Annotated in this window: 50 protein-coding genes, 1 rRNA gene, 2 pseudogenes and 1 riboswitch; of the genes and pseudogenes, 21 read left to right on the top strand and 32 right to left on the bottom strand. The window is 69.6% G+C overall.

From position 1 onward, the window contains the following. Window positions 1-155: 155 nt before the first annotated feature. Together ACZ7NC_RS38405 and ACZ7NC_RS38400 are read right to left on the bottom strand one after the other, a co-directional pair. Complete coding sequence (locus ACZ7NC_RS38405) at window positions 156-968, bottom strand: cupin-like domain-containing protein (RefSeq protein ID WP_471495606.1); 813 nt, start codon at window positions 966-968, stop codon at window positions 156-158. Continuing rightward, on the bottom strand, window positions 965-1,939 hold the full coding sequence (locus tag ACZ7NC_RS38400; RefSeq protein ID WP_471495603.1) for an acyl-ACP desaturase: 975 nt from the start codon (window positions 1,937-1,939) through the stop codon (window positions 965-967). Before ACZ7NC_RS38400 ends, ACZ7NC_RS38405 begins: the two co-directional genes overlap by 4 nt. Window positions 1,940-2,472: 533 nt before the next feature. On the opposite strand from ACZ7NC_RS38400, the gene ACZ7NC_RS38395 reads away from it, so the two are divergent. The 3 genes from ACZ7NC_RS38395 to ACZ7NC_RS38385 all read left to right on the top strand — a co-directional run bounded on the left by ACZ7NC_RS38395 (window position 2,473) and on the right by ACZ7NC_RS38385 (window position 5,677). After that, window positions 2,473-3,027 (top strand): hypothetical protein, encoded by a 555-nt coding sequence (locus ACZ7NC_RS38395; protein WP_471495600.1) that lies wholly within the window; start codon window positions 2,473-2,475, stop codon window positions 3,025-3,027. After that, window positions 3,024-4,400: an NAD(P)/FAD-dependent oxidoreductase gene (locus ACZ7NC_RS38390; protein WP_471495597.1), complete on the top strand. Its 1,377-nt coding sequence runs from the start codon at window positions 3,024-3,026 to the stop codon at window positions 4,398-4,400. Before ACZ7NC_RS38395 ends, ACZ7NC_RS38390 begins: the two co-directional genes overlap by 4 nt. A 71-nt stretch (window positions 4,401-4,471) precedes the next feature. Next, a complete protein-coding gene (locus tag ACZ7NC_RS38385; protein WP_471495595.1) occupies window positions 4,472-5,677 on the top strand; it encodes a beta-ketoacyl-[acyl-carrier-protein] synthase family protein in 1,206 nt (401 codons plus the stop codon). 14 nt (window positions 5,678-5,691) lie between these two features. Here the strand turns inward: ACZ7NC_RS38385 and ACZ7NC_RS38380 are convergent, their stop codons facing one another. Further along, window positions 5,692-6,159 carry an Lrp/AsnC family transcriptional regulator gene (locus tag ACZ7NC_RS38380; RefSeq protein WP_471495593.1) on the bottom strand — a complete coding sequence of 156 codons (468 nt, stop codon included), beginning with the start codon at window positions 6,157-6,159 and terminating at the stop codon, window positions 5,692-5,694. Window positions 6,160-6,260: 101 nt separating this feature from the next. On the opposite strand from ACZ7NC_RS38380, the gene ACZ7NC_RS38375 reads away from it, so the two are divergent. Next, window positions 6,261-7,652 (top strand): pyridoxal phosphate-dependent decarboxylase family protein, encoded by a 1,392-nt coding sequence (locus ACZ7NC_RS38375; protein ID WP_471495591.1) that lies wholly within the window; start codon window positions 6,261-6,263, stop codon window positions 7,650-7,652. On the opposite strand, the gene ACZ7NC_RS38370 is transcribed toward ACZ7NC_RS38375, so the two are convergent. Beyond that, window positions 7,624-8,376: a hypothetical protein gene (locus tag ACZ7NC_RS38370; protein ID WP_471495589.1), complete on the bottom strand. Its 753-nt coding sequence runs from the start codon at window positions 8,374-8,376 to the stop codon at window positions 7,624-7,626. The two genes, ACZ7NC_RS38375 and ACZ7NC_RS38370, sit on opposite strands and share 29 nt — an antisense overlap. 281 nt (window positions 8,377-8,657) lie before the next feature. Between ACZ7NC_RS38370 and ACZ7NC_RS38365 the strand changes: the two genes are divergently transcribed. Further along, the gene (locus ACZ7NC_RS38365) at window positions 8,658-9,155 is read left to right on the top strand and encodes a Rieske (2Fe-2S) protein (RefSeq protein ID WP_471495587.1); all 498 of its coding nucleotides are present in this window, start codon (window positions 8,658-8,660) and stop codon (window positions 9,153-9,155) included. Here the strand turns inward: ACZ7NC_RS38365 and ACZ7NC_RS38360 are convergent. Next, on the bottom strand, window positions 9,142-9,792 hold the full coding sequence (locus ACZ7NC_RS38360) for a cysteine hydrolase family protein (protein ID WP_471495585.1): 651 nt from the start codon (window positions 9,790-9,792) through the stop codon (window positions 9,142-9,144). The genes ACZ7NC_RS38365 and ACZ7NC_RS38360 overlap by 14 nt on opposite strands. A gap of 160 nt (window positions 9,793-9,952) precedes the next feature. Here ACZ7NC_RS38360 and ACZ7NC_RS38355 point away from each other — a divergent pair, with 160 nt between their 5' ends. Next, the gene (locus tag ACZ7NC_RS38355; RefSeq protein ID WP_471495583.1) at window positions 9,953-10,420 is read left to right on the top strand and encodes a pyridoxamine 5'-phosphate oxidase family protein; all 468 of its coding nucleotides are present in this window, start codon (window positions 9,953-9,955) and stop codon (window positions 10,418-10,420) included. 22 nt (window positions 10,421-10,442) lie between these two features. On the opposite strand, the gene ACZ7NC_RS38350 is transcribed toward ACZ7NC_RS38355, so the two are convergent. Beyond that, window positions 10,443-11,345: a LysR family transcriptional regulator gene (locus ACZ7NC_RS38350; RefSeq protein WP_471495581.1), complete on the bottom strand. Its 903-nt coding sequence runs from the start codon at window positions 11,343-11,345 to the stop codon at window positions 10,443-10,445. A gap of 74 nt (window positions 11,346-11,419) precedes the next feature. Here ACZ7NC_RS38350 and ACZ7NC_RS38345 point away from each other — a divergent pair, with 74 nt between their 5' ends. After that, window positions 11,420-12,367, top strand: a complete 948-nt coding sequence (locus ACZ7NC_RS38345) for a DMT family transporter (RefSeq protein ID WP_471495579.1) — start codon at window positions 11,420-11,422, stop codon at window positions 12,365-12,367. A 105-nt stretch (window positions 12,368-12,472) separates the two neighbouring features. Here the strand turns inward: ACZ7NC_RS38345 and ACZ7NC_RS38340 are convergent, their stop codons facing one another. Next, window positions 12,473-13,804 carry an aminotransferase class I/II-fold pyridoxal phosphate-dependent enzyme gene (locus ACZ7NC_RS38340; RefSeq protein WP_471495577.1) on the bottom strand — a complete coding sequence of 444 codons (1,332 nt, stop codon included), beginning with the start codon at window positions 13,802-13,804 and terminating at the stop codon, window positions 12,473-12,475. Between the two features lie 35 nt (window positions 13,805-13,839). Here ACZ7NC_RS38340 and ACZ7NC_RS38335 point away from each other — a divergent pair, with 35 nt between their 5' ends. Both ACZ7NC_RS38335 and ACZ7NC_RS38330 read left to right on the top strand, forming a co-directional pair. Next, complete coding sequence (locus tag ACZ7NC_RS38335; RefSeq protein ID WP_471495612.1) at window positions 13,840-14,523, top strand: pyridoxamine 5'-phosphate oxidase family protein; 684 nt, start codon at window positions 13,840-13,842, stop codon at window positions 14,521-14,523. Further along, window positions 14,523-15,155 carry an FMN-binding negative transcriptional regulator gene (locus tag ACZ7NC_RS38330; protein WP_471495575.1) on the top strand — a complete coding sequence of 211 codons (633 nt, stop codon included), beginning with the start codon at window positions 14,523-14,525 and terminating at the stop codon, window positions 15,153-15,155. The genes ACZ7NC_RS38335 and ACZ7NC_RS38330 overlap by 1 nt, the downstream gene beginning before the upstream one ends. A 71-nt stretch (window positions 15,156-15,226) precedes the next feature. Here ACZ7NC_RS38330 and ACZ7NC_RS38325 read toward each other — a convergent pair. From ACZ7NC_RS38325 to ACZ7NC_RS38310, 4 genes and pseudogenes are all read right to left on the bottom strand, one after another. Then, window positions 15,227-15,490: pseudogene (locus ACZ7NC_RS38325) on the bottom strand (EamA family transporter); the annotation flags it as partial. Window positions 15,491-15,656: 166 nt separating this feature from the next. Further along, a complete protein-coding gene (locus ACZ7NC_RS38320; RefSeq protein WP_471495573.1) occupies window positions 15,657-16,661 on the bottom strand; it encodes an EamA family transporter in 1,005 nt (334 codons plus the stop codon). Window positions 16,662-16,730: 69 nt separating this feature from the next. Then, window positions 16,731-17,897 carry an FAD-dependent oxidoreductase gene (locus tag ACZ7NC_RS38315; RefSeq protein ID WP_471495571.1) on the bottom strand — a complete coding sequence of 389 codons (1,167 nt, stop codon included), beginning with the start codon at window positions 17,895-17,897 and terminating at the stop codon, window positions 16,731-16,733. Between the two features lie 137 nt (window positions 17,898-18,034). Further along, a complete protein-coding gene (locus ACZ7NC_RS38310) occupies window positions 18,035-18,595 on the bottom strand; it encodes a peptidase (protein ID WP_471495569.1) in 561 nt (186 codons plus the stop codon). 220 nt (window positions 18,596-18,815) lie between these two features. Between ACZ7NC_RS38310 and ACZ7NC_RS38305 the strand changes: the two genes are divergently transcribed. After that, window positions 18,816-18,983 (top strand): hypothetical protein, encoded by a 168-nt coding sequence (locus ACZ7NC_RS38305; RefSeq protein ID WP_471495567.1) that lies wholly within the window; start codon window positions 18,816-18,818, stop codon window positions 18,981-18,983. Between the two features lie 170 nt (window positions 18,984-19,153). After that, window positions 19,154-19,588: a type II toxin-antitoxin system Rv0910 family toxin gene (locus ACZ7NC_RS38300; RefSeq protein ID WP_471495565.1), complete on the top strand. Its 435-nt coding sequence runs from the start codon at window positions 19,154-19,156 to the stop codon at window positions 19,586-19,588. Window positions 19,589-19,672: 84 nt separating this feature from the next. Here ACZ7NC_RS38300 and ACZ7NC_RS38295 read toward each other — a convergent pair whose 3' ends face one another. Beyond that, window positions 19,673-20,293, bottom strand: a complete 621-nt coding sequence (locus ACZ7NC_RS38295; protein ID WP_471495563.1) for a PadR family transcriptional regulator — start codon at window positions 20,291-20,293, stop codon at window positions 19,673-19,675. Between the two features lie 139 nt (window positions 20,294-20,432). Here ACZ7NC_RS38295 and ACZ7NC_RS38290 point away from each other — a divergent pair, with 139 nt between their 5' ends. The 4 genes from ACZ7NC_RS38290 to ACZ7NC_RS38275 all read left to right on the top strand — a co-directional run bounded on the left by ACZ7NC_RS38290 (window position 20,433) and on the right by ACZ7NC_RS38275 (window position 22,774). Further along, entirely contained in the window at window positions 20,433-20,852 is a 420-nt protein-coding gene (locus tag ACZ7NC_RS38290; protein ID WP_471495561.1) for a DUF6193 family natural product biosynthesis protein, read from the top strand. 64 nt (window positions 20,853-20,916) lie between these two features. Continuing rightward, window positions 20,917-21,111, top strand: coding sequence for a hypothetical protein (locus ACZ7NC_RS38285; protein WP_471495559.1), 195 nt, complete (start codon window positions 20,917-20,919; stop codon window positions 21,109-21,111). 16 nt (window positions 21,112-21,127) lie between these two features. Next, window positions 21,128-21,796: a class I SAM-dependent methyltransferase gene (locus ACZ7NC_RS38280; RefSeq protein WP_471495557.1), complete on the top strand. Its 669-nt coding sequence runs from the start codon at window positions 21,128-21,130 to the stop codon at window positions 21,794-21,796. Window positions 21,797-21,964: 168 nt separating this feature from the next. Next, complete coding sequence (locus ACZ7NC_RS38275) at window positions 21,965-22,774, top strand: PhzF family phenazine biosynthesis protein (protein WP_471495555.1); 810 nt, start codon at window positions 21,965-21,967, stop codon at window positions 22,772-22,774. Window positions 22,775-22,841: 67 nt separating this feature from the next. Here ACZ7NC_RS38275 and ACZ7NC_RS38270 read toward each other — a convergent pair whose 3' ends face one another. Then, window positions 22,842-23,642, bottom strand: a complete 801-nt coding sequence (locus ACZ7NC_RS38270; RefSeq protein ID WP_471495553.1) for a CPBP family intramembrane glutamic endopeptidase — start codon at window positions 23,640-23,642, stop codon at window positions 22,842-22,844. Window positions 23,643-23,835: 193 nt separating this feature from the next. Between ACZ7NC_RS38270 and ACZ7NC_RS38265 the strand changes: the two genes are divergently transcribed. Next, window positions 23,836-25,623 carry a substrate-binding and VWA domain-containing protein gene (locus ACZ7NC_RS38265; protein WP_471495551.1) on the top strand — a complete coding sequence of 596 codons (1,788 nt, stop codon included), beginning with the start codon at window positions 23,836-23,838 and terminating at the stop codon, window positions 25,621-25,623. Between the two features lie 23 nt (window positions 25,624-25,646). Here the strand turns inward: ACZ7NC_RS38265 and ACZ7NC_RS38260 are convergent, their stop codons facing one another. Continuing rightward, window positions 25,647-27,164: a glutamate-cysteine ligase family protein gene (locus ACZ7NC_RS38260; protein WP_471495549.1), complete on the bottom strand. Its 1,518-nt coding sequence runs from the start codon at window positions 27,162-27,164 to the stop codon at window positions 25,647-25,649. Window positions 27,165-27,724: 560 nt separating this feature from the next. Between ACZ7NC_RS38260 and ACZ7NC_RS38255 the strand changes: the two genes are divergently transcribed. Together ACZ7NC_RS38255 and ACZ7NC_RS38250 are read left to right on the top strand one after the other, a co-directional pair. Further along, on the top strand, window positions 27,725-28,333 hold the full coding sequence (locus tag ACZ7NC_RS38255; protein WP_471495547.1) for a hypothetical protein: 609 nt from the start codon (window positions 27,725-27,727) through the stop codon (window positions 28,331-28,333). A 539-nt stretch (window positions 28,334-28,872) separates the two neighbouring features. Next, a complete protein-coding gene (locus tag ACZ7NC_RS38250) occupies window positions 28,873-29,079 on the top strand; it encodes a DUF5999 family protein (protein WP_403460706.1) in 207 nt (68 codons plus the stop codon). 200 nt (window positions 29,080-29,279) lie between these two features. On the opposite strand, the gene ACZ7NC_RS38245 is transcribed toward ACZ7NC_RS38250, so the two are convergent. The 6 genes from ACZ7NC_RS38245 to ACZ7NC_RS38220 form a co-directional block, all read right to left on the bottom strand. Next, the gene (locus ACZ7NC_RS38245) at window positions 29,280-30,314 is read right to left on the bottom strand and encodes an endo-1,4-beta-xylanase (protein WP_471495545.1); all 1,035 of its coding nucleotides are present in this window, start codon (window positions 30,312-30,314) and stop codon (window positions 29,280-29,282) included. Between the two features lie 53 nt (window positions 30,315-30,367). Beyond that, complete coding sequence (locus ACZ7NC_RS38240; RefSeq protein WP_471495609.1) at window positions 30,368-31,132, bottom strand: carbohydrate ABC transporter permease; 765 nt, start codon at window positions 31,130-31,132, stop codon at window positions 30,368-30,370. A 74-nt stretch (window positions 31,133-31,206) separates the two neighbouring features. Further along, a complete protein-coding gene (locus ACZ7NC_RS38235; RefSeq protein WP_471495543.1) occupies window positions 31,207-32,205 on the bottom strand; it encodes a carbohydrate ABC transporter permease in 999 nt (332 codons plus the stop codon). Between the two features lie 6 nt (window positions 32,206-32,211). Next, window positions 32,212-33,507 carry an extracellular solute-binding protein gene (locus tag ACZ7NC_RS38230; protein ID WP_471495541.1) on the bottom strand — a complete coding sequence of 432 codons (1,296 nt, stop codon included), beginning with the start codon at window positions 33,505-33,507 and terminating at the stop codon, window positions 32,212-32,214. Between the two features lie 385 nt (window positions 33,508-33,892). After that, window positions 33,893-35,227 carry a diaminopimelate decarboxylase gene (gene lysA / locus ACZ7NC_RS38225; RefSeq protein ID WP_471495539.1) on the bottom strand — a complete coding sequence of 445 codons (1,335 nt, stop codon included), beginning with the start codon at window positions 35,225-35,227 and terminating at the stop codon, window positions 33,893-33,895. 12 nt (window positions 35,228-35,239) lie between these two features. Continuing rightward, window positions 35,240-35,686, bottom strand: a complete 447-nt coding sequence (locus tag ACZ7NC_RS38220) for an SAV_915 family protein (protein WP_471495537.1) — start codon at window positions 35,684-35,686, stop codon at window positions 35,240-35,242. Between the two features lie 643 nt (window positions 35,687-36,329). Between ACZ7NC_RS38220 and ACZ7NC_RS38215 the strand changes: the two genes are divergently transcribed. Continuing rightward, a complete protein-coding gene (locus tag ACZ7NC_RS38215) occupies window positions 36,330-38,285 on the top strand; it encodes an APC family permease (RefSeq protein ID WP_471495535.1) in 1,956 nt (651 codons plus the stop codon). Between the two features lie 120 nt (window positions 38,286-38,405). Beyond that, window positions 38,406-38,927 carry a hypothetical protein gene (locus tag ACZ7NC_RS38210; protein WP_471495533.1) on the top strand — a complete coding sequence of 174 codons (522 nt, stop codon included), beginning with the start codon at window positions 38,406-38,408 and terminating at the stop codon, window positions 38,925-38,927. A 90-nt stretch (window positions 38,928-39,017) separates the two neighbouring features. Here ACZ7NC_RS38210 and gcvP read toward each other — a convergent pair whose 3' ends face one another. Further along, entirely contained in the window at window positions 39,018-41,903 is a 2,886-nt protein-coding gene (gcvP, locus tag ACZ7NC_RS38205; protein ID WP_471495531.1) for an aminomethyl-transferring glycine dehydrogenase, read from the bottom strand. A gap of 176 nt (window positions 41,904-42,079) precedes the next feature. Beyond that, window positions 42,080-42,175: riboswitch (glycine riboswitch) on the bottom strand. 114 nt (window positions 42,176-42,289) lie between these two features. On the opposite strand from gcvP, the gene ACZ7NC_RS38200 reads away from it, so the two are divergent. Continuing rightward, window positions 42,290-42,697, top strand: coding sequence for a PRC-barrel domain-containing protein (locus tag ACZ7NC_RS38200; protein ID WP_471495528.1), 408 nt, complete (start codon window positions 42,290-42,292; stop codon window positions 42,695-42,697). 114 nt (window positions 42,698-42,811) lie between these two features. Here the strand turns inward: ACZ7NC_RS38200 and ACZ7NC_RS38195 are convergent. The 11 genes and pseudogenes from ACZ7NC_RS38195 to rrf all read right to left on the bottom strand — a co-directional run. Continuing rightward, a pseudogene (locus tag ACZ7NC_RS38195) lies at window positions 42,812-44,158 on the bottom strand (DNA polymerase IV); the annotation flags it as partial. Window positions 44,159-44,304: 146 nt separating this feature from the next. Next, window positions 44,305-44,949 (bottom strand): MerR family transcriptional regulator, encoded by a 645-nt coding sequence (locus tag ACZ7NC_RS38190; RefSeq protein WP_471495526.1) that lies wholly within the window; start codon window positions 44,947-44,949, stop codon window positions 44,305-44,307. A gap of 265 nt (window positions 44,950-45,214) precedes the next feature. Next, window positions 45,215-45,688, bottom strand: a complete 474-nt coding sequence (locus ACZ7NC_RS38185; protein ID WP_004002801.1) for a bifunctional nuclease family protein — start codon at window positions 45,686-45,688, stop codon at window positions 45,215-45,217. A gap of 86 nt (window positions 45,689-45,774) precedes the next feature. Continuing rightward, window positions 45,775-46,512, bottom strand: coding sequence for a transcriptional regulator FtsR (gene ftsR, locus ACZ7NC_RS38180; protein WP_471495524.1), 738 nt, complete (start codon window positions 46,510-46,512; stop codon window positions 45,775-45,777). 41 nt (window positions 46,513-46,553) lie between these two features. Beyond that, window positions 46,554-47,459 carry an FHA domain-containing protein gene (locus tag ACZ7NC_RS38175; protein WP_471495522.1) on the bottom strand — a complete coding sequence of 302 codons (906 nt, stop codon included), beginning with the start codon at window positions 47,457-47,459 and terminating at the stop codon, window positions 46,554-46,556. A gap of 61 nt (window positions 47,460-47,520) precedes the next feature. After that, window positions 47,521-48,375, bottom strand: coding sequence for a DUF881 domain-containing protein (locus tag ACZ7NC_RS38170; RefSeq protein WP_471495520.1), 855 nt, complete (start codon window positions 48,373-48,375; stop codon window positions 47,521-47,523). Between the two features lie 5 nt (window positions 48,376-48,380). Next, window positions 48,381-48,713, bottom strand: a complete 333-nt coding sequence (locus tag ACZ7NC_RS38165; RefSeq protein WP_003988855.1) for a small basic family protein — start codon at window positions 48,711-48,713, stop codon at window positions 48,381-48,383. Continuing rightward, a complete protein-coding gene (locus ACZ7NC_RS38160) occupies window positions 48,710-49,612 on the bottom strand; it encodes a DUF881 domain-containing protein (RefSeq protein WP_471495518.1) in 903 nt (300 codons plus the stop codon). The genes ACZ7NC_RS38165 and ACZ7NC_RS38160 overlap by 4 nt, the downstream gene beginning before the upstream one ends. A 108-nt stretch (window positions 49,613-49,720) precedes the next feature. Continuing rightward, window positions 49,721-52,216, bottom strand: a complete 2,496-nt coding sequence (locus ACZ7NC_RS38155; protein WP_471495516.1) for a sugar phosphate nucleotidyltransferase — start codon at window positions 52,214-52,216, stop codon at window positions 49,721-49,723. Between the two features lie 115 nt (window positions 52,217-52,331). After that, window positions 52,332-52,940 carry a CDP-alcohol phosphatidyltransferase family protein gene (locus ACZ7NC_RS38150; protein ID WP_471495514.1) on the bottom strand — a complete coding sequence of 203 codons (609 nt, stop codon included), beginning with the start codon at window positions 52,938-52,940 and terminating at the stop codon, window positions 52,332-52,334. A gap of 109 nt (window positions 52,941-53,049) precedes the next feature. Then, a 5S ribosomal RNA gene (rrf, locus tag ACZ7NC_RS38145) occupies window positions 53,050-53,144 on the bottom strand; the annotation flags it as partial.

The following is a 53,144-nucleotide window of genomic DNA, read 5'->3' as shown; positions in this document are numbered from 1 at the left end:
GACCAACCACGCACTCCCAGTAACGTCCACTACTCGCTGAAAGTTGCCAGACACCCGCCGCTACCTGCAGAAACGTCCTAACTCACCGGCATTGCCTGGCCGGGCGATGTTTCTCTGAGGGCTCCAGGCACGGCAGCCGCCTCGGAGGACGCCGGTCACCGGACCGTATGGCATGTGCAGTCCGTCGTGCCGAGCAGCCTGGCACGATGCAGGGTGTCGCGCAGGCTGACCCGAGTCCACAAACGCGCGACGTGGGTCCTGGAGCCGAAGAAGCCGCTCAGGAGGATGCCCGCGCTGAGGTTCACGACCTCGTGCCACCAGTGGGCCGGCACATGGAGCACGTCCCCCGGTTCCAGATCCACTGCGAAGAAGTCCTCGGCCGCGGCCGCTCCCCCGCCTGCGGCCAGTTCGTCGATGCCCACGCGCGACAGACGTGCCCAGGAGTCGTACTTGGCGGACAGCGCACCGGCGCGTTCGACGGCCCCGGGGCGTGCGAGGAGGAAGCGCTTCGTCCCGGTTATCTGGACGGCGCAGTTGTCCAGCAGGTCGTAGTGCAGGCCGGTACGGGCGCGGGCGGGCCCGATCCAGGCGCTGCGAGAGGTGACGGTGCCACGGGGAAGGAAGTCCATCGTCCCCAAGTCCCCTCGCAGTGTGGGGAACTGTTTCAGCAGGTCGAACTCCTTCAGATACAGCAGTTCGCCGTCGGCCTGAGGCGGCTCGGCCAGGTGCCGTACATACGTCTCCAGTTCCGACCAGGTGAATGCCGTGCGGGTGTTCTCCCTGTTGCCCCGGACGAGTCGCACTCTCAGCGACGGGGCGAGGGAGGCGATGTAGGGCAGCGTCCAGAGGTCCACGGCGGGCCAGCCCGCGGCCAGCCCGCGGAAGACGGCGGGTGTGCGGCGGCGCAGCTGTACCGCCGGGTCGGCGTCGGACGGTGGCAGGGAGCGGAAGCCCGCGTCGTAGGTCACTCGGTTCGCTCCCTTCCGGTTGCGCTGGTCGGCCGGTCGGCATGGCCGGTCCGCTGCCGTATCGCTTCACGCCGCTCGGAGAAACGCTGTGCGGCGCGGTCGAGATCGGTGAGGTACGCGGCCAGTTCCTCACGCGCGCGTTCGCCGTCAGGGCCTCCTGCGGGGCGTTCGAAGACTTTCAGTTTGCGCAGCACCGGGAGGAGTACGTCGTCGTGGTGGAGACGGGGGTCGTAGATTCCGGCCAGCGCGATCTGCGCGGACTTGCGGGCGAAGCCGTCCATGCCGTGGCCCGGCATCCGGAAGGAGGTCACGACCGCGGTGACCGCGCGCATGGCGACGCCCGGAGCCAGGTCGAAGACGGCGTCCAGCAGGTCACGGTAGAAGAGCATGTGGAGGTTCTCGTCCTGGGCGACCCGGGCCAGCAGTCGCTCGCAGTCGGGGTCACCGGAGAGTTGGCCCGTATTGCGGTGTGCCACGCGGGTGGCGAGTTCCTGGAAGGAGACGTACGCGATCACCTCTGCGGCAGAGGTGTGGTCGAGCTCGAACCCGGCGCCCATGTGTGCCATACGCGCCCGCTCCAGGGCCACCGGGTCGACGGCCCGTGAGGCCAGCAGATAGTCCCGGATCACCTGACCGTGACGGTCCTCCTCCGCCGTCCAGCGGTGTACCCATGTGCCCCAGGCTCCATCGCGGCCGAAGTGCCGCGCGATGATGTGGTGGTAGCTCGGCAGGTTGTCCTCGGTCAGCAAGTTGACGATCAGTGAGGTGCGTACGGCTTCCGGCAGCGGGGACTGTTCCGGCCGCCAGGCCTGTCCGCCGAGCACCCCGTCGAAGTCGCGGCCCCGGCTCCAGGGCACGTACTCGTGCGGGAGCCATTCCTTCGCGCCGGCCAGGTGGCGGTTCAGACCGGCCTCCACCACGGGTTCGAGGTCCATGAGCAGTCGGATGTCGGGAGTCGGCTCAGTGGTCATTCGGCTTCCTGAGGCGATGAGAGAGGCGATGAAAGGGATCGACGCTCGCGCTGACACGCGAGCGGCACCGGAAACCCGACACCGTCATGGGGATGAAGGACGGTTCGGGCGCCGCCCGGACAATACCCGGAATTATCCGCCGGGAGGGGAAAGGTAACGGGGGTCACATACGACTCTCGCGTTATCGGTGAATACCGGATTTCCGGCGTTAACCCAAGGTGAACACGGGATTCACAGATCCACGAGAAAGCCCTTTCTATCTTCCCGAACGATCGGTCGGTAGGGACTATTGCGTCATCCGAAGAGGCAACCCATCGGAGATATCTGCAATGACTCCGCCCAGCTCTAGGCGAATAACTGAGGACCACGTCCGCACGGACCGGGAGTCCCAGACCCGTTCGATCGAGACACGATTCCTGAAGCCGGCCGACGTAGACACGCTCCTGACCCTCGAGCAGACGAAGTGGGACCGTCACCAGGCGGCCGACGGCGCCGAGTTGACGGCCCGCATTCACGCGTACCCTCAGCTCAGCGTGGGCGCATTCGACCGGTCCAGCGGTGCGGCACTGGCCTCGCTCTTCATGAAACCGATTAGCGCCGCGCAGGTGCGCTCGGCGGCCGACTGGGCCACCTGCACCCGGGCGGAAGCAGCCGCCCACCACGAATTGAGCTCATTGTTCGGAATAAGCCTGACCAGCGTCGACGCCGACTCGGTCACGGCCGTCTTCGAGTTCTTCTGGCCGTACGCGCTGAAACATGGTTGGCGTGACATATACCTGGGTTCTCCGATGCCGGGTCTTCGGGCATGGAAACAGGAAAATCCGGAGCTGCCGGCCGATGTGTACATGCGCGAAAAGCGCCACGGCCTGCCTCTGGATCCACAGCTGCGCTACTATTACGGAAAAGGCTTCAAAGAGATCGTCGCCTGCCGGCCCGGATACTTCCCGCACCCCGCGTCACTCGACTACGGAGCCGTGCTCCGAGGCCGCATCCCCTTGTCCGCCGGCGCACCACTGTGGCGTCTTGTGCCCCTGCCGTGGCTGGAGCGGATGCAGCACCTGCTCTTCCGGCTCGTGCGCACGTCATGAGCACGAACCACGCCGTCATCATCGGAGCGGGGTTGGCCGGCCTACTGACGGCCGCGGCCCTCGGGACGGCAGGCCGGACGGTGACCCTCCTCGAACAGGACCCCGGGCAGCGCCTCGGGCAGAGCTCCCGGTCACCCATCCCTCGCAACGGTGTCCCCCAGGGCCGCCAGCCCCATGTGCTGCTGCACCGCGGGCTGTGTGCCATCGAGGAGCTGCTGCCCGGACTGCGTGCGGAGTTGGTCGCCGCCGGTGGCGTCCCGCTGGACACGGGCAATGTCGCATGGCTCGGCGAACGGGGCTGGGCTCCGTTCGGTACGCCCGCCTTCGAACTGGTCTCGGCCACACGCCCGTTGGTGGAACACCTCGTCGGACAACGCGTGCTGGCCCTGCCCGGAGTGAGTCTGCTGACCGGATGCCGGGTGAGCGGTCTGGACCGCACGCCTTCCGGGGACGGCTGGCTCGTCCAGCGCACCGACGGCCCGCCGTTGCGCGCGGACCTGGTCGTGGACGCGTCCGGACGCGGTTCCCGGCTACCGCACTGGCTGACTCCGCAAGGATGCGGTCACATACCCACCTCGACGGTCGACGCCCGTTTCGGCTATGCCTCCCGCGTCTACTCCGCACCTGCCGATGTCCTCGGAAGAGCTGCGGGCATCGTCGTGCTGCCGACTCATCGCGTCCCCACCGGAGGCGTGGCCCTGCCTGTCGAGGGCGACCGCTGGCTGGTCGCCGCCGTGGGTGCCGGTGAACACCGGCCGCCGCGGGATCCGGAAGGGTTCGACGGGTTCCTGAGGCGGCTGCGCGACCCCGCACTGGCCGACCTCACCGCCCGCACCCGCCCCGTGACCGAGGTGGCGGTGCACCGGCGAACCGGCAACGTGCGCCGCCACTACGAGCGACTCCCCCACTGGCCCGCCGGGTTGCTGGTCACCGGCGACAGCATGTGCGCGTTCAACCCCGTGTACGGCCAAGGCATCACGGTGGCCGCTCTGCAGGCGCTGCTGCTGCGGCAGACGCTCACCCGCGATACCGAGCCCGGCTGGGAGCGCCGGCTGCTCCGCCGCTTCGCCCGCGCCGCCGACCTGCCCTGGGCGATCGCGACGGGTGAGGACCTGGGCCACCTCGAGCCCGGTCGGCGTGCGGGCGTGGTGGCCATGCTGTTCGGCCACTGGTCCGGCGAGGTGGACCGGCTCGCCGCCCACGGCAACACCCGGGCCCAACGAAGGCTCGACCGCGTCTACCACCTCATGGGTTCACCCGCCTGCCTCTTCGACCCCAGGCTGGTCGCCTCCGTGCTCCGCGGCCGACTGCTGGGGCTGCCGGCCCCCACGCCCCGTCCACCGCTCGGCCGCGAGCACACGCTTCGGCCCTGAGCGGCACAAACACCCCTCCAGCGGGCGCCCTCGGTCCACGATCCACCGAACACCTCCAGGAGAACCTTCTGATGGACATCGCCGTGACCGGGCTCGGTTCCACGACCCCTCTCGGGGGCGACCTGGCCAGCACCTGGTCCGCCCTGTTGGCCGGCGAATCGGGGATCTCGCCGATCGAGGAGGAGTGGGCCGAAGGACTCCCGGTCCGGATCGCCGGCCGGTTGCGGGTCGAGCCGACGGCCGTCCTCGAACGCGTGCAGGCCCGCCGTCTGGACCGCTGCGAGCAGGTCGCCCTGATCGCCGCCCGTGAGGCGTGGGCGGACGCCGGCCGGCCCGAGGTGGATCCATGTCGCCTGGCGGTGGTGATCGGCACCGGCACCGGCGGCGTGCTGACCCTGCTGGGCCAGGACGACGTCCTGGAACGCTCCGGAGCGCGGCGCGTCTCCCCCCGAGCTGTAACCATGCTCATGACCAATGGCCCGGCGGCCACCGTCAGTCTGGAGCTGGGAGCTCGGGGCGGTGCCCACACCCCGGTCAGCGCCTGCGCCTCCGGCGCCGAGACCATCGCCCTGGGCATGGATCTGATCCGGCTCGGCCGCGCCGACGTCGTGGTGGCCGGCGGCGCCGAGGCATGCCTTCACCCTCTGCCACTCGCCGGCTTCGCCCAGGCGACGGCACACTCCACCCGCAACGACGACCCGCAACGGGCGTCCAGGCCCTTCGACCGGTCGCGGGACGGCTTCGTGATCGGGGAGGGCTCCGCCGTACTGGTCCTGGAACGCGCCGAGTTCGCCGCCGCCCGTGGCGCCCGCGTGCACGCCCGCCTGACCGGGTCCGGTGTCACCTCCGACGCCCACCACATGACCGCGGGACACCCCGAAGGCCAAACGCGCGCCATGCGCCTCGCTCTCGCCGACGCCGGACTCGCCTCCAGGGACATCGACCTCGTGATGGCCCACGCCACCTCCACACCACACGGAGATCTTCTCACCGAGGCCCGCGCGATCACCGAAGCCGTCGGAGCCCACCCGGCCGTCACCGCGACCAAGTCCATGACCGGCCACCTCTTCGGAGCGGCCGGGGCCCTCGGCGCCCTGGTGGCGGTCCTCTGCCTGCGCGAACAGGCCGTACCGCCGACGGTCAATCTCGACGACCAGGATCCCCGGGTCGACCTGGACATCGTGGCCGAACGCCCCCGCCGCGGCCCGTTCACCGCCGCTCTCGCGAACGCCTTCGGCTTCGGCGGCCACAACGCCTGCCTGGTCCTGACTCCTTGACGGAAGCCGCCCGGCTAGCCGGCGCGTCCCTCCAGCAGAGAGCGGACGCTGAACGGCTGCAGCTCCTGCAGGACGATGGTGGAGTTGGACCGGACGACACCGGGCGCCACCAGCAACAGGTTCGTGATGCGGTGCAGGTCCTGGGTGTCCCGGGCGACCACGCGGGCGAGCAGGTCGCCGTCGCCGGTGGTGACGAGCAACTCCACCACCTCGGGAATGCGCAGGATCGCCTCCTGGGTCGGCTGACCCACACGCTGGCTGATCGACAGCGTGATCAACGCCATCAGCGGACGGCCGAGAGCCGTGGGGTCCACACGCCGACTGGGCTCCCTCAACTGACCGTCCTCTTCGAGCCGTTTCAGACGTGCCTGCACGGTGTTGCGTGCCAGACCGAGCCGCTCGGCCAGGGCAACCGTCGTGGCACGAGGGTCAGCGTCGAGCGCCAGGAGGATGCGGGCGTCGAGGGCGTCGAGATGTCGCATGGTGCGCAGTATGACACGACCCGAGGGCGCCAGATTGAGCATTCTGCTCAATAAATATGACGCATATTGCGCGTTCTGCTGACCAATTCTAGGTTCACGCCATGCAAAACGCGCAATGCAACAAGATGTCAACGAACCGGCCCCCGCACGCCGACAACCGGGTGTGGGGCGACGAGGACGAGATCGTGACGACCGCCGTCGAATACGCCCGACAGCGCATCATGCAGGCCCCGGACCCGGTGTCAGGCGCCCGCCCGGCCGCCGATCTCGCCCTCGCCGCCGGCACCGCCATCACCCCCTCGGGAATCGGCGCTACGGCGGCCCTCAAACTGTTCGACCAGGTCCTGGCACCCGCCACCCGCGCCCAGAGCGGGCCGACGAACCTCGCGTACATCGCCGCGGCTCCCACCCGTGCCGCCCTCGCCTTCGACGCGGTCACCGGTGCGGCGAACATCTTCGCGGGCACTTGGGAGGCCGGCGCCGGCGCCATCCACGCCGAGAACGAGGCACTGGCATGGATCACCCAGCTGCTCGGCTGGCCCACCACCGCGGCGGGCTGCTTCGTCAGCGGCGGCAGCATGGGCAACCTCTCGGCGCTCATCACCGCCCGCTCCGCCGCCGCAACGACCCGGCCCCGGCCGGAGAGCGGCTGGAAGATCGTGTGCGCCGACAGTGCCCACTCCTCGATCAGCTCCGCGGCACGAGCGATGGACGTCGAGGTCGTCACGGCGCCCGTGGACGAGCGGGGGCATCTCACCGGCGCCGCCGTGAGCAGGGTCCTGGACTGCACGGACGGAGTGTTCGCCGTTGTGGCGACAGCCGGAACCACCAACGCCGGTCTCATCGACGACCTCGACGACATCGCCGACGCGTGTGAACGCCACGGTGTGTGGCTGCACGTCGACGGCGCCTACGGCGGAGCGGGCCTCGCGGCCACCAGCGTGCGGCATCTCTACATCGGTATCGAGCGCGCCGACAGTTTCATCGTCGATCCTCACAAATGGCTCTTCGCCCCCTACGACTGCTGCGCGCTGCTCTACCGGGATCCCGCGCCGGCACGCGCCGCGCACAGTCAGTCGGCGCACTATCTCGACGCCATCGACCGCGACGTCCACAACCCGACGGACCTGGCCCTCCACCTCAGCCGCCGCGCCCGCGGTCTGCCGTTCTGGTTCAGCCTGGCCGTCCATGGCACCGACCGGTACACGCGGGCCGTGGAACAGACCCTCACCACCAGCCGACTGGTGGCCAAGGCCATAAGCACCAGCAGCCACCTGCGCCTGCTGACCGATCCCGAGCTGTCCGTCCTCCTCTTCGAACGCCCTGGATGGAGCCCGCAGGACTACGCCTCCTGGTCCGCCCGAACCGCCGCCTCGGGCGCCACGCTGTGCGTACCGACCCAGTGGAAGGGCGCGACGGTCCTCCGCATGGCCTTCGTCAACCCCGATACCCGCGCCGAGGACGTCATCGACGCACTCCACACGCTCCGCTAGCGCCATGGGCCAGGCGCCGCGCGCGGGCCTCCTTGACCGCCCCGCGCTGGCCCGCCAGCGCGGCCGCGGTTCCGACGCCGACAGGGATGAGAGGTGCGTACGCGGAGGAGTACCCGCCAAGGCCCATAAGGAGCAACAGGATGAGCGCCGCCCACGCGACGAGCATTCCGCCACCCCAGGGTCCGAGACGGGCCTCCTTCTTCAGCCGCACCCGGCCGCACACGTACGCTGCGGCGGTCATGGCCAGGGCGACCACGTAACCCAGAATCAACGGGTACGTCACGAAAAGCAGAACGTCCTCCCTGGGCCCGAGCCATCCGGGCCACACGTACCGCCCGTCGATCTCGACGATCCGTCCGTCCCACAGACGCGCCTCGACCCGCTGTCCCTCCTGGAATCCGTCCGCGGAAGGCTCCGGGACGCCGTCCACCGCCGTCAGCTCGTCGCCGACACGCAACGCGATGGTGTACGTGGTGCCGCATTCCGTGTAGCCGGACGCGCTGTCGCGGTCCCTCCCGCATGTGGTGTGGGACGTCAGCTCGGCGATGGTGGCCTCGGCCGAGCGCAGAGTTCCGTTCGACCGTGCGAGCGCGACGGCCGTTTCCTCGTAGGCACGGACGGCCGCCAGCAGGATCAGGGCGGCCATCCCGAGGCGGAACACCGTGCGCACCACACGGGCCGCCGCCCTCCACATCCTCGTCGCTCCGAGGGCAGGGGTCGTCACCGTTCCGGGCTCCTGAAGGTGTAGGTCTCAGAAGGGGTTCGCCGCGCCCGTGGACCCGCGCACCGCATACCCCCGTGCGCAGCTGACCTTGGCACGCGGCCTCTCGCGGTGACATCCGTGAAACCACGTAGTCCTCCACGGCCGGAGCCGACAGTGAACCGACAGCTCCGCTTTACCCACTTGCCGGCCGGACCGGGTCAGGATTTCGACATCGTCTGAACAGCCGGTCCTAAAGGACCGTACCTCTCGGCAGATCACGGATTACCGGAAGGAACGTCAGCATGACCAGCGAATCAGTTCAGCCGGTGTCGAAACCCAGCCGCCGTGCCGTCGTGGCGGCGGTCGGCGCGGCGGGGCTCGCCGTCGCGCTGACCGCGTGCGGATCGGACGACGAGGCGTCGGGCTCGTCCACCGAGCAGGGTGCTGCCGGCGGCGGTGCGACCACCGAGGCGAGCGGCGGCTCGTCCGCCGGCGCCGGCGCCGGCGCCGGCGGTGCCGCCCTCGCGAAGACCGCCGACATCCCGGAGGGCAGCGGCAAGGTCTTCAGCGACGAGAAGGTGGTCGTCTCGCAGCCCGCGGCGGGCAACTTCAAGGCCTTCTCGACGATCTGCACCCACCAGAACTGCCCGATGACGGACCTCAAGGAGGACACCCTCTCCTGTGCCTGTCACGGCAGCCAGTTCTCCGTCCTCGACGGCAGCGTGAAGAAGGGGCCCGCGACCCAGCCGCTGGCCGCCAAGCAGATCAGCGTGTCGGGCGACTCGATCACTCTGGCCTGACCCGGCGCGGACGCCCGAGGCAGCCCAGCACCTCGTCCGTGGTCGCGACCGTGGCGACCAGAGCGATGGTGTGGCTGATCATCGCCGGGGTGTAGTCGGAGGGCACCCCGGCGATGGCGTCCCGGGGCACGACCACGACGTAACCCCGGTTCACCGCGTCGAAGACGGCGTTGGGGATCGCGACGTTGGCCGAGACGCCGCTGACGATCAACGTGCGGCAGCCGAGGTTGCGCAGCAGGGCGTCGACGTCGGTGCCCTGGACCGGGGACAGTCCGTGCAGGCGCCGTACGACGAGGTCCTCCTCGGCGACTTCGATCGGCGCCGCCACGCGTACCGCCTCGGTACCGGACAACTGCTGGACGGGGAGCCGTTGGGCGGCGCGGAAGAGGCGGGCGTTGTGGTTGGCGCCGCGGCCATCGGGACGGCGTTCGGCGATCGCGTGGATCACCTGGACGCCGCCCTCGTGCGCCGCGGCCACCAGCCGGGCCACATTGGCGAGGGTGCCTGAAACCCTTGCCTCCTTGGCGAGTTCGGGCAGGGCACTGTCCGGGCCGACGACGCCCTGCTGGCATTCGACGGTGAGCAGGACGGTGGTGGCGGGGTCGAGGAGTGCGCTGAGTCGGTCGTACGACGGCATGGATCCCCCTGTGCCCGACGGCGGCGTGGGCCGGCGAGCGTAGCCACGATCGCGTGAGGACGGAACCACCATTGCGTGTGGACGGAAGACGACTCATCCTTTTCTGACGTGATGTCAGAGGATCTCTCCTCTGACACGACGTGAGAGAAGAGGGGGCCGTATGACCGTCACTCAGCGCCGGGGCCGGAAGATCATGATGACGCCCGGTGAGCTGGACGAGTTCCTCACCACCCAGCGCACCTGCCGGATTGCCACGGTGTCCACCGATGGATTCCCGCATGTCAGCGCCCTGTGGTTCGCCTGGGACGGCACCTCGCTGTGGCTGTACTCGGTGGTCCGCAGCAAGCGCTGGGCCGATCTGCGGCGCGACCCGCGGGTCGCGATCGTGATCGACACGGGTGAGGAGTACGAGCAGCTGCGCGGCGTCGAGCTGTCCGGCTCCGTCGAGTTCGTGGGCGAGATCCCGCGCGTCGGCGAGCTGTGCGCCGAACTCGACGTCCCCGAGACGCTGTTCGCCCGCAAGAACTTCGCCATCGACGAGATGCCGCACGACGGCCGGCACGCGTGGATACGGCTGACGCCCGAGAAGATCGTGTCGTGGGACTTCCGGAAGCTGGGGGCGCGGTAACCGTCCCGTTCGTGGCGGGTCTTCAGCCGACCTCCCCTACCGCCGCCCGCAAGGCCTGAACCGCCGCCCGGATCGACGGGCGGCGGTCCGCGTCAGCGCGCCACACCGCGTAGATGTACCGGTGGACCCGGTTCCGTACGGGCACGGCCCGCACCCCGGGCGGCATCGGGTCGCGGCCCAGCCGGGGCGCGACACACACGCCCAACCCGGCGGCGACCAGCGCCAGTTGGGTGTGGTGCTCCTCCGCACAATGGGCGATCCGGGGCTCGATGCCCTTGTTGCGCAACGTGTAGAGCAGCCACTCGTGGCAGAACTCCCCCTCGGGCCAGGCGACCCATTCGTCGCCCGCGAAGTCCTCCAGGTCGACCTCGCGCCGGTCGGCGAGCGGATGCCCCTCGGGCATGGCGATCTCCACCCGGTCGTCGAGGATCGCGGCCTTGGCGAGCCCTTCCGGCATGGGCAGGGGCTTGTTGTACCAGTCGAGGACGACGGCCAGGTCGGCATCGCCACGGATCACCGCGGCGACCCCGTCCTCGGGCTCCAGCTCGCGCGAGCGCAGACGCAATGCCGGATGGTCGGCGCGCAGGGCGGTGAGTGCCGCGGGGAACAGCCCGCGCAGCGCCGTGGGGAACGCGACCAGCCGCAGCTCACCGACCACCTGCCCGCGCTGCGCCTCCAGGTCGGACTGGGCGAGTTCGACCTGCGACAGGATGCGGGCGGCATGCTCGGCGAGCAGCCGGCCCGCGTCCGTCAGCCGCACGCCCCGGCCGTTCTTGGCGAGAAGCTGCTGGCCGATCTCCCGCTCCAGCTTGGACATCTGCTGCGAGACGGCCGATGTCGTGATGTGCAGTCCCTCGGCGGCGCCGCTGACCGAGCCGTGCCGGGCGAGGGCGTCGAGGGTGCGCAGGCGCTCCAGGTTCAACATGTAAGCAATACTACGAGATACGGGGCGCAAAAACTCGATTGTGCTACGAGGTTCTGTACCGCATCGTTGCTGCCATGACCACCGCCACCGCCTCGCACGACGCGGCCGCAGCCGCAACCGCAACCGTTGCGAGCCCCCGCCCCCGCGCCCGCCTGGACTGGCGGCTGCGCTTCGCCGCCCTCTCCCTGATCTGGGGCTTCAGCTTCCTGCTCATCAAGGTGGGCACCGACGGCTACGCCCCCTTCCAGGTCACGCTGGGCCGACTGGTGTTCGGGACGGCGGTGCTGGCGGTCGCGATGGCGGTGAAGCGGGAGCGGCTGCCGCGCGGGGCGCGTACATGGGGACATCTGACGGTCGCCGCGTTCCTGCTGAACGCGCTGCCGTTCTCCCTGTTCGCGTACTCCGAGCTGACGATCCCGTCCACACTCGCGGGCATCTGCAACGCGACCTCGCCGCTGTGGGGCATGGTCCTGTCCCTGGTGGCGCTGTCGGAGGACCGGCCGACGCGGGTCCGGGTCGCCGGGCTGGGGATCGGCTTCCTGGGTGTGCTGACGGTGCTCGGGGCATGGCAGGGCTTTCACGGGCTGGACGCCACGGGTACGGCGATGGCACTGCTGGCCTCGTTGAGCTACCCGATCGGCTGGATATATGTCCGCCGGACGCTGGCCGGGTCCGGGGAGTCGCATCTGTCGCTGACCGGAGCGCAGCTGTTGCTGGCGACCGTTCAACTGGCCGTCGTCACACCCCTGTTCACCTCCATACCGACGAGGTTCTCGCTGGTGCCGGTGCTGGCGATCGTGGCGTTGGGCGCGCTCGGGACCGGGCTCGCCGTGTTGATCCAGTACGGGCTGGTCGCCGAGGTCGGGCCCACTACGGCGCAGATGGTCACGTATTTCATTCCGGTGATCGCGACGGCCGCGGGGGTCGCCGTCCTCAGCGAGTCCCTTCGCTGGACCACGCCGGTGGGGGCGGTGATCGTCCTTGTGGGGGCGGCGCTCACTCAGGTGAAGCGGAGCTCCTGACAGGCGCGGGCCGCGGGACAGTCGGCGACTGCGGGTCCGATGCGGCTGGTGGCGCCCACGCGGCGGAGCCGCCTGTCGACACGGCTCCGCACCCCTCAGGGTTGGCTACGCGTAGCCTCTCGCCGGTCCAGGGCCCACCGCTGTCGCCACCGCGTCCGCCAGCGGACCGGCCTCCGCCTCGCTGAGCGTCGAGGTGGTGATCCTGATCCCGGGTGGCGCGCTGGTGCGAAAGCGCGCCCCCGGCGCGACCGCCCAGCCCGCGTGCAGCAGGCGGGCCACCGCGCCGGTCTCGTCGGGTACCGGGATCCAGACGTTGAGGCCGCTGCGGCCGTGTGCCGCGACCCCGCGCTCGGCCAGCGCCTCGATGAGCAGGGCACGGCGTGTGCCGTACGTCTGCGCCACCGCCGTAGGGTCCACGGCGCCGTCGGCCCAGAGCCGCACCACGGCCCGCTGCACCACCCGGCTCACCCAGCCGGCGCCGAGCCGCTGCCGTCCGCGCACCCGGTCCAGCGTGACATGGTCGCCGGTGAGGACGGCGAGCCGCAGGTCGGGGCCGTACGCCTTGGCGACCGAGCGGACGAAGGCCCAGTGGCGGGTGATACCGGCGAGGGGGTGGGCGGGCAGGTCGACGATGCCATGACCGTGGTCGTCCTCGATCAGCAGGATCTCCGGGTGCCGCCGCAGCTCGGAGCGCAGGGCACGCGCGCGCGTGGCGCTCACCACGGCACCGGTGGGGTTCTGCACCCGGTCGGTCACGATCAGGGCGCGGGCGCCGGAGTCGAGGGCTCGGCGTACGTCGCCGGGCAGCGGCCCCTCGTCGTCGACTCCCACGGGGACCATACGCAGTCCGAGCGCCGGGATCAGGTCCAGCAGGCTCCCCCAGCCGGGGTCCTCGACGGCGACGGTGTCGCCGGGCTTGAGATGGGACACCAGGACTCGCTCGATGGCGTCGAGCGACCCCGAGGCGACGGCGAGGGGACCGTCCGGCACGCCGTCGGCGTCCAGCAGGGCCCGCGCCATCCGCGCCAGCTCCGGCTCCACGGCGTCGTCCCCGTACAGCACCGGCTCCCGGTCGGCGTGCTCGCCCGCCACCGCGAAGGCCTTCGCCAGTGACGGCAGCAGGGCCGGGTCGGGGTTGCCGCTCGCCACGTCACGGACGCCCTCCGGCACATGCACCCGGACGGACTCACGCCCGGTCGTGGCGGGCCTGGGCCGCACCCGGCTGCCTCGACGGCCCGCCGTCTCGATCACTCCCCGCTCCCGCAGGATGCGATACGCGGCGGCGACCGTGTTGGGGTTCACGCCCAGATCGGTCGCCAACTCCCGCATGGGCGGCAACAGTTCGCCCGGCTCCAGCTCGCCCGAGCCGACCGCGCGCTCGACGCTCGCCGCGATCTCGGCTGCACGCCGCCCTTCGATCCGATATTCTCCTAGCACAAACAAGATTATGTACTAGTGCAATGGAGAACGCAATGCAGGGGACCCCGCAACCGACGTCGCAGCCCACCGCGTACACGCCGACCGACCGCACCGTCCCCACCCGCTCCGCGGAGCGCGCGGTGTACGACAAGGAACTGGTCCACGCGATCCTCGACGAGGCCTACGTCTGCCACCTCGGCTTCGTCCGCGACGGTGCGCCTGTGGTGCTGCCGACGTTGTTCGGCCGGGTCGGCGAGACGCTCTACGTGCACGGGTCGACGGGCTCGCGCCCGCTGCGGATGACCGGCCAGGCCGACCCGGGGCTGCCGGTGTGCCTGACCGTCACCCATGTCGACGCGCTGATCCTGGCCCGGTCGGCCTTCCACCACTCGATCAACTACCGGTCGGTGGTCGTACACGGCGTCGCGTACGACGTGACGGACCCGGAGGAGAAGCGCGTCGCCCTGGACGCGCTCGTCGACCATGTGGTGGCGGGCCGCGCCGATGACTCCCGGCCGGCCAACAAGAAGGAACTGGCCGCGACCGCCGTGATCCGCCTGGACCTGAACGAGGTCTCCGCCAAGCTCCGCACCGGCGGCGTCGTCGACGAGCCCGAGGACCTCGCCCTCCCCCACTGGGCCGGCGTCGTCCCGCTGCGCAAGGGCTACGCCACACCGGTCGCGGACCCCGACCTGGCCCCCGGCACCGAACTCCCCGACTACCTCAAGGCCCTGTGATGCTGATCCACCCATGGGACGCGCCCCGCGACGACGCCGAATGGCAGCAGTGGCTGAAGGTCCACGACTTCGGGCAGCTCGTGGTCAACGGGCTGGACGGCGAGCCGCCGCACGTCCAGCCGCTGCACTTCACGTACGACGCCGGGCGCGGCGAGGCCGTGACGCATCTGGCCCGCCCCAACCCGATATGGCCGGCCCTGCTGGCGAACCCCGAGGTCCTGCTGAGCGTGGTCGACGACCATGTGTACGTGCCCGGCCCCTGGCAGGCGGCACCGCAGCAGCCGTCCGAGCACGGCGAACCGACCAGCTTCTACGCGGCGGTCCAACTCCGTTGCCGGGCCCATGTCGTGGACGACGCCGCCGAGAACGCCGAGCTGCTCAACCGCCAGGTCGGCCACTTCCAGCCGGAGGGCGGCTCGGCCGAGGTGGCGGTCGGGGAGGTGCCGTACGGCAGGCTGCTGTCGGGCATTCGCGGGCTGCGGCTCGAAGTGACCGGCGTGCGCGCGAAGTTCAAGTTCGGTGGCAGGCGGTCGGAGGAGGTTCAGGACCGGATCGCGGGGAAGCTGGCGGGGCGGGCCGGACCGCGGGACGGGGCGGCGCGCGAGCACATGCTGCGCCGCCGCCCGGCCTGAGCGAAGGGCCAAGGCCGAAAGGGCCGGAGGGGTAAGGGGTCCCACACCGTGCGGTGCGGGACCCCTCGCTGTCACGCCGGCATCGGTTCCCGTTCCCCCTCCCGCTCCCGTCGCGCCCCGCACGTCTCCGCCACCGCCAGGCCCGCGACCGAGCCGAGCATCAGCAGGGCGCCGGTGAGCGTCGGCGCCGTCGGATGGTCACCGACCAGGACGACGGCGAGCACCGCCGCGCTGACCGGCTCCAGCATGATCACGGACAGCGTGGCCGACCGCACGGCTGCCGCCCCCGCGAAGTAGAGGGCGTGTGCGAGGGCCGTGGGGATCGCCACGATGTACGCCGGTGCCCCAGGCGGCACCGGCGATGATCAGGTAGATGAGGCCTCGCCCGACGGGCAGGCCGGAGACATCGGCGCTCGACACGAGTTGTTCTCCGCAGACATGCGGAAGTTCTGGGCGGAGCCCGGCTCGGCGTGGCGAGTGTCGAAGGCGTGATCCCGCCGGTCAGACGGCGTTTCCGCGGGCGGACAACTCCCGCTCCGGGCCACCGCTCGCCACCGGTTCGGCGGAGGTCCTGGCGGGCGCGGACGACTGCGCGATGAACGCCCCGGCGAGGACGACCGCGCCGCCGAGGATCTGCGGCGCCGAGAGGTGCTCGCCGAGCAGGAACCACGCGAGGACGGTCGCGATGACCGCCTCAAGACACGCTACGACTCCCGCGACCTGCGGTGACAGCCGTCGTACGGAGACCACGCCGGTGACGTACGCGATCACCGTGGCGACGAGCACGATCCAGGCCAGCAGCAGGCCGGCCGCGACGGGGGTGCCGTTCATGTCGGCGGTGCCGGCGAGGACCGACCAGTCCATGCGCCAGGGCCGGGCCACGACGGTCAGTACGGCGGCGCCGACCAGCAGGCCGTAGGCGATGACGCCGAGCGGGTCGGGAGCCTGGTCGCCGGAGTCGCTGCCCTGGTCGGACAGGACGAAGTAGCCGACCTGGCAGCAGGCGGCGCCGAGCGCGAGGAGCAGTCCGAGGGCGTCGAAGCTCAGGCCCGACCAGACCTCGACGACACAGGCGAGGCCACCGACCGCGAGGACCACGCCGACGGCGGCGGCTCGGGTCACGGGCCGCCGTTGCACGAACCGCACCCAGCCGAGGACGAGGGCGGGCGCCAGATACTCGACGAGCAGCGCGACCCCGACCGGGATCCGGGAGATCGAGGCGAAGTAGAACGCCTGCACGCCGGCCACACCGAGCAGGCCGAACCCGGCGAGCAGCGCGGGCCGGCTGCGCAGCAGCGCCCGATGGCGCACGGCGAGGGGCAGCATCACCAGGGCGGCGCCGGCCACGCGCAGCCACACCACATGGAGCGGGTCGAGCCCCGCCTCGATCAGCGGCTTGGCCGCGACACCGGAACCTCCGAAGGCGACCGCGGACCCGATCGCCAGACCGAGCCCGACACCCTTGCCCCGGCCTGCCTGCCCGCTCTGAGACTTACGCACCGGCACATGATGACAGGCGATGACAGGAGCGTCACCCCCGTTGACACCTGTCTCGATCCGTGGACGCTCCGGGGCTCACACAGGGCGTGATCCACCACGGGGCTCGTCACCGGCCATGGTCTCGTGTCCCGTGAACATGTCGATCAGGCCGTGGGGTGTGCTGTCGCCGAACATGAGCTCGTAGAGTTCGGTGCCTTCGGCGGCGGCTGCGGCGCTGCGGGGGAACATGGCCTGCTCGTATTCGGTGAGCGCGGTCTCGACGTCGCCGAGGTGCGCGGCTATGGCCTTGCCGAGTTCGGCGCCGTCGTACATGGCCAGGTTGGCACCTTCGCCGTTCGGGATCGAGACGTGTGCGGCGTCGCCGAGCAGGGTCACCCCCGGCACCCGGTCCCACCGGTGCTCGATCGGCAGGGCGTTGAGGGGGCGCAGAACCGGTGCGGTGTCGCTGTCGGTGATCAGTGCGGTGACCTCCGGCGCCCAGCCGTCGAACTCCCGCGCGATCCGCGCGGTCGCCGCGGCGGCATTGGTGAAGTCGATCTGCGCGAACCAGTCCTGCGGCTTGGCGAGCGTCACGTACGTGTGGAGGGTGCCGCCGCTCTCGCGGTGAGCCATGATCGCCTTGCCCGGCGCGAGCGTGAACAGCGACCCGCCGCCGACCGTCTTCGCGGCGGCCGGGTGCCGGGTCTCGGCGTCGAAGAGGTAGGTCTCGACGACCGACCTGCCGGCGTACTCGGGCGCCGCGCCGGACAGCAGCGGCCGGACCCGTGACCATGCGCCGTCCGCGCCGACCAGCAGTCCGGTGACGACGGTGGTGCCGTCGGCGAAGGTCACCTCGTGGCGGCTGTCGCCCAGGGCACGGGTACCGCTGACCTTGCGGCCCCATCGGACGGTGCCTTCCGGAAGCGAGTCGAGCAGGAGCTGCCGCAGGTCACCGCGCTGCACCTCGGGGCGTCCGCCCGTGCCGTCGTCGGGCACGTCGAGCAGGAGGGTCCCGTCCGTCGCGAGGATCCGGGTCGCCTCGCGGCCTTCCAGGACGAGACCGCGGAACTCGTCGATCAGGCCCGCCGCCCGCAGCGCGAGTTGGCCGTTGTAGTCGTGGATGTCGAGCATCCCGCCCTGGTGGCGCGCTGTCGGGGAGGGCTCCGCCTCGTACACGGTGGCCGCGATGCCATGGACGTGCAGGACGCGAGCGAGGGTGAGGCCGCCGAGACCGGCGCCGATGATCGTGACTTCAGGGGTCATGGTGATTCCTTGCCTGTGGCACGTCTGCCGGGCGGGCACCCGGCAGGATCCCTGAAAAGGTGACAGGCCCTGCCGACAGGCCGCCGACATCGGACCGACAGACCCCCGACACGGGCCGGCCCTGTGGTGCGCGGGCGCTACCGTGCGGTCTCGCCGCCGCCGACGTACTCGTCCCGGCGTCCGTCGATCCGGGCGCGTACGGCATTCGCGTCGACGCCGGCGCGGGCGAGCACCTCGACGGCGCGCGCCTGCGGGTCCAGCACGATCGCCGCGAGCAGGTCGATGCCGCGGGCCTGGGCGTCGCCGCGGTGGGCGGCGCTTCGGCAGGCGTGCTGCATCGCGCGCGCGGCCAGCGGGGAGAAGCCCTCGCCGTGCATCACCACGGGTACCGCGCCGGAGTCCTCGACGGCGCCCTGCCAGCGCAGGCCGTAGCCGATGCTGCGCTGCACGAGGTAGCCGAGCAGACGGGCGATCTGGGGTCCCTCGCCGAAGACGGCGTAGACGTCCGGATCGTGTTCCAGGAGCGAGTGCAGCAGATGGGCCGTGTCGATCTGCCGGTCCCCGTCCCTGACCGCCCGACGGCGGGCACCGGAGACCACCGCTACCAGTTCGTCGCTGAGCCTGGCATCGTCCGCCGGGTCGTCCGGGCGCCGGCAGTCCTGTTCCTGGTCCGACTGCCGGGGGATACGGGGTTGCACATCCCCTACCCCATCAGTCCCGTCGAGCCGAGTCATCGCCGAGGGGAAGCATTTTCGCGTCCCACGGTGAGTGGACTCCGGCAGCCGAAATCTCCTCCTTACGGATGAGATCACGCCGCACGACGCGGTGAGGCGCGCGCCGACTTGCGGTGCGCCCCGTACGCAACCAGGGCGCCCGCCACACACGTCCCACAAGGACATGGAGTGCAGGTGCTGGCTGGTGGCGTTACCGGCTGTCGACGGCAGACAGTACGTCTACCACGTGTACGCCCCCGCGGACGCCCTGCTCGCCGACCTGTTCTGGGAGGCGTGGCACTGCCACGACGAGAGCGCGTTGCCGCGGGCGTGGGATGTGTTCGACGCCGCGGAGATACGGCTGGTGGGCTGAGGCCACCGTGCCGCGGCCCGAGAGGACGTACGTGAGGCCGTTGATGCTCCTCGCCTCCACCGTGGAGGGGGCCGGGTCTCCACACATTCTGACGGTTCATCAGTATTGAATGTTCCGGGCCCCCCGGATACGTTCCGCGACACCGTAGCCCGAGTCGAAGGGGTGGTCGCATGGCCGAAGTCAGCGCGGAGGCACGCATCGAGGCGCCGGCCGAGAAGGTCTGGGCACAGCTGACGGACTGGTCGGCGTACGGGCAGTGGAACGCGACCCACACCAGCTTCCCGGGCGGCGGCCCCACTGCCCTCGAAGTGGGCGGGACCTTCCAGGAGAACATGAAGCTGATGGGGTTCCCGGCCGAGGTCGAGTGGACCATCGAGGAACTGGAGCCGACGCGGGTGCTCGCGATCCGCGGCAAGGGCCCAATGGCCGTGACCGTGTCCACGCGCTACACGCTCACCCCGGACGGCGACGGCGCCGCCACGCTCGTGCGCATCGACGGGGAGTTCACGGGCGCGGCGGTGTCGCTGATGGCGGGCAAGCTCAAGGACTCGGCGACGGCGGCACTGAACGAGTCGCTGCGCAAACTGGCGGGCCTGGTGACCTGACCGGCCTCGCGGCACGGACGAAGGCGCCCCGCGGAGTGCTCCACGGGGCGCCTCGACCTACGGCGGAGAGGCCGCCGGTGCCGCTCAGTCCTCGTCGGCGAGGATCAGGTACAGCTTCTTGCGGGCGTCGTTGATGACGGCCAGCGCCTTGTCGCGCTGCTCCTTGCTGCCGGTCTTCCAGACCTGCCCGAAGGCCTCCATCAGACCGAAGCCGGCCTGGCGGATCTCACCGAGGGCTTCCCAGTCGACACCGCGGGAGGCTTCCTCCCAGGGCGCCTCGGGACCGGCCTCGGCCGCCTCGCGGCCCGCCTCGGTGAGCGAGAACAGCTTCTTGCCGCCCTCGCTCTCGCTGGCGATCAGGCCCTCGTCCTCCAGCAGTTGAAGGGTGGGGTACACCGAGCCGGGGCTGGGCTTCCACGCCCCGCCGCTGCGCTCGGCGATCTCCTGGATCATCTCGTAGCCGTGCATGGGGCGGTCCTTCAGCAGGGCGAGGATCGACGCGCGCACATCTCCGCGCCGCGCCCTCCCTCGTGGCCCACCTCGCCCCCTCGGCCCCCAAGGGCCGGGCCCGAATCCAGGTCCCCCGAAACCGGGTCCACCACCGCCGGGCCCGAACGGCCCGAAGGCACCACGAAGCCCCTCGAAGCCACCTCGGCCGTGCTGACCGTGTCCACCATGCCCACGCTCGTATCCATGGGAACGCATCTCAATCACTCCATCCATCGTTGATCTGTCGCGATGCTTCAACGATATATCGGGACTGTTCGCATGGCAAGGGTCCGATTGCACGCGACCACTGAGCCGGGCAAGGCTCTGTTGGCGCACGGGACGGCAGAATGAGCGCATGGGATCCATAGATGCGCCGAGTGCTTCCGATGGCGCCGAGCCTGATCAGGATGATGTCGTGGAGGCTGCCTGGCAGCGGCTGCTCCATCGCGAGGACATGGACAACAGGCTGGTGCGAGCCGCGCATGCTGAGCCGCTTCTCCGGCAACTCCATCCCTCAAGCAGCCACCAGGACCTGCACTTCAGCAGGTGCACTGGTGACTGGTCCTGGGATGTTCCGTTCGTCATGCATCTTCCTGGCGGGCGCTACCTCGTCGCTGGGCCATCCCGTTCCCAGATCGTCGGGGAGGCGGACACCGCCGAGGAAGCCGTTGCTCTGGTCGTCGGTGGTCTGCCACCAGGCTGCGGCCCTGCGGTGGTCGGGCGCCGGGAGGAACTCGACGAACGAGATCTTTTGAGACGGGACAACCACCGATGACGGCCGCCCGAAGCGCAGTAAAACCGGTGGAGCAGCCGGACGAGGTGTCCGTACCGTCCGTGGGGTGACCTATCTGAGCCCCATGGGATATCTGCTGGGCATCGAGGGTGCCGCTTTGCTGCGCGGCTTCAGGGAGGGAAGCGCCGACCGGACGTTCGTCGAGGCCCGGATCGCCGAGATCCACGCCCTGCTGGACACGCGCGAGTCCGGGCACGATCAGCGCGGCCGACGTCTACCAGGACTGGGCGCCGCACTATGACGCCCCTGGCAACCAGATGATCGACATTGAGCAGCCCGTTGTCCGACGCGTCCTGGACAGCCTGCCCCTCGGCACGGCGCTGGATGCGGCCTGCGGCACCGGCCGTCACACCACCTACCTGCGGGAACTCGGCCACCACGTGATCGGCGTCGACGCCTCACCGGACATGCTCGCCCAGGCCCGCGACCGCCTGCCGGATGTCGACTTCCACGAGGCCGACCTGCACCGGCTGCCGCTTTCCGACAACGCGGTCGACACCATCGTCTGCACCCTCGCCCTGACACACGTCCCCGACCTGGCCCCCGTGCTGGCCGGGTTCGCGCGCGTCCTGCGCCCCGGCGGAAACCTCGTGATCTCGGATGCCCACCTCTTGGTGTCCTACCTCCGGCCAACCCTGGCCCGTCGTCCCGGCCCGGACGGCCGCCCGTCCCTCCTCGCCGAATACCACCGCCCACTCAGCGCCTACGTCGCCGCAGCCCTCCCACTGGGCTTCCAGGTCCGGCATTGCGAGGAACCCCGCCGCCCGCGCCACCCCCTCGACCCCGGGACCACCCCGGACCCACTCCCGACCTCTGTGTCCTGGGACCTGTTGCGCTGGTGCCCGGAAGCGTCGGCCGCGGCCTTGGACGATTCCCCGATCGTGGTCGTCTGGCACTTCCAACTCGAAGGCATCCGGAAGGGCTGAGCAACCGGACCAGATCACCGGACCGGATCAAGCGAGACAGCGTCCGGCATCCACACGTCCGGAGCGATCGACCTTCCCCTCGGCCCACAGCCCCGGCGCCCGAAATCGGTCCAGCACCCCCGAATTGGCCTTGGCCGCCCCCTCCCCGCGCCCCCTACCGTCAACGGCATGCGAATTCGAATCGTCGACGCCTTCTCCGACCGTCCCTTCGGCGGCAACCCGGCCGGGGTGCTGCTTCTCGACGCCTTCCCCGAGGACGACTGGCTGCAGAACGTGGCCATGGAGGTCAACCACGCCGAGACGGCGTTCGCGCACCCGCTGGGCGAGGGCGGGGAGGACGACTGGGCGTTGCGGTGGTTCACGCCGGTCGCCGAGGTGGCGATGTGCGGGCACGCCACGCTCGCCACGGCCCATGTGCTGCACACCACCGGCGCCCACGAGGGGCCCGTACGCTTCGCCACCCGCAGTGGCGTGCTCGTCGCCACGCCCCGTGAGGACGGGTCGATCACGCTCGACTTCCCGACCGCCCCGCTCACGCCGGTCGAGGTCCCGGACGGGGTCGCGCAGGCGCTGGGCGCCGAGCCGCGCGTCGCCTTCGACACCGGCCCGAACGTCGGCGACCTGCTCATCGAACTCGCCGACGAGAAGACGGTCCGCGCCCTGGCCCCGGACCTCAGGGCCCTCGGCGCCTACTCCGAGCGCGGCGTCATCGCCACGGCCCGCGCCGAGGACCCCGCCCGCGGCCACGACTTCGTCTCCCGCTGCTTCTTCCCGAACGTCGGCATCGACGAGGACCCGGTCACCGGCAGCGCCCACACGGCCCTCGCCCCCTTCTGGTCCGAGCGCCTCGGCCGGGCTCAGCTCACCGGCCTCCAGGCCTCCCGCCGCTCCGGCCACGTCCGCACAGAAGTCCGCGGCGACCGCACCCTGCTGAGCGGTCGCGCCGTGACCGTCATCGAGGGCGAGTTGATCGCCTAGCGCGCAGCGCGCCTGAGCATGACGAAAGGGGGCGTACGAGATCGTCGTACGCCCCTTTCGATCAACGTCACGCCGTCGGCAGCCAGTCGACCTTTCCGGCCAGCAGCGCATAGCCCACGAACGCCCCTATGTCGAGCAGGGAATGCGCCACGACCAGTGGCCCCACCCGGCCCCACCGGCGGTACAGGTAGACGAACACCACGCCCATGGCCATGTTGCCGAGGAAGCCGCCGATGCCCTGGTAGAGGTGGTACGAGCCGCGCAGTACGGAACTGGCCACCAGCGCGGTGCCGGGTGTCCAGCCCAACTGGCCCAGCCGGCGCAGCAGATAGCCGACGACGATGACCTCTTCGAGGACCGCGTTCTGGATCGCCGACAGGATCAGCACCGGGTACTTCCACCACACGTCGGGCAGCGCCTCGGGGACCACCGTGAGGTTGAAGCCGAGGCCGCGAGCGGCCAGGTAGAAGGCGATTCCGGTGCTGCCGATCACCGCCGCGATCGCCGCCCCGCGGCCGAGGTCCGGCCAGGGCCGGGTCCGGTCGAAGCCGAGCGTGCGCAGCCTCCCGCCCTCGCGCATGAGGAAGTGCGCGACCAGCGCGACGGGCACCAGCGCGGTGGTGATCCCGAACAGCTGCCAGGCGAGATCCAGCCATGGGCGGCCCGGCGCGGCCGAGGCGTTGAGGGTGGCCGCCTGGTCCTTGAGGCCACCCGGTTTGGTGACGGAACCGACAAAACTGATCAGGGCGGACACACCGCTCGCACCGAGCGAAAGCCCCAGAACGAGCAGCGTCTCATCACGGAGAATCCGTCGCGAGGGCCGCTCATACGGAAAAGATTCGGCCACGGGCCCTGCCTCGCCCTGCACTCCTGCCTCCAGTTGAGTAATCCCGCCTCATCCTCATCGTCGCCCCGCTAGGGTCTCGAAAGCAGTTACGAAGACCGTGCGCGACAGGCCGTTGGGGGGACGGGCGCCGTACGGGGCGTACCGCCCCTCTGCCTGCCATACGGCCGGACTCCGGCACGAGGTTCAGCAGGCAACAGGGAGGGGCACCACCGACATGGGACGTCACAGCTTGCCCGATCAGTATGCGGCGGGCGGCAGCGGCCCCCGTCGCCACGACCCCCGTCGCCGCGCACGCCGCCGCACGGTGGCCATCACGACGGTCCTCGTCCTGACCGTCGCCGGTGGCACGGCCGCCGCGATCCGCAGCGGGCTGCTCTCCTTCGGCTCCTCCTGCCAGGACGACGCGGTACGGCTGACCCTGGCCGCCTCACCCGACCTGGCCGCCGCCCTCGAAACCGCGGCGAAGCGGGCACGGGAGGCCGACCTCACCTCCGACGGGCGGTGCGTCGCCGTGACGGTGAGCGCGCGCGAGTCGTACAAGGTCGCCGACACGCTCCTGGCCGGCGAGGACCCCGGCGCCGAGGTGTGGGTGCCCGACTCGGAGCTGTGGCTCCAGCGGCTCACGGCGGACGGCGGCACGGCCGACGTCTCCACGGTGGGCCATGTCGCCTCCTCGCCGGTCGGGGTGGCGATGGTGCCGACGGCCGCGAAGTCGCTGGGGTGGCCGAAGAGGACGTACGACTGGCTGGGGCTGGCCGGTGCCGCCCTGCGCGAGGACTCCGTCCGGCTCGGCGCGGCCGATCCGGCGCGCAGCGCGACCGGGCTGCTCGCCCTCACCCGCCTGAGCACGGCCGCCGCCGGTGTCGAGTGCGGTGACACACAGGCCGCGGCGATGATGAAGGCGCTGTCGCGGCGGGTCTCCGACAGCGACGGCCAGGTCCTGGAAACGCTGCCACGCGACTCCTCGGGCCCCGAGCAGGGCAATCCGAAGCGCAACCAGGCGCTGGTGGTCAGCGAGCAGGCGGCGTACACCTACAACGCCGGTGCGGACGGCGGCGGCAGCCTGGACTTCTTCTATCCGAAGGACGGTTCGCCGCGGCTCGACTATCCGTACGCCCTGCTCGCCCAGACCGGGCTGACCACCGACGAGAGCCGGGCCGCGATCCGCTTCATGAGCTATCTGCGCGAGCCCCGGCAGCTGCGGCTGCTGGAGCGGTACGGCTTCCGCACCTCCGACGACGAGGTGTCGAACGCGTTGGTGACCCGGGCCGGCGGCAGCGGTCCGCAGCCGTACGCGGAGCCCGCGGGCCGGCCGGCCTCGGCGGTCGCCCTCCAGGAGACCCTCGGGGTGTGGACGATCACCGTGCAGAGCGCGCGGATCACCACGGTCGTGGACGCCTCCGCCTCCATGGCCGAGCCGGTGCCGGGCAGGGGGCAGTCACGGATGGACGTGACGAAGGCGTCGCTGTCGCGGGCACTCGCGACGTTCACGGCCGAGGACGAGGTCGGTCTGTGGGACTTCTCCACCGAGCTGGACGGCGACAAGGACTACCGCGTCCTGGTGCCGACCGAGCGGCTCGGCGACCGGAAGGGCACGGGCACGCAGCGCGACCGGCTGTCGGCGGCGTTCAGCGCCCTGGCGCCGGTGCCGGACGGCGCGACCGGCCTGTACGACACCACCCTCGCCGCGTACCGGGCGGCGACCGGCACCTACGCCGAGGGCAGGTTCAACGCGCTGGTCGTCCTCACCGACGGGGTGAACGAGGACCCCGGCAGCGTCTCGCGCGCCGGCCTCATCGCCCAGCTGCAGCGCCTCACCGACCCCGAACGCCCGGTCCCCCTCATCGTGATCGCCGTCGGCCCCGACGCCGACCGCGAGGAGGCGAACCGTATCGCCGAGGCCACGGGCGGCTCGGGCCATGAGGTGACGGACCCGGCCCAGATCCAGTCGGTGATCCTGAAGGCGATCGTGGAGGCCGCCTCACCGGGCGAACAGGGCTGACCCGAGCTGACCGCCGCCCGGTGTCATCCCAACGGCACCGGCTCCAGCAACCCCACCGGCCACATGTGCACCGGATCCCCCCGGTGCATCAGCTCGCGATACCGCCGGGTCGTGGCCGCCAGCGCGGCGTCACGGGACAGCCCCGACTCCAGTGCCCGGTGGAAGGTGGCCGCCTGCCAGGACGCGCCGTTCATGCGCCTGCGGCAGCGCTCCTCGATGACGCCGAGATACAGGTCCCGGTCGGCCGGCTCCACCCCCCACGCGGCGAGGCCGGCCTCGGCCAGCGGCAGCAGTTCGTCCCGTACGAGGCTCACCGCGTCGACCTCGGCCGTCCCGCCGTACCGCCCGCGCCGGGGCCAGCTCAGCCGGGCGTCGATGCCGTGCCTGCACGCCTCGTCGAAGTTGGCGGCCGCCGCCTCGAAGGGCATCCGGGTCCACACGGGCCGCGACTCCTCGGCGAGGGCGCGGACGACGCCGTAGTAGAAGGCCGCGTTGGCGATGACGTCCGTGATGGTGGGCCCGGCCGGCAGGACACGGTTCTCCACCCGCAGATGCGGGACGCCGTCGGCGATGCCGTAGACGGGGCGGTTCCAGCGGTACACGGTGCCGTTGTGCAGGACGAGTTCGGCGAGCGTCGGTACGCCGCCGGCGTCGAGGACGTCGAGCGGGTTCTCGTCGTCGCAGATCGGCAGCAGGGCCGGGAAGTAGCGCAGGTTCTCCTCGAAGAGGTCGTACGCCGAGGACACCCACCGCTCCCCGAACCAGGTGCGCGGCCGCACGCCCTGGGCCTGGAGCTCGGGCGGGCGGGTGTCGGTGGACTGCTGGAACAGCGGCGGGCGGGACTCGCGCCACAGCTCACGTCCGAAGAGGAAGGGCGAGTTGGCGCCGATGGCGACCTGCACGGCGGCGACCGCCTGGGCGGCGTTCCACACGTCGGCGAAGCGTCCCGGGGTGACCTGGAGGTGCAGTTGCACGGAGGTGCAGGCGGCCTCGGGGGCGATGGACTTCGAGGTGCAGGTCAGGCGCTCCACGCCGTCGATGTCGAGCGTGAAGTCCTCACCGCGGGCGGCCACGATCTGGTCGTTGAGGAGGACGTAGCGATCGACGTCGGAGAGGTTGGAGGAGACCAGGTCGTCGCGGTCGAGCGTCGGCAGAATGCCGATCATCACGATTCCCGCGTCGACCTCGCCCGCTTTCCGCTCGGCATATGCCAGCGACGTGCGGAGTTCCTCGGCCAGCCGGTCGAATACCCGCCCCTGCAATCGGTGTGGGGCAATGTTCACTTCCAGATTGAACATGGCGAGTTCTGTTTGGAAATCGCGGCTCGCGATGCGCTCCAGTACCTGCCCGTTCAACATTTTCGGCATACCGTCGGAGCCGGTGAGATTCAATTCGATCTCCAGCCCCATGAGGTTCTTGGGGCGGTCGAACCGCTTCTCCGCCAGCAGTCGCTCCAGGCCCGTCAGGCACTGCCGCAGCTTCTCGCGGTAGCGCTGCCGATCGGACAGATCGAAGCGACCTGCCACGACCTTCTCCCCCATCGACGCTTCCCTCCTCGGATGGGCGGGCGGTAGAGGACCCGGCCGCCCGGTCTCCCGGGTCAGGTTGGATGATGCCCAGCCGAAGCGATCGATAACGTCCCGCGCGAAGCCGGGGCCCGCTAGTCTGTCGGATGTGACCGGTGGCACATTCAGCGGGCATGAAGCAGTGTGCAGTTTCGGATGGCTCACTGCCCTCGTGAAAAACGCCGACGAGAATTGGCCGACCGCACCCGGGGCGTTTTTCGAGGTCATCGCCGCCACACCGGCCGGGAATCGGGATGATTCCCGCATTTCCGCGACCGATTGACTCCTTGCCGAGTGCACCGAAAGCGGTTAGACGAAACATCGTCTGAACACTCGTCGTATAAACTTCGCAATCAAGGCAGAGGGTTGGCGCCCGCGGTCCCAGACCTGCCGTCCAGGTGACGTACGGCAGGCTCACTCACCCCCCTTGCACCCGGACCGGGCCCCCGTCTCTCTGACCTCCGTGAGCTGACAGCGTCGTCCGCCCCCGCCCCGCCCTCGCGCCACCGTGCCTGTCGAATGAGAGGCGACCCACCATGCCGCTGCATGTCCCCCCGGCTCCCGCGCCCGCACTTCGCTCCGTCCTCACCGCACTCGGCTCACCCACCGCGGTCAGCGAGGCCCGAACTCCCTCCCTGCGCGCCGCCCAGGGTCCCGCCACTCCCGAACTCCCACTGCCCGTGCACGTCCTGGACGCGTTCACCCCGGCGGGCGTGTCCGCGACCCGGCTGGCCGGCTGGCGCTTTCTGATCCGGTGCGGCGACCGCGCGGTGGCCGCGGCCGAGACCCGGCTGACCCCGGACGGCTGGACCTTCTCGCATTTCTTCGAGGGCCCCTACATCGCCTCGACCGAGCGTGCGCTGCGCCAGGCGGAGACGATCGCACAGCCCTACCAACCGCGCCTGCTGTCGTTCCCCGGCCTCTACATGCTCGCCCTCTGGCTGCACGGCGACTGCACCGCGGACGGCGCCGGCGGGCACCCCGACCCGGCCGACATCCTCGTGCCGCTGGCCCCGGCTCCGCCCGGGATCGCGGCCCATGTGCCGCACCGGGTCGCCGATCTGCTCCCAGTGCTCACCCATCGGGCGACCCCGGCCCCGACCCCGCTGCCACCACTGCCCCCTTTGCTCGGTTCCCCCGCCTGACAGGACGACCGCGCGAGTACCCACGTACCCCGTCACCCAATTCCGGGTGGCGGGGTACGCCTGTGTTCGGCGATGGGACTAGGCTCGAACCGGACAAGAAGAAGGTCGCTCGAACGAGCCGCAAACAACTCGAACGAGCAAAGCCGGACGGGCAAAGTCGGACGGGCAAAGAAAGAACTCGCCCGAGCATGAATCCCGAGCGTGAATAGCGCGACCGGCGAGGAAGATATCGCTCGCACGAGCGACAATGCGCTCGAACGAGCCCATAGGAGCCCCTGGCCCGCCCTGACTAGCCCCATCCGACCACGGCGAACCATCCAAAATGACAGTGGAGTTGGGATGAACCGTCCGCGGGGGTGATGCGTCATCAACCTGTGAGAAAGCGGTGCTGCGAAATCCCTGCGGATTGACGCTCGTGGGGCAACACTGGGTTCCGACCGACTTATCACAACGGGGGAGCGGCCATGAACGAGGCTTCACGCCGCGAGACAGACAAAACAGCCATCTCACAGTTCACGACAGAGCGAAAGATCCCATCCATGTGCCAGCACCAGCCACCGTGTCCCTCAGCCGACTCCGCCGACCGGGAATCCGCCCGTCTCATGGCGCACCACCCGGAGCAGGGATGGAGCCTGCTGTGCAACGGCGTTCTGCTCTTCGAGGACACCGGTGAGCTCCTGCCCGACGGCCAGATCATCGCCCCGCACCGTCCGCTGGGCACCGGCAAGGTGATGACCGCCGCGTAGCTTTTGCCGGCGGACCGGGCCGGACAGGCCCTGCACCACCGGGCGGCACGACGGACGCCCGGAGTACTCCCTGGGGCCGGTCGCAGACTCTCACTGCGAGCCGGCCCCGACGTGTGTCCGGGGTCGCTCACGCACCGTAGTGCGCCGTGTGTCCCGGGCGACCCTCGTACCGACGCCCGGGACACACGACCGACGCGGCCCTACTTCAGCGCCTCCCGCAGCGCGAAGTACGCCGGCTTGGGCCGCAGTTCCTCGTCCCACGGCAGTGCCGCGCCCTCCCCCGGGAAGAACGCCGGGATCCAGGAGTACTTATCCGTGTAGTCCCAGACCGTGATCCCGACACACCGGCGCACCGCCAGGCACGCCTCGGTCATGTCCCGGTACCAGTCGGCCTGCTGGGCCAGCTTCTCCTCGGTGGCGGGCAGTTGCATCCGTACGTCGACCTCGGTGAGCGCCGTGTCGAGGCCGAGGCGGGCGAAGCGGCGGAGGTTGTCCTCCAGCGTGGTCGGATAGCCGTACTGGAGCGCCAGATGGGTCTGGAGGCCGAAGCCGTGCAGCGGGACGCCCTGGGCCTTCAGCTCCTTGGCCAGCCGGTAGTAGGCGTCGCTCTTCGGGCCGGTCGCCTCGACGTTGTAGTCGTTGAGGTACAGCTTGGCGCGCGGGTCGGCCTGGTGGGCCCAGCGCAGGGCGTCGGCTATGTAGCCGGGGCCGAGCGTCCTGTAGAAGATCGTCTCGCGGTATGTGCCGTCCTCGTTGAACGCCTCGTTGACGACGTCCCAGGCGTAGATCTTGCCCCGGTAGTGCCGTACCTCCGTCTGGATGTGCTTCTTCAGTACGGCCCGCAGCTCGGTCGCCGTCCACTCACGGCCGGTGAGCCAGTCGGGCAACTGGCTGTGCCAGACGAGGGTGTGGCCACGCACCTTCTGGTGGTTGGCGCGGGCGAGACCGACGATCTCGTCGCCCTTGGAGAAGTCGAACACGCCCTGCTGGGGTTCGGTGGCGTACCACTTCATGCCGTTGCCGGGGGTGATCTGGTCGAACTCGCTGCCGAGGAGCGCCTTGTACGGCTCGTCGACGAGCTCGGGATTGTCGGTCGCGCTGCCGAAGTAACGGCCGTGGCGCTGGGCGAGGTCGGCGAGGGTGGGCTGCTTGTCATGGGCCTGTGCGGCCGGAACGGTGACCGCGACCAGGGCGGCGGCGACGGCGCCGACGAGTCTGAGACGGTTCTTGCGCATGGTGCGACTCCTCACGTTGCGGATGTGTGGGCAGCCGTACGTCCGCCTGCGCGTCATCCCTTGGTGGCGCCGGCGGTGAGGCCGCCGACGAGCTGGCGCTCGGCGACCGAGTAGAAGGCGAGCGCGGGGACCATGGCCAGCACCAGGTAGGCGAAGACGCGGGCGTAGTCCGCGGAGTACTGGCCCTGGAACTGCTGGACGCCGATGGGGATGGTCCACCACGTGGAGTCGGTGAACACCAGCAGCGGCAAAAAGAAGTTGTTCCAGCTGGTGACGACCGCGAGGACCGAGACGGTGCCCAGCGCGGGCCGCGCCATGGGCAGCAGCACCCGCCAGAAAAACCCGAAGGAGCTGCACCCGTCGAGCGTGGCCGCCTCCTCCAACTCGCCCGGGATCTCCCGGAAGAAGCCGCGCAGGATGATGATGGTCATCGGCAGTCCGAAGGCGGCCTGCGGAAGGATCACGCCGAGCGGGTTGTCCAGCAGGCCCATGGAGCGCAGCAGCAGGAACAGGGGCAGGGCCGCCACCGCGAAGGGGAACATCAGGCCCATCGTGAAGAGGGTGAACAGCGCCTCCCGCCCCCGGAAGGCGAAGCGCGCGAAGGAGAACGCCGAGAGCGCGGACACGGCGACGATGAGCACGGTCGTACCCACCGCGATCAGCGTGCTGTTGCCGATCAGACGCCAGAAGTCCGCCGAGCCGAGGATGTCCGTGTAGTTGCCGGTCACCCATGACTCCGGCAGCCCGACCGGGTTGCGGGAGAGTTCGTCGGTGGACTTGAAGCCGGACAGCACGGCGTAGAGCAGCGGCACGACCATCACCGCGCCGACCACCACGAGGATCACATGCAGCGGCAGGCTCTTCCTGCCGGTCTTCCCGCCGGACGTGGCCGTCACTTGGCACCTCCCCGCATCGTCGTGGTGGCTCCTTCGAGGTCGCGGCGGAGCACGAACCGCTGGTAGGCGAGGGCGAAGACGAGGCTGATGCCGAACATGACCACGCTGATCGCGCTGGCGTAGCCGACCTGGTAGCGCTTGAAGCCGTACTGGAACATGGTCACGGCCATGGTCTCGGAGTGGTGGTCGGGGCCGCCCGCGGTGGTGACCCAGACCAGGTCGAAGAGCTGGATGGACCCGATGACGCACAGGAACACACTGATCCGCAAGGTGGGCGCGAGCAGCGGCAGGGTGACACTGCGGAAGCGCTGCCAGGCGCTCGCGCCGTCGATCAGCGCGGCCTCGGTCAACTCCCGGGGGATGGACTGGAGTCCGGCCAGGTAGAGCATCATGTGGAAGCCGAAGTACTTCCATGTCATGACCAGGAACAGAGTGGCCATCACGGTGGACGGGTCGGCGAACCACTCACCGCCCAGACCGTCGAGGCCGATGCCGCCGAGGATCTGGTCGGCGAGGCCGTCGTCGGGAGCGAAGATCATGCCGAACAGGACGCCGGTGATGGCCTCGGACAGGACGTACGGCCCGAAGAACAGCATCCGGTAGAGGGCCCGGCCGCGAATCCTCTGGTTGAGCAGTACGGCCATGGCCAGCGCGAACGGCAGTTGGATCGCGAGCGACAGCACGACCAGGACCAGACAGCGCCACAGGTCGCCGAGGAAGACGGGGTCGTCGAAGAGCCGGGGGAAGTTGTCGGCGCCGATGTAGTCGGACGGCATGCCGAAGCCGCCCCAGCGGAAGAAGGCCGCGTACAGCGCGAACAGCATCGGCAGCAGCACCAGCACGAGGAAGAGCACCAGGGCGGGCACCTGGAAGCCGACCGCGGTCAGCCAGTGCAGCAGGCGGCGCCGGGCCCGCCCCCGGGACGTGTCGGCGGGCGGGGGCGGGAGTTCGACGCCGGGGCCGGTCCGTTTGTCCGGCAGGAACGTGGAGGTCATCGCCGGTTACTGCTCTTCCTTCGCGGTCTTCGTGATCGACTCGGCGACCTGTTGCGGGGACTTGGACCCGGCGATGAGCGCGCTGACGCTGTCGTTGACCTCCTGGCCGACTGCGGGCGCGTAGGCCTGGTCGAGATAGAGCTGGAAGCCGGTCGCGGCCTTCAACTGTGCCTGTACGGCCTTGATGTTGGGATCGGTGATGGCGCTCTCGGCCGCCGGCACCACCGGGATGGCGCCGGTCTTCTTGACCAGCTCCAGGTCCGTGGCCTCGGAGGCGAAGAACTTCAGGAAGTCGACGGCGGCCTGTGGAGCCCCACTGCGCAGGGCGTGTCCGCCGCCCCCGCCGAACACCTCGGTGATCGTGCCCTTGCCGCCGTCGACCGCCGGGAACGGGAAGAAGCCGAGGTCGTCGCCGAGCCCCTTGCCGGCGTCGGCCTGGACGACCGGGGCCCACTGGCCCATGAGTTCCATCGCCGCCTTGCCGTTGCCGACGGTCGCGGCCTGGCCGGTCGGGCTGGAGTAGGCGGCGCCGAGGAAGCCCTTCTGGAACGGCTGGAGGTCGACCAGTTCCTGGAGGTGCTGACCGGCCTCGACGAAGGCGTCGCCGGTGAAGTCCTTGTCGTCGTACGCCTTCTGCAGGGCGGAGGCGCCCGCGGTGCGCATGGCGAGGTAGGCCCAGTAGTACATGCCGGGCCACTTCTCCTTGCCCGCGAGGGCGAGCGGGGTGGTGCCCTTCGCCTTCAACTTCCGTACGGCGTCGAGGAAGCCGCTCCAGGTGGTCGGCGGCTCGCCGATACCCGCGTCCTTGAAGAGCGCCTTGTTGTACCAGAAGCCGATCATGCCGATGTCGAACGGGATGCCGTACACCTTCTCGTCGAGGAGATACGGCTCCTTCGCGACCGGCAGCAGGCCGTCGGCGAAGTCCTTGGTGCGGTCGGTGAGGTCCTCGACGAGCCCGGCGTCGACCTGCTGCTGGAGGACGCCGCCGCCCCAGGTGTGGAAGATGTCGGGCAGCTTCCCGGAGGCGATCAGCGCCGTCATCTTCGACTTGTACGCGTCGTTCTCCAGCTGGACGATCTTCACCTTGACCTTGGGGTTCTGGGCCTCGAACTTCTTGGCCAGCGCCGCCCAGACGCCCTTGGTCGGCTCGGTGGTGGAGATGTTCCACCACTCGATGGTGGTCGTGCCGTCCGACGACCCTCCGTCCGAGTCGCCACCGCATCCGCTCAGTGCCGTCATGCCCACACCGGCCGCGGCGGAGGCCGCCAGGAATCCGCGGCGGGACAGTCCCGGGTCGCCCATCATGCGCTCCTTGGGTACGGGACGGCTCGTATATGCCGTCCTCTATGGCCGTCCTCTGGATCACGCCGGACCGAAAGTTTCGGAGCAGATCCAGAAAGCTGCGCTGCTGCCGCACCCTAGAGACAGCTGCCAAACGGTGGCAACCCCTTGTACGCGGTGAATCTGCCGCCGACCGTCACGGCCCGCACGTAGCCGTCAGGCCTCTCGAGGCTGGAGCAGACGGGTAGCAGTTCCCGCCGACCCGGCACACGCTGGGGCCCTTGAGTCCGTTCCGAAACATTCGACCTGCTCAGCGAACATTACGGAGGACTGTAAGGGGCGCGCCGCACCTCCGGACGAGGGCCGGGTCGTCGCTCGTCCGGAGGTGGTCGGGATGCGCCGTTCGTTACAGGCCCACGTCGCGGCTGCGGATGTCCTCCAGGGACTCGCGGCGGATCAGGAGCCGGGCCTGACCGTCGTCCACGGCGACCACCGGCGGGCGGCCCACCATGTTGTAGTCGGAGGCCATGGACAGGTGGTAGGCGCCCGCGGCCGGGACGGCGAGCAGGTCTCCGGGACGGATGTCGTCGGGGAGTTCGACGTCGGCGGCCAGGATGTCGCCCGCCTCGCAGTGGCGGCCCACGACGGTCACGGGGGCCCAGGCGGCGGTGCTGTGCCGACCCACCAGCCGGGGCGCGTAGCGCACTCCGTAGAGCGCGGGCCGGGGGTTGTCGCTCATGCCGCCGTCCACGGCGACGTACGTGTGCGCGCCGCTCCGCTTGACGGCGAGGACGTGATACAGCGCGACCCCGGCCGGACCCGCGATGGCCCGTCCCGGCTCGATGAGCAGGCGAGGCACGGTGAGCCCGGCCGCCGCGCAGGCCTCGACCAGCTCGGCACGCACCTTGTGGGCCAGCGTGGTCAGGTCCAGGGCGGGTTCGCCCGGACGGTAGGCGATGCCGTGGCCGCCGCCCAGGTCGAGCTCGCGCAGGACCAGGCCGTGCTGCTCGTACAGCCGGGCCATGAGGCCGACCATACGGCGCACGGCGGCCAGGTAGGGCTTGACGCTGGTGATCTGGGAGCCCAAGTGGCAGTGCAGACCGGTCAGTTCGAGCTGCGGCTGGTCCAGTATCCGGGCGATGGCGTGTTGGGCGTATCCGTCCCGGAGAGACAGGCCGAACTTCTGGTCCTCGGTGCCGGTCCGGATCTTCTCGTGGCCGCCGGCGCTGATGCCGGGCACGACGCGGACCATCACCTTCTGGTGGCGGTCGGGTCCGACCGCCGCGGCCAGCCGGGCGATCTCGGAGGGGCTGTCGATGACGATACGGCCGACCCCGAGGCGCAGCGCCAGCTCCAGTTCGCGGGGGGATTTGGCGTTCCCGTGCAGCACGATCCGCTCCGGCGGGAAGCCGGTGGTGACCGCGAGCTCCAGCTCACCGGCCGAGCAGACGTCCAGGCCCAGGCCCTCCTCGTCCATCCAGTGGACCATCGCCCGGCACAGGAACGCCTTGGCCGCGTACAGGACTTCGGCCTCGGGAAAGGCGTGCTTGTAGGTACGGCAGCGTGCGCGTACCTCTTCCTCGTCGATGACGTAGACGGGGGTGCCGAAGCGGTCGGCGACCTCGGCGAGCGGCACACCGCCGACGGTGATCTCACCCTCGCGGGGCTCGACGGCCGAGGCCGGCCACACCGAGAGGACGTCGGTCGCGGTGGTCACCGCGGGTTCGTGAATCGTGGTCATCCCGCGTTCCCCTCAGCCGATCCACATGGCAAGGGCGGAGATGAGCGCGGCCGCGCCGGTCACCCGCAGCGCTCCGACGGCCTGGGGGTCCCAGCCTGTTTCCCGGAAGCGGGGACCGTGGGGCCGCTCCGAGGGCGCCACGCGCCGCGCGGCGGCCGACGCCGTCGGGGCCGGGGCCGGGGCGCAGAACTGTGGGTCCACCGTCACGGTGGTGACGCCGAGCGGGGCGGACAGGGAGCGCAGTGCGGGCTCGGCGAGCCGGATCCAGGGCTGGTCGGGGCCCAGGGTCGCGGTCAGTTTCCGCGGGGACGTGAACCCTACGGCCGTACGGTCACCGAGGGGCGTTCGGAAGAGGCGGGCCGCACAGGCGGCCTGTCCCGGCCGGACCGGAACGTACAGGGGGCCGGCCGGGGATCGATCAGAGGGCTCCGGGTCTTCGTCGTACAGGATGTCTGTCATGGGTTCCTCCGGGTGGGCCCGAGTTGGGCAGAGGGGATCCGACAGGGATCGGGGGCTGGCTCGATGCCCCGGACGCGGGGAGGCGGACCGGGGCTCGCCAGTGACGCTATGCCCGGTGGCCCCCGGGTCCGGACCGCTCGTAACGCGATGCTGACGGAGACCGACCGGAGATTGACGGGATGCTGACATCCCGCCCGGGCGGCCCCCGGTGAAGACGCCGTCAGATGAAGACGCGTGAACGCGGCCGAGCCCCTGGCACCGCGTCCGCCACCGCTCCGCAACCCGCCACCTCCCTCGCCCCACGCCACCTGCCCGGAACCTGTCCAGTCCTGGCGAAACGGCGCAACACATGACCGGCCACGGCCGACCGCCCAGCCTGCGCGGAGCACACACCATGACGCTGCGTATCCGCCCCCGCCAAGACATCCAGGGCGCCACCCGTACAGCCCAACAGCCGCCCACAGCCCCCGGGAACTCGATTGTTGATGTGCAGCCACCGCCGACCCGGCCAGTCTTAACGGAAGCTTGACGCCCCCCAGCCCCTCGATCCGTGGGCCCGGACGTAACTCTCTGCTTACGCTGGTGCCGCCGTCCGCGTGATGGCCGGAATCAGCCTGCCGACCCGCACATCAGGAGCACGCCGATGGCCACGACCGAACACCCTCCTCCCAGTCGCCTGCGCGCCTGGATGCTGGAGGGCCTGTCCGACATGGGCAAGGGTCACGGTGCCCAGGCCGCGCACCCCGAGCAGCAGCCCGTGGACGAGGGCCAGCCCTGGTACCGGGTCATGTGCCTCACCGGCGTCGACTACTTCTCCACCCTCGGCTACCAGCCGGGCATCGCCGCCCTCGCGGCCGGCCTGCTCTCCCCGGTGGCGACCATCGTGCTCGTGATCGTCACCCTCGCCGGCGCCCTGCCCGTCTACCGGCGGGTGGCCGAGGAGAGCCCGCACGGTCAGGGCTCGATCGCGATGCTGGAGCGGCTGCTGACCTTCTGGAAGGGCAAGCTGTTCGTCCTGACCCTGCTGGGCTTCGCGGCCACGGACTTCCTGATCACCATCACACTGTCGGCGGCCGACGCCTCGACCCACCTGATCGAGAACCCGCACCTGGAAAGCGCCCTGCACGACAAGCAAATGGTGATCACCCTGATCCTGGTGGCGCTGCTGGGAGCGGTGTTCCTCAAGGGCTTCCTGGAGGCGATCGGTGTCGCCGTCGTCCTGGTCGCCGGTTATCTCGCGCTCAACGCCGTGGTCGTGGCCGTCGGTCTTTACCACGTCGCCACCGAGGGGCATGTGGTCACCGACTGGACCAACGCCCTCACCGCCGAGCACGGCAACATCTTCGTCATGATCGGCGTGGCCCTGATCGTCTTCCCCAAGCTCGCGCTCGGCCTCTCCGGCTTCGAGACCGGCGTCGCCGTGATGCCCCACGTCAAGGGCGACCCGGGCGAGACCGAGGAGAACCCCAAGGGGCGGATCCGGGACACCAAGAAGCTGCTCACCACCGCCGCCGTGATCATGAGCTGCTTCCTGATCACGACGAGCTTCATCACCACCCTGCTGATCCCCGAGAAGCAGTTCGAGCAGGGCGGCGACGCCAACGGCCGTGCACTGGCCTACCTCGCGCACGAGTACCTCGGCAACGCCTTCGGCACGGTCTACGACGTCTCGACGATCGCCATCCTGTGGTTCGCCGGCGCCTCCGCCATGGCCGGACTGCTCAACCTGATGCCCCGCTATCTGCCCCGCTACGGCATGGCCCCGCACTGGGCCAGGGCCGTCCGCCCGATGGTCATCGTCTTCACCCTGGTCGCGTTCCTGGTCACCTGGATCTTCGACGCGGACGTCGACGCGCAGGGCGGTGCCTACGCCACCGGCGTCCTGGTGCTCATCAGCTCCGCCGCCATCGCCGTGACCATCGCGTCCCGCAAGGCAGGTCAGCGCAATTGGTTCATCGGGTTCGCGGTGATCTCGGCGGTGTTCCTGTACACGACCGTCGTGAACGTCATCGAGCGCCCCGACGGCGTGAAGATCGGCGCCTGCTTCATCGTCGGCATCATCCTCATCTCGCTCCTCTCGCGGCTCCTGCGCGCCTTCGAACTCCGCGTCACCAGCGTGAGCCTCGACGACATGGCGGAACGATTCATCCGGGACATCGCCAGCCGCAAGATCCGCTTCATCGCCAACGAGCCCGACAGCCGGGACAAGGCGGAGTACCGCGACAAGGTCGAGCAGATCCGCCACGACAACGACCTCTCGGAGCAGGACGACTTCGTCTTCGTCGAGGTCACGGTCACCGACCCGTCCGAGTTCGAGGCGGGGCTGACGGTACGCGGCCAGGTCATGCACAACCGCTACCGCGTCCTGACCCTGGAGTCCTCCTCCGTCTCCAACGCTCTGGCGGCACTGTTGCTGCACGTCCGCGACAGCACCGGCTGCATCCCGCACATCTACTTCGAGTGGACCGAAGGCAGCCCCTTCGCCAACTTCCTCCGCTTCTTCCTCTTCGGCCAGGGCGAGGTCGCCCCCGTCACCCGCGAAGTGCTGCGCGAGGCCGAGCCGGACCGGGATCGCAGGCCTCGGGTGCACACCGGCTGACGCGTGCACCGCGGCCGAACCGGCCACGCCCATCAGGATCGCGTCAACGATGAACCGTAAGGCGTCAGAGCGCCGTCAGCGCCGTTCGCTCGCACGCCGATGCCCCCTACCGTCAGCACCGTGGACGGAAGCAGACCGCGCCCGGCCCCGACCGGTGACCGCCACTGGCACGACAGCGCCCGGTTCGCCACGGGCTGTGCTCTGACCTTCCTCGGCATGACCCTGGTGGTCGACTGGGACGCGCACACCCTGACACCGCCCCGAGCCATGCTGTGGCTCGTCATGACCGCCCTGCTCTTCACGATCCTGCTCCCGCAACGTGTCACCGCGGGCCCGGGCTGGCTCGCGGTACGCGGACTCGTACGACGTCAGGCGGTACGCACGGACGCCCTGGTGACCGTACGGCAGTACGGCGACGTCTCCGCGCACCTGACCCTGCGCGACACGGACGGCCGCCGCCTGGAACTGGACCCACGGATCCTCGTCGCCAACCCCCTGCTGTGGCACGAACTGGACACCGGGATACGCCGCTCACGCGCCGGCGGGACGCTGCTCGAGGGCATCGAGGTACTGGAACGGCTCCGCCTCCAGATCGACGACGCGGAGGTGCGGGCGGTATTCAGGGCATCGGGGATCCTCTGACCAGGGACGCCCCCGGAGTGAGCCACAAAGGGCTCCGCCCCGGTCAGGTACGACCGGGGCGGAGCCCTTCACTCACTCACCGACTGATTCTCAGTCCTCGTAGGCGTCCAACGGCGGGCAGGAGCACACCAGGTTCCGGTCGCCGAAGGCCTGGTCGATACGGCGCACCGGCGGCCAGTACTTCTCGGCGGCCGACACCCCGGCCGGGAACACGGCCTCCTCACGGCTGTACGCGTGCTCCCACTCCCCGCCGAGCGCACCGGCGGTGTGCGGGGCGTTCCGCAGCGGGTTGTCGTCGGCGGGCCACTGATCCGACCCGACCTTCTCGATCTCCGCACGGATGGCGATCATCGCGTCGCAGAACCGGTCGATCTCGGTCAGGTCCTCGGACTCGGTCGGCTCGATCATCAGCGTCCCGGCCACCGGGAACGACATCGTCGGCGCATGGAAGCCGTAGTCGATGAGCCGCTTGGCCACGTCGTCGACGCTCACCCCGGTCGCCTTGGTCAGCGGCCGCAGATCGATGATGCACTCGTGCGCGACGAGCCCGCCGGGCCCGGTGTAGAGCACGGGGTAGTGCGGCTCCAGCCGCTTGGCGATGTAGTTGGCGGACAGCACGGCCACCTGCGTGGCCCGCTTCAGCCCCTCGCCGCCCATGAGGCGGACGTATGCCCAGGAGATGGGCAGGATCCCCGCGGAGCCCCACGGCGCGGCCGAGATCGGGCCGACGCCCGTCTCCGGCCCGGCGGCGGGCTGCAGCGGGTGGTTGGGCAGGTACGGCGCCAGGTGCGCACGCACACCGACCGGGCCGACGCCCGGACCGCCACCGCCGTGCGGGATGCAGAAGGTCTTGTGCAGGTTCAGGTGGGAGACGTCACCGCCGAAGTGGCCCGGCTTGGCAAGCCCCACCAGCGCGTTGAGGTTCGCGCCGTCGACGTACACCTGCCCGCCGGCCTCGTGCACCTGCGCGCAGATGTCGGCGACGTGCTCCTCGAACACACCGTGCGTCGACGGGTACGTGATCATCAGCACCGACAGCTCGTCGCGGTACTGCTCGATCTTCGCCCGCAGGTCCTCGACGTCGATCTCGCCGTCCTCGGCGGTCTTCACGACGACGACCTTCATGCCGGCCATCACGGCGCTCGCGGCGTTCGTGCCGTGCGCGGAGGACGGGATCAGGCACACGGTCCGCTGCTCGTCACCGTTGGCCCGATGGTACCCGCGCACAGCGAGCAGCCCGGCCAGCTCACCCTGCGACCCGGCGTTCGGCTGGAGCGACACCTTGTCGTAGCCGGTGACCTCGGCGAGACGTTCCTCCAGCTCGCGGATGAGCGTCAGATAGCCCTGCGCCTGCTCGGCGGGCGCGAAGGGGTGCAGCTGCCCGAACTCCGGCCAGGTGACCGGCTCCATCTCGGTCGTGGCGTTGAGCTTCATCGTGCAGGAGCCCAGCGGGATCATGCCGCGGTCGAGCGCGTAGTCACGGTCGGCGAGCCGGCGCAGATAGCGCAGCATCGCCGTCTCGGAGCGGTGCTGGTGGAAGACGGGGTGCGTGAGGTAGTCGTCACTGCGCAGCAGGCCGCCCGGAAGGGTGTCCTCGGTCGCCGCGTCCAGCGCCTCGATGTCCCCCTCGACCCCGAACGCCGTCCATACGGCGCCCAGTTGGGCCCGCGCGGTGGTCTCGTCGCAGGCGATGGAGACGTGGTCGGCGTCGACGAGGCGCAGGTTGACGCCGTTGTCCCGGGCGGCGGCGACGATCTCGGCGGCCTTCGCGGGCACCCGCACGGTCAGCGTGTCGAAGTAGGAGCCGTGCACGACCTCGACGCCCCCGGCCGTGAGCCCCGCGGCGAGGATCGTGGCGTACCGATGGGTCCGCCGCGCGATGCCCTTGAGCCCCTCGGGCCCGTGGTAGACGGCGTACATCCCGGCCATCACGGCGAGCAGCACCTGAGCGGTACAGATGTTGCTGGTCGCCTTCTCCCGCCGGATGTGCTGCTCACGCGTCTGCAGCGCCAGCCGGTACGCCTTGTTCCCGTCGGCGTCCACGGACACGCCCACCAGCCGCCCCGGCAGGCTGCGCGCGAACTTCTCGTGTACGGCCATGTATCCGGCGTGCGGTCCGCCGAAGCCCATCGGCACACCGAACCGCTGCGTCGTCCCGACCGCGATGTCCGCCCCGAGCTCACCGGGCGACTTCAGCAGGGTGAGCGCGAGCAGATCGGCGGCGACGGTGACGAGGGCACCGAGCTCGTGGGCCTGGTCGATGACGGACTTGATGTCGCGTACGACACCGGAGGCGCCCGGGTACTGGACCAGTACGCCGTTGATCTCACGCGAGGCGAGCTCGGCCGGGATGCCGTCGCTGAGGTCGGCGACCACGACCTCCACACCGGTCGGCTCGGCCCGGGTCTCGATCACGGCGATGGTCTGCGGAAGCACATCGGCGTCGACCAGGAAGAGCCCCTTCTTGTTCTTGCCCATGCGCCGGGACAGCGCCAATGCCTCGGCCGCCGCGGTCCCCTCGTCGAGCAGCGAGGCACCGGAGGTCGGCAGCCCGGTGAGCTCGGCGACCATGGTCTGGAAGTTCAGCAGGGCTTCGAGCCGTCCCTGCGAGATCTCCGGCTGGTACGGCGTGTAGGCGGTGTACCAGGCCGGGTTCTCCATGACATTCCGCAGGATGACCGGCGGGGTGAAGGTGCCGTAGTAGCCGAGCCCGATCATCGGGTCCAGCACCTGGTTGCGGTCGGCGAGCGACCGCAGCTCGGCCAGCACCTCGGGCTCGGTACGCGCCCCCGGCAGATCGAGAGAGTCGGCGTTTTTGATCACGTCCGGCACCGCGGCGGCGGTGAGCTCGTCCAGCGAGCCGTACCCGACCTGGGCGAGCATCTTGGCCCGAGCCTCATGATCGGGACCGATATGACGCTGCTCGAAGGGAATACCCTGCTCGAGCTCGGAGAGCGGAATGCGATGGGCGGTCATTGCGGAGGCCTCCTGGTCTGACACGACCTTCGAGGGGCACCCTTGCGCGGGTACCCGGACGGCCTCCCCCTCTGTCATCTCAACCTGAGAGCTTCACCGGGTCACCCAAGGGCGCCCGGCTTTCACCGTCGGTGAGAGCGGAAGCCGTCGGCACCCGCCCTGCTTTCCAGAGTGACCTCGTCCGTGCGGTACGTGGGCCTGAGAGATTCCGGGGAGGATTTGCTCCTTCGGCGCCTCCGATGGTGTCCGGAGGACTCTCCCGCACGGGGTCAGCAGCCGTTTGCAAGCCTACCAGCGAGGTCAACGCACGCCCCTTCGAGTGGCCGCACTTCCCAATGTGCCTTTTCGTAGTGCTTACGGATGAGTTGCGACCAAGTGGAGGGCCCGTGCAGACCGACATCGATCCGCGCAATCTGATCGGCCGCAAGGCCTTCGACCGCAACGGCACCAAGATCGGCACGATCGACGAGGTCTATCTCGACGACGCCACCGGAGTGCCGGAATGGGCGGCGATACGCACGGGCCTGTTCTCCCGGGACGCCTTCGTCCCCCTGGAGCCCAGCGAACTGGTGGAAGGCACCCTCCACGTCCCCTTCGACCGCACCCTGATCAAGGACGCCCCCGACTTCGGGGTAGGCCGCCACCTCTCTCCGGAACAAGAACTCCAGCTCTACCATCACTACGGCTTGGACGTCGCCGCCCCGCCCCCGCCTCCCGACCGGGACTTCGGCAACTTGGCAGGCACGGAGGGCCCCGACAACAACGGCCCCAGGGCCCCGCATCCGCATCCCTGACCGCGGCCGGCCGCCGCCCTACCCAGACCCAGGCATCACAGGCGACTCCCCCGCCCCCAGACCCCCATCAGCACCAGCTTTCCCATCAGCCCCGGACTCCCCGCTTACCCCACCCTTTCCGGCCCTGCCCTCCACCAACGGCAGCGGCTCCGCCACCTCCAGCCCCGGATCATCGACCCGAAACGTCCGCACCCGCCCCGGCTCCGATCCAGGCGTCTCGAACCGCACGGTCACCCGCCCGAGCCCGCTCCCCTGCACCCACCCGTGCCCGAACTCGACGTGCCGCACATCGTGCCCCGCATGCCACCGCCGCTCGGTCACGCCCTCGGCCCGCCGGGCCACCGCAACCTCTTCCTCACCGTCCTCCGCCGTCTCTTCCACCCGCACCCCCGCAGCCTGCGCGAACAGGTCCTCCTGCGTGTAGTCGGCCAGCCCGCTCACCCCGACCCCCAGCAGCCGCACGCCACCCGTCGTGTCCACGGAGTCCAGCAGCCGCGCGGCGGCCTCCCGCACCACGGCAGGATCATCCGTGGGCCCACGCAAGGTCTCGGACCGGGTCAAGGTCGAGAAGTCGTAGCGCCGCACCTTCAGCACGATCGTCCGCCCGGACAACCCGGCCCCGCGCAGCCGCCGCACACAGCGATCGGCCAGCCGCTGCACCTCCAGCCCCACCCGCACCCGATCGTGGATGTCCACGTCGTACGTGTCCTCGACCGACACCGACTTGGTCTCCCGCTCGGCCACCACAGGCCGCTCGTCGTGCGCCAGAGCCATCGCGTACAGGGCATGTCCGTGCGCCTTCCCCAGCAGTCGCACGAGCTCGTCCTCACCCGCCTCGGCGATCTCCTCCACCGTATGGATCCCGGCCCGCCGCAGATGGTCCCCGGTGGCCGGCCCCACCCCGGGCAGGGTCCGCACCGACATCGGCCCGAGCATCGCCCGCTCGGTCCCCGGCTCGATCACCACCAGCCCATCGGGCTTGGCCTGCTCAGAGGCGATCTTCGCGAGCATCTTGGACGCGGCCAGCCCCACCGATCCCGCCAGCCCGGTGACGGCCCGTATGTCGCCGCGCAGCTTCGTCCCCACCAGCCGCGCCGACGCCTCGTCCCAGGCCGTTTCCCCGGCCTCCAGATCCACGAACGCCTCGTCCAGGCTCAACGGCTCCACCAGCGGCGACAGCTCACGCAGCAGCGCCATCACCTGCTCACTGACGTCGCGGTAGATCCCGAAGCGCGGCACGAGGTACGCGGCGTTCGGCGCCAGCCTTCGCGCCTGCGCCATGGGCATCGCCGAGTGAACCCCGAAGACCCGGGCCTCGTAGGAAGCGGTGGCGACGACTCCACGCGGACCGAGACCACCCACGATCACGGCTTTCCCGCGCAGGCTCGGCTTGGATGCCTGCTCCACCGAGGCGTAGAAGGCATCCATGTCGAGATGCAGGATCGTGGGCGCGTTTCTCACACCTCTGATGCTGCCTCACACCACTGACAATGCCCTGACCAACAGCACCCTGACCGACGATGCCCGGCCATGTCCGCCAAGGGGCCGTCGGCCGCCCTGTCCCGCCCGATCACCACGAGGCGCCTCGGCGAAGCCCGCCCAGGGCCTCAGACCGCCCGGTTACGCCGCCGAGCCAGCTCGTCCGTCGGGTTGTGGCCGACGAGGGTCTCCCCGGTGTCGATCCGCTCCCCGTGCAACTGCGACAGCGCGCTCTCCACGTCCCGCCACACCACACCCACGGCGATCCCGAAGATCCCCTGCCCACCCTGGAGCAGCGCGTGCACCTCGTCGGGCGAGGTGCACTCGTACACCGTCGCACCGTCACTCATCAGCGTCATACGCTCAAGATCACGAAAGCCCCGCTCCCGCAGATGCTGCACGGCGGTACGGATGTTCTGGAGCGACACACCGGTGTCGAGGAAGCGCTTGACGATCTTCAGGACGACGACATCCCGGAAGCTGTACAGCCGCTGCGTCCCCGACCCGTAAGCGGGCCGCACGCTCGGCTCGACGAGGCCGGTGCGCGCCCAGTAGTCCAGTTGCCGGTACGTGATGCCTGCGGCCGCGCAGGCCGTCGGACCGCGATAGCCGATCTCCTCGGTCGCCATGGACGCCGCCCCTCCACCGCTGCTCGGCACGGCCGTCGGTCGCTGAGAAGCGTGATCCGCGCTGCCGTGAAGCGGGTACGGGCCGCTCGCCCCGAGACTGCGCTCGGGAGCACCCCCAGCCGTACCGTCGCCGCTGCTTCTCACGCCGACCTCCGTCCTTGACCTGCCTTCTCGACGGTAGGCAGTCACCCGGGGTGCGTCAACGATCGCCACACTCGGCACGCCGAGTGATAATCACCCTAGGAGTGGTTTCCCGCACCCCACCGCGGGGAAAGGCTAGCCGAATGCGCTCGGGACAGGCCGCAGGACGCTCTCGCTCGCCGTTGGCAAATGCCGGCATTTGAGCCGTAACCGACTGTGGGCCGCGCCATCACGGACCGCGAGTCCGCCCGGCACCGCCCACGCCGCCTCACTGACTGCTGGTGCCGAAGTCCTCCGGCGAGATCTGGTCGAGGAACTCGCGGAACTTCTCCACCTCGTCCTCCTGCTCGTCCGGGATCGCGATGCCGGCGTCGTCGAGCACTCCGTCGCTGCCGTAGATCGGCGTTCCGGTGCGCAGGGCCAGCGCTATGGCATCGGACGGGCGGGCGCTCACCTCGACGCCGCTGGCGAAGACCAGCTCCGCATAGAAGACGCCCTCACGCAGGTCCGTGATGCGTACTTCGGTGAGCTCCTGGCCGACGGCCTCCAGCACGTCCTTGAACAGGTCGTGGGTCAGCGGTCGCGCGGGGGCCATGCCCTGCTGGGCGAAGGCGATCGCCGTCGCCTCCCCCGGCCCGATCCAGATGGGGAGGTAACGGTCGCCTCCCACTTCGCGCAGGAGCACGATCGGTTGGTTGGAGGGCATTTCGACCCGGACACCTACGACATCGAGCTCGTTCACACAGCAACCCTAGGCCGTGCTCGGGACGTTTGGGTAGTCGGGCCGGGAACGGGTGGCCGATCCGGTCTCCCCGGGGCCTGCCCCGCTCAGGGCAGCCGCACTCCGAGGGCCGTCTGCACCAGCGCGGCGTGCAGCTTCACCGTGAGCCCCGCCAGCTCCTTGGCACGGGCCTCGGCATGAGCCCTGGTCTGCGGATTGCGGTGCCGCCTCAGCGGCGCGACGACCTGGTCCACGAGCCCGGCCTCGCGGTCGGCGGCGCCCTTCATCACCCGAAGATGCCTTGGCTCGATCCCGAACCGCCCCAGCTCGGCCACGAGCGAGGCCACCGTGACCGCCTCCGCGTCGTACGCCCCGTCCGGCAGCGGGCTGATCAGGCCGTACGACTCCCACTCCACGAGTTCCCGCTCAGCGATCTCGGCCGCGGCGAGCAGCTCGGCCCGCCCGATCCGGGCCGCTGTGGGTCCCTCCATGGGCTCCAGGACCGTTTCGCCGTCCCGCTGGCGGCACAGAGCCGGCAGCGGTGCCGCCTCGCCGCGCTCCATGGCGTCCAGGTGCTCCCGGATCACCTTGAGCGGCAGATAGTGGTCCCGCTGCATCCGCAGGACGTGACCGAGCCGCTCGACGTCCTGCGCGCTGAATTTGCGATACCCCGAGGGGGTCCGCTGCGGGTCGACCAGGCCCTCCGACTCCAGGAAGCGGATCTTGGAGATGGTGATGTCAGGGAACTCTTCGCGGAGCACGTTCAGCACCGTGCCGATGCTCATCAGCCGACCGTCCGTGGCGGCGGTGCCGTGACGGGCACCGCCGCTCGGTGTTTTCAGCATGGACCTTCCCTGGGTCTCCCCGGACGGGCTCCGGGGGAGGGTCAGTAGCCCCGCTGGCTCGCGTAGAAGACCAGCCGGTACTTGCCGATCTGCACCTCGTCACCGTTGTTCAGCGCGACCTGGTCGATCCGCTCGCGGTTGACGTACGTGCCGTTCAGGCTGCCGACGTCGGCCACCGTGAACGAGCCGTCCTGAGCGCGACGGAACTCCACGTGCCGGCGCGAGACCGTCACGTCGTCCAGGAAGATGTCGCTCTGCGGATGGCGACCGGCGGTGGTCAGATCACCGTCCAGGAGGAACCGGCTGCCCGAGTTCGGCCCGCGGCGCACGACCAGGAGCGCGGAGCCCAGCGGCAGCGCGTCGACGGCCGCCTGTGCCTCGGGCGACAGCGCCGGGATCGGCGTCTGACCGGTGGCCTCGGCGTCGTAGGCCTCAAGACCGGAGATGGAGATCGTGGAGGTCGTCTCGGACGGACGCTCGGGCGCGGCGCCGCCTCGCAGCGGGGCGCCGCAGTTGGAACAGAAGCGGCTGTTCTCCGCGTTGCGGTTACCGCACCTCGTACACACCAGGGCCGACATCGGGGAAAACCCTCCACCCGTACTTGAGGTTGACGGTTGCCCGAAACCTATGCCGCCGGACTGGGCAGGGTCAACTGACGGCGCGCCCTGACCTCCGGAAATGTCGCCGCCCGGTCCAGCCACCTGGTCCCTGAACAGCGGGCGCTGGCCCTCATCGTCCCCCTGTGCGCGGTGACGAGCGGTCGCGTTGTCGCTACCCTCTCGCGCGCTCTTGCCGAACAACTTCGCAAACAACTTCACGGGCGATTCCCCTTGACCGAAACAGACCCGCCCGTGGGGCAGGACGAACCCTGACTGCACTCTCTGACCGACCCGGACATCTTCACAACGTCCGTCTCCACCAGACAGTTTCCACCACGCACCACCCATTCGGTGCGCCGACCCCCCGCAACCTCATGCCCTCCCCGGACGTCCCCCATGCACCCCCGGTTCACTGCGAGGACGACCGAGCGTAGTCAGGCCGCTTCGCCGCTCGCAAGGCGTCCACGACGATCTTGTCCGACCGCTCGATCGTCACGGTGGCCTGCTCCTTCTCCAGGGTCTGCACCACGCCTCCAGGGATGTTGAGCGCCGGTTCGAGGTCCTGCGGTTTGCCGATGACCTTGAAACGATAGGGCGCGTTGATCTTGTTCCCGTCGACGCTCACGCTGTTGCCGGAATCCGTCAGGTACGTGCCCGCGACGACGCGTACGCCGTTCACCTGGATCGCTTCCGCGCCGGCGGCGCGCAGCTCCTGGATCGCGTCGAGCAGCATGTCCGCCTCGACCGTGCCCTTCGTGTCGTCGATGGTCATCGTGATGCCAGGTCCCTGCGCGGCCACGGTGCCCGCCAGAATGCCGAGTTGCCTCTCCTTCTCGACCGTCTGCCTACGGGCCTCCTCGGCCTGGTTCGAACTGTTCTCCAGCTCGTCGCGCTGCTTCTCGAGACCTTGCTTCTCGTCCTCTAGACGCTGAGTACGGTCGTCCAGTTCATCGAGGATGCGAACGAGATCTTCCTGACGTGCGCCGCGCAGGGCGCTGTCGCTGTCGCTGTTCGAAGCGACCTGGACGGCCAGCCCGAATCCGAGGCCGAACAGCAGCAGGGCGACGATGAGTTGGGCCCGGGTGACGCGCGGCGGCCACAGCCCCTGTGCGAGCCGCTGCCGCCCGGTCAGCCCGGCCTCCGGCCGCTCCTCGGACGTGTCCGTGCTCTCTGGGGCGTCCACGGTCTCGGCCGCGTCCGCCGGAACCTCGTCGGGCAGCTGCTTGCGCAGCCTGTTCTCCGTGGTCTCGTCGTGATTGCTCATCGGCCTCACGCCCTGAACACGTGCCGGCGAATCGCCGCGGCGTTCGAGAAGATCCGGATGCCGAGCACGACGACGACGCCCGTGGACAGCTGGGCGCCCACGCCCAACTTGTCGCCCAGGAACACGATCAGCGCGGCCACGACCACGTTGGACAGGAACGACACGACAAAGACCTTGTCGTCGAAGATGCCGTCGAGCATGGCCCGCAGACCTCCGAAGACTGCGTCCAGAGCCGCCACGACGGCGATCGGCAGATAAGGCTCGACGACCGCCGGAACCTCAGGCCGGACCAACAGTCCGGCCACGACTCCCACGACGAGGCCCAGTACGGCGATCACGATGTGCCCTTCTCGGTTTGCTCGGTGTTCGGCTGTGCTGTACGTACGATCACGCTCGGTGCGGCCGGCAGGCGGAGGTCTTCCTGCACGGAGATGCTGGTCCGGATGCCGAAGTTCTCCTGCAAGGCGTGCAGGTAAAGCCCGTCGGCGCTGTCCTGGAACCTGGTGCTCAGCCGCTCACCGTCCCCCACCGCGAGCACCGTGTACGGCGGAACCAGCGGCTTGTTGTCGACCAGTATCGCGTCACCCGCGGCCCTGATCGCCGACAGGGCTGTCAGTCGCTGTCCGTTGATCGAGATGGCTTCGGCGCCCGACTCCCACAGCCCGTTGACCACACGCTGCATGTCACGGTCGCGAACCCGCCCGGTGTCGGAGAATCCCGTTGCCCCCCGTGGATCGGTGCCGCCCTCCGTGCTGGCTTCCTTGGAGTCGTTCACGACCAGCTTCACGCCAGGCCCGTGAACCTCGACAGCGCCCGCAAGAATGCCCACGAGCTCCGCCTGGTCGCCACCCGTCGACTTCAGGGCCTCGCGCTGCCGTGCGCTCACGTCGGCCCGCAGATCGTCGACGCTCTCCTCCAGCTTGTCCGCCACCGCCGTCTCCCGGTCGATGCGGTCGATCAGCTCCTCGCGCTCCTTGGCCACGACGGGGGCCGCCACACGCGCCTGCGCCGCTCCCACGGTCACCACGAGCGCCGCGAGCACCAGCCCGGCGGCAAGCCCCAGCTTCGCCCTGAGCGTCTTGGGCATGCCCCCGCCGCCCGCCGCTTTCTTACGGGTGGCCGCCTCGGCGTACCCGTCGTCGAGGCTGTGATCCATGACGTTGGTGAGCAGCGACATGGACGCGTCCGGGCGTGAAGGGGGCGTAGGTGTGCTCCGAACGGGGGGCTGCTGCGGCATGCCGCACATCGTCGCACGTCGCGACCAGTACCTCCGAATGGCCCCACCGGCGTGCCGGACAGGCCCCGTTCGGGGAGACCTGTCCGGCACGCGCGTGTGCTGCTTGCGTCAGCGGCCGGCGCTGTCCACAACCGCCGCCCACTCGTCGAGCAGGGCCTGCGCGGACGCGTCGTCCGGTCCCTCGGCCCAAAGGTGCGTGACCGCCTCGGCCGGGTCCGGCAGCACCATCACCCAGCGACCGTCGGTCTCCACGACCCGCACGCCGTCCGTCGTGTCGACAAAACGATCTCCGGCCTCCTCGACGACCCGGCGCATGACCAGTCCCTTGACGGCCCAGGGGGTCGCAAGATCCCGCTTGATGACATGCGCCCGCGGAATGCGCGCGTCGATCTGGCTGAGCGTGAGCTGCGTCCGAGCCACCAGCCCGATCAGCCGTACGAAGGCCGCCGTACCGTCGAAGACACTGCTGAACTCCGGGATGATGAACCCGCCCCTGCCATCACCGCCGAAGATCGTCGTCTCGTCGCGACCGACCCGGGTCAGGTCATCCGGCGAGGTGGTCGTCCACTCCACCTGCGTCCCGTGATACGCCGCCACCTGCTCGGCGATGCGCGTGGTGGTCACCGGCAGCGCCACCCGCCCGCTGCGCCGCTCAGCGGCCACGAGGTCGAGCATCACCAGCAGGGCCCGGTCGTCCTCGACGATCCGCCCCTTCTCGTCGACCAGCGACAGCCGCTCGCCGACCGGGTCGAACCGCACACCGAACGCGGCCCGCGCGGAAGCCACGATCTCTCCCAGCCGCACAAGCCCCGACCGCCGCGTATCCGCCGACTCCGTGGGCCTGGACTCATCGAGACCGGGGTTGATGGTCAGCGAGTCCACACCGAGCTTGCCGAGCAGACTGGGCAGCACGAGACCCGCACTACCGTTCGACGCATCCACAACGACCTTCAGCCCGGACTCCGAGATCCCGGTCGTGTCGACATTCCGCAGCAACGACCCGGTGTACGAGTCGAAGACACTCGCCGGAAAATGCAGGTCCCCGATCTCTCCCGGGAACGCACGCCGGTACTCCTGACGCGCGAAGACCCGGTCCAGCTTCCGCTGACTGGCCTGCGACAGGTCGGCGCCCTGTCCGTCGAAGAACATGATGTCGACGGAATCCGGCACCCCGGGCGTAGTCCGGATCATGATCCCGCCGGCACTGCCCCGAGCGGTCTGCTGCCGGGCCACGGGCAGCGGTACGTTCTCCAGATCCCGTACGTCGATGGCGCTGGCCTGGAGAGCGGAGATCACAGCACGTTTCAGCGCACGGGCACCACGGGAGTGGTCGCGGGCCGTGGTGACGGTGGAGCCCTTCTTCAAGGTCGTCGCATAGGCGCCCGCGAGACGCACAGCGAGTTCCGGCGTGATCTCCACGTTCAGGATTCCGGAGACGCCACGGGCACCGAAGAGATGCGCCTGGCCCCTCGACTCCCAGATCACCGAGGTGTTGACGAAGGCGCCGGCCTCGATGGTCTTGAACGGATAGACCCGCACATTGCCCTGAACGATCGATTCCTCACCGATCAGGCACTCATCACCGATGACCGCGCCGTCCTCGATCCGGGCCGCACGCATGATGTCGGTGTTCTTTCCGACGACACAGCCACGCAGATTGCTGTGCTGCCCGACGTACACGTTGTCGTGCACGACGGCCCTGTGCAGGAAGGCCCCGCTCTTCACGACGACGTTCGAACCGACGACCGTGTGTTCCCGGATTTCCGTACCGGCCTCGACCTTGGCGTAGTCCCCGATGTACAGCGGCCCGCGGAGAACGGCGTCGGGATGTACCTCGGCGCCTTCCGCCACCCACACACCCGGAGAGATCTCGAAGCCGTCGAGCTCGACGTCGACCTTGCCCTCCAGGACGTCGGCCTGCGCCTTCACATAGCTCTCATGAGTGCCGACGTCCTCCCAGTAGCCTTCCGCGATGTACCCATAGATCGGCTTGCCTTCCTTCATCAACTGCGGGAAGACATCGCCGGACCAGTCCACGGGAACATCGGGCTCGACATAGTCGAAGACCTCGGGCTCCATGACATAGATGCCGGTGTTCACGGTGTCCGAGAAAACCTGACCCCAGGTCGGCTTCTCGAGGAAGCGCTCGACCTTGCCTTCCTCATCGACAATCGTGATGCCGAATTCCAGCGGATTGGGCACACGCGTCAGACAGACGGTGACGAGCGATCCTTTTTCCTTGTGGAAGTTGATCAGCTCGGTGAGGTCGAAGTCGGTCAGGGCATCGCCGGAGATGACGAGGAAGGCGTCGTCCTTCAACGCCTCTTCGGCGTTCTTGACGCTTCCGGCGGTACCGAGGGGCTTCTCCTCGTTGGCATAGGTGAGCTCCATTCCGAGCTCTTCACCGTCACCGAAGTAGTTCTTGACCAGCGAAGCCAGGAACTGAACGGTCACGACGGTCTCATTCAGCCCATGCCTTTTGAGCAGCCGCAGAACGTGCTCCATGATCGGCCGGTTGACCACCGGCAGGAGCGGCTTGGGCATGCTTGAGGTCATGGGGCGAAGGCGTGTGCCTTCGCCTCCGGCCATCACAACGGCCTTCATGTCGGAAGCGTCCTCCTCGAAGAGACGACGGTCTAGCCGACTTCACCCATCCAGATTGTCCCGCACTTTTCCGCCGCGGGCCATCGAGGCGCTAGGCCCGATTCAATCGGCGGGTTCACTCGGCCGTGGCGTCCGCACGAACCAGGCGGCGGACTTGTACCACGTAGAGGACTCCTGCCCACCAGTACAGCGTTGTACCCCATCCGGCGAACGCCCATCCGAAAATAGCAGCGAGTGACGGGATCCATCCACTTCCGTCACTGAGCAGCAGCAACGGGAAGGCATACATCAGGTTGAACGTAGCCGCCTTCCCAAGGAAGTTCACCTGCGGCGGCGGATAGCCATGGCGCCTCAGGATGCCGACCATCACCAGCAGAACCAGCTCTCGCGCCAGAAGTGCAGCGGTCAACCAGATCGGCAGAATCTCGCGCCATGTGAGCCCGACCAAAGTCGAGAGAATGTAGAGCCGGTCGGCCGCCGGATCGAGAAGCCGGCCGAGGCTGCTGACCTGGTTCCAACGCCGCGCGAGCTTGCCGTCCAGGTAGTCACTGACGCCGCTCAGGGCCAGCACCAGAAGGGCCCAGCCATCACTCTTCGGCCCACCGAACTCAGGCCTGAGGATCAGCCACAGGAACAGCGGCACGCCGAGAAGGCGCGCCATGCTGAGGATGTTGGGGATGGTGAGCACTCGATCCGTCTGGACGCGAGTCTCCTGGACCTCCACCCGGGGGCCTCCTGTGGGAAACGTACCTACGATGCCCCCTGACCCTACCTCAACTCAAAAAAGCTCTGGCCCTCGGGCGGTATGCCCAAGAGCCAGAGCTCTAAAAGGAGTTCGGCGGTGTCCTACTCTCCCACAGGGTCCCCCCTGCAGTACCATCGGCGCTGTAAGGCTTAGCTTCCGGGTTCGGAATGTAACCGGGCGTTT

The sequence above is a fragment of the Streptomyces sp. NPDC111802 genome, assembly GCF_055634335.1.
Note: the sequence above shows the minus strand (reverse complement) of the source record. Positions and strands in the feature narration are given on the sequence as shown.

Coding starts and splice junctions, on each gene's coding strand:
- ACZ7NC_RS38400 (WP_471495603.1), bottom strand. CDS start 1,939: ATGACCACTGAGCCGACTCCCGACATCCGACTGCTCATGGACCTCGAA.
- ACZ7NC_RS38390 (WP_471495597.1), top strand. CDS start 3,024: ATGAGCACGAACCACGCCGTCATCATCGGAGCGGGGTTGGCCGGCCTA.
- ACZ7NC_RS38385 (WP_471495595.1), top strand. CDS start 4,472: ATGGACATCGCCGTGACCGGGCTCGGTTCCACGACCCCTCTCGGGGGC.
- ACZ7NC_RS38380 (WP_471495593.1), bottom strand. CDS start 6,159: ATGCGACATCTCGACGCCCTCGACGCCCGCATCCTCCTGGCGCTCGAC.
- ACZ7NC_RS38375 (WP_471495591.1), top strand. CDS start 6,261: ATGCAAAACGCGCAATGCAACAAGATGTCAACGAACCGGCCCCCGCAC.
- ACZ7NC_RS38365 (WP_471495587.1), top strand. CDS start 8,658: ATGACCAGCGAATCAGTTCAGCCGGTGTCGAAACCCAGCCGCCGTGCC.
- ACZ7NC_RS38360 (WP_471495585.1), bottom strand. CDS start 9,792: ATGCCGTCGTACGACCGACTCAGCGCACTCCTCGACCCCGCCACCACC.
- ACZ7NC_RS38355 (WP_471495583.1), top strand. CDS start 9,953: ATGACCGTCACTCAGCGCCGGGGCCGGAAGATCATGATGACGCCCGGT.
- ACZ7NC_RS38350 (WP_471495581.1), bottom strand. CDS start 11,345: ATGTTGAACCTGGAGCGCCTGCGCACCCTCGACGCCCTCGCCCGGCAC.
- ACZ7NC_RS38345 (WP_471495579.1), top strand. CDS start 11,420: ATGACCACCGCCACCGCCTCGCACGACGCGGCCGCAGCCGCAACCGCA.
- ACZ7NC_RS38335 (WP_471495612.1), top strand. CDS start 13,840: ATGCAGGGGACCCCGCAACCGACGTCGCAGCCCACCGCGTACACGCCG.
- ACZ7NC_RS38330 (WP_471495575.1), top strand. CDS start 14,523: ATGCTGATCCACCCATGGGACGCGCCCCGCGACGACGCCGAATGGCAG.
- ACZ7NC_RS38315 (WP_471495571.1), bottom strand. CDS start 17,897: ATGACCCCTGAAGTCACGATCATCGGCGCCGGTCTCGGCGGCCTCACC.
- ACZ7NC_RS38300 (WP_471495565.1), top strand. CDS start 19,154: ATGGCCGAAGTCAGCGCGGAGGCACGCATCGAGGCGCCGGCCGAGAAG.
- ACZ7NC_RS38295 (WP_471495563.1), bottom strand. CDS start 20,293: ATGCGTTCCCATGGATACGAGCGTGGGCATGGTGGACACGGTCAGCAC.
- ACZ7NC_RS38290 (WP_471495561.1), top strand. CDS start 20,433: ATGGGATCCATAGATGCGCCGAGTGCTTCCGATGGCGCCGAGCCTGAT.
- ACZ7NC_RS38280 (WP_471495557.1), top strand. CDS start 21,128: ATGATCGACATTGAGCAGCCCGTTGTCCGACGCGTCCTGGACAGCCTG.
- ACZ7NC_RS38275 (WP_471495555.1), top strand. CDS start 21,965: ATGCGAATTCGAATCGTCGACGCCTTCTCCGACCGTCCCTTCGGCGGC.
- ACZ7NC_RS38265 (WP_471495551.1), top strand. CDS start 23,836: ATGGGACGTCACAGCTTGCCCGATCAGTATGCGGCGGGCGGCAGCGGC.
- ACZ7NC_RS38260 (WP_471495549.1), bottom strand. CDS start 27,164: ATGGGGGAGAAGGTCGTGGCAGGTCGCTTCGATCTGTCCGATCGGCAG.
- ACZ7NC_RS38255 (WP_471495547.1), top strand. CDS start 27,725: ATGCCGCTGCATGTCCCCCCGGCTCCCGCGCCCGCACTTCGCTCCGTC.
- ACZ7NC_RS38250 (WP_403460706.1), top strand. CDS start 28,873: ATGTGCCAGCACCAGCCACCGTGTCCCTCAGCCGACTCCGCCGACCGG.
- ACZ7NC_RS38245 (WP_471495545.1), bottom strand. CDS start 30,314: ATGCGCAAGAACCGTCTCAGACTCGTCGGCGCCGTCGCCGCCGCCCTG.
- ACZ7NC_RS38240 (WP_471495609.1), bottom strand. CDS start 31,132: ATGGTCGTGCCGCTGCTCTACGCCGTGCTGTCCGGCTTCAAGTCCACC.
- ACZ7NC_RS38235 (WP_471495543.1), bottom strand. CDS start 32,205: ATGACCTCCACGTTCCTGCCGGACAAACGGACCGGCCCCGGCGTCGAA.
- ACZ7NC_RS38230 (WP_471495541.1), bottom strand. CDS start 33,507: ATGGGCGACCCGGGACTGTCCCGCCGCGGATTCCTGGCGGCCTCCGCC.
- lysA (WP_471495539.1), bottom strand. CDS start 35,227: ATGACCACGATTCACGAACCCGCGGTGACCACCGCGACCGACGTCCTC.
- ACZ7NC_RS38220 (WP_471495537.1), bottom strand. CDS start 35,686: ATGACAGACATCCTGTACGACGAAGACCCGGAGCCCTCTGATCGATCC.
- ACZ7NC_RS38215 (WP_471495535.1), top strand. CDS start 36,330: ATGGCCACGACCGAACACCCTCCTCCCAGTCGCCTGCGCGCCTGGATG.
- gcvP (WP_471495531.1), bottom strand. CDS start 41,903: ATGACCGCCCATCGCATTCCGCTCTCCGAGCTCGAGCAGGGTATTCCC.
- ftsR (WP_471495524.1), bottom strand. CDS start 46,512: ATGCTGAAAACACCGAGCGGCGGTGCCCGTCACGGCACCGCCGCCACG.
- ACZ7NC_RS38175 (WP_471495522.1), bottom strand. CDS start 47,459: ATGGGTGGTGCGTGGTGGAAACTGTCTGGTGGAGACGGACGTTGTGAA.
- ACZ7NC_RS38170 (WP_471495520.1), bottom strand. CDS start 48,375: ATGAGCAATCACGACGAGACCACGGAGAACAGGCTGCGCAAGCAGCTG.
- ACZ7NC_RS38160 (WP_471495518.1), bottom strand. CDS start 49,612: ATGCCGCAGCAGCCCCCCGTTCGGAGCACACCTACGCCCCCTTCACGC.
- ACZ7NC_RS38155 (WP_471495516.1), bottom strand. CDS start 52,216: ATGAAGGCCGTTGTGATGGCCGGAGGCGAAGGCACACGCCTTCGCCCC.